The following is a 56,439-nucleotide window of genomic DNA, read 5'->3' as shown; positions in this document are numbered from 1 at the left end:
CCCGCAGCCGGCGCCGGAGCAGGAGCCGGCGGCGGAACCGGCGCGGCGGCCGTCGCATGGCTGTCGCTGGCCGGGCTGGCGCTGCCGTGAGCGCCGGCATCCGCCGCGCCGGCCAGCAGCACGCCGGCGCCCGCGATCATCCACGGCCACACGGCGGACTGGTTGCAATCCTCCTCCGTGCCGTCGCCGCGGATCTGTCGGCACGACTCCGCCTGGCGCGTCGCCGCGTCTGCGTCCGCATCCACATCGGCGCGGACGTCGGCACCGGCAACGCGGCCTGCTTCGCCCGCAGTCGGGGGAGGCGCATCACCACTCGGCTCAGGCGCATCGGTGGCGCCGCGCACCTCGCCTCCGCCGTCCGCCCTTTCCGTCGCCATCGCATCGTCGGGCTGGCGGTCCTGGGGGGCACGGGTAGTGCTGGGAGTCGGGGCTCCGGCGCGAGGGGACTTGGCGGGAACGGGTAACACCGCGGGCGCCGGCGGAATCGCGCTCGCGCTCGCGCTCGTCGTATCGGCTTTGGCTTGAACAGGGATCGGGGTCGTCATCGGCTTGCTGGGTAACGGAAATAGGGAGAAGGCCCCCAGTGTCTTGGGATCCACCCATCGAAGACGATGACCGGTTCTTGTGTGATTTCTCTTGAAACCAACCTACTTGAGTGGAACCTCGGGCCGACACATCAGACCGGGTCCTCCAGCGACGCGCCCCGCGCGCCATGTGCAGCCGCCCCAGCTCGTCATGCGAGAAATGAAAACGCCCCGCGAAGCGGGGCGTGCTGATCGACCGGCGCAAACCGGCACTCGGCGTGCCGGCGGCGTCAGATGCCGGCTGGCGGCGGGGTCCAGGTCTTGACTTGCGTGGACGCCGCCAGACCCTGGTTGCCCGCAGCGTCGATCTGATAGACCTCCAAGGTGTGATACCTCAAGGTATCGGGGGGATCCACGAACACATCGACCGACACGGCGGAACCGCTGCCCTGGACCCAATCGCCCTGCCGGTCCACCCGGTACCACCACGTCGAGCCGGATTCGAGCTGCGTCACGTCGACATGGTCCGCCAGACTGTCCAGCGTGCCGGGGAACACCTTCTTCAGGGTCGGGGCGACGGGCGCGATGGTGTCCAGCACTACCGCCGTCGTCCGCTCCGCGCCCGCATTGCCGGCGGCATCGATCTGCCGGACGTCCACGGCATTGGTCCCTTCCGCCAGCAAGGCAGTCGGCAACTGCGTGCCCGAGCCCGGGCGCCAATGGTCGTCGCCGTTGAGCTTGAACTCCCAGGTGGCATTCGCCTCCAGGTTGTCGAGCGACACCTGACCGCTGGCATTGATCAGGTTGCCTGCCGCCGCGGTGCCATCCTGCCTGTGGACGCTTGCCTGCAGGACGTCCGGTGCGACGGAGTCCAGGGTGACCGCGAGCGTGGCGACCTCGCTCACGTTGCCGGCCAGGTCGGTCTGGCGCACGTCGACGGTCTGGCTGCCTTCGTGCAACGCGTCTGTCGCCAGCGAGTCGCCCTTCCCTCCGACCCAGGCGCCGCCATCGATCCGGTACTCCCAGATCTTGGCGTCTTCCAGCCGATGGATGAGCAGACTGTCCTGCGCATTGATCAACGGCAGGCCGTTGCTCGTCTCCGGCAACGGTGCCTCCGGCGGTGCGAGGTCCAGTGTCACGGCCAGGCTGTTCGACGGCCCATGCTGGCCGTCGGCGCCGACCTGGTAGGCCTCGATCACGTTCTGGCCCGCGACCAGCGCGCTGCCCGGCACGAGGTCGCCCTGGCCCTGGGTCCAGCCGGCCGCGTCGTTCACCCGATAGAACCAGGTCGCGCCCGGCGCCAGGCCGGAGACGGCGACCGTCCCGTCGTTGGTCAAGCCGTCGTTCGTCAGCGCGCCGTTGTCGTGCGCCAGCGTCAGCGTCGGCGCGTGCACGTCGGGGTGCGCCGGGACGACGGGGACCACTGGCGTGGGGGGTGTCACCGGCACGGGAGGCGTCACCGGCGTGATGGGGACCACCGGTGTGATGGGGGCCACCGGTGTGAGGGGCGGCTGCACGCCAACGGGGGTGTGGTCCTCGCTGCCGTGACCGCCAGACCCGGCCAGCAGGACCGCTGCACCAGCGACCATCCACGGCCATACAAGACCCGGGCTGCAATCGCCCTCCGTGCCGTCGACATGGATCTGCCGGCACGCGGTGTCTTCGGCCTTGGCGTCCGCCGCCGCATCACTCGCGACGACATCCGAGGCCGACACCAGCGCGGGCGCGGGCGTGAGCGCGGGCGCGAGTGGCTCCTCGGTCGACGGCGGCTCCTGCGACGTCACGTCGCCAGGGCTGCCGTCCTCGGGCACTGCGGCGACGGTGTCATCCGCCTGAAGGATCGTTGCCGCGCGTCGGCCGGAAGGCGCCGGTGGCTGGAGGGAAGAGGCGGGCGCGGCGGGCGTCCGCGCCAGGAGGGGGGCTGGTGTCTGGGTGCTCATCGAAGTGTCCGTTGACGAGAGGGAAGGCGTGCTCGCAGTGTCCAGACATCCGCCCCTCGAACGCGATGACTCATCAAGGCCATCGAAGGCAACTCCACTGACTCATTTGAGCTTTGGAATCGCCTCATCCACAGTCCGGGATAATCCGCCGCATGGTCCTTGCCGAAATCACCGGCCTGTTCCTGTCCTGGCTGGCGCGCCTGATCACCGGCGCGCAGGGACACTGGAAAGGCTGTCCCCCGACGTCCGAACAACGCATCTACTTCGCCAACCATCAGAGCCACTTCGACTGGGTGCTGATCTGGGCCTCGCTGCCCGGCGAACTGCGCGCGCGGACCCGCCCGATCGCCGCGCGCGACTACTGGACCAGTTCCAGACTCAAGACCTGGCTCACGAGCGCCGTGTTCAACGCGGTCTACGTGAGCCGCACGCGCGCCACGCCCGACGAGGATCCGCTCGAGCCGCTGGTCGACACGCTGCAGGGCGGCGATTCGCTGGTCATCTTCCCGGAGGGCACGCGCTCCAACAAGGGCGCGCCGCAGGCCTTCAAGGCCGGCCTCTACCACCTGTCCGAACAGTTCCCCGACGTGCAGCTCATCCCCACCTGGATCGACAACGTCCAGCGCGTCATGCCCAAGGGCGAGATCGTGCCGGTGCCCATCCTGTGCACGGTCACCTTCGGCGCGCCGATCCGGATCGAGCCCGGCGAGGACAAGCGCGCCTTCCTGGAACGCGCCCGCGCCGCGGTGATGGCGCTGCGTCCCGGAGGGTGGAAGGAATGAGGTGGCTCAAATCCTTGAACAGCGGCGAGCAGGTGGCCTTCCTGTTCGTCGTGCTGTTCGGCGCGCTGCTGCTGGTGAGCATCGGCTCGGTGCTGTGGTCGCTGCGCGAGCGCCCCGACGATGAACAGGAAGCCTGGCAGGCGCGCTGGGCGCGCTTCCGCCACGAGCTCAACATGGTCTGGGTCGGCGCCTGCCTGTTCTGGGCCGCGTGGGTCTCCGGACCGGTCGGCGCGACGCTGCTGTTCGCGGTGTTCTCGTTCCTGGCCTTCCGCGAGTTCATCACGCTGCTGCACACCCGCCGCGCCGACCATCGCGGGCTGATCATGGCCTTCTTCGTGATCCTGCCGCTGCAGTACGTGCTGGTGGGGACGCGCCACTTCGACCTGTTCTCGGTGCTGATCCCGGTCTACGGGTTCCTCGCGATCCCGGTGGCCAGCGCGCTGGCGGACGATCCGCAACGTTTCCTCGAACGCAACTCGAAGATCCAGTGGGGCATCATGGTGTGCGTCTACGGCCTGTCGCACGCGCCGGCGCTGCTGCTGCTGGAGATCCCGAAGTACGAGGGCCGCGGCGCCTTCCTGCTGTTCTTCCTGGTGGCCGTGGTGGCCTGCGGCCAGATCGCGCAGGCGATGGCGACCAGCCGCTTCCGCGCCAAGCCGGTGGCGCGCCGGATCAGCCGCTCGTTCACGATGAAGGCGTGGTGGATAGGCGCGTTCGCGGCGGCGCTCGCGGGGGCGCTGCTGTACTGGATCACGCCGTTCAAGGCGGGCCAGGCGGCGATCGCCGCGTTCGTCGCGGCGGGCTGCGGCAGCTTCGGCGTGTTCGTGATGCAGGCGCTCAAGCGGGACGCGGGCATCAACGCCTGGGGCAACCGCAGCGCGATCACGGGCGCGGTCGGGCTGCTGGACCGCATCGCGGTGATGTGCTTCGCGGCGCCGGTGTTCTTCCATTCGGTGCGGTGGTATTTCCGCGCCGGCACCTGACCCTTGAAGGAGGCGACGGCATGCGCATCCTCGGCATCGACCCCGGCCTGCAGACGACCGGCTTCGGGGTCATCGACTCGGACGGGCCGCGGCTGGCGTATGTGGCCAGCGGCACGATCAAGACCAACGCGCTGCCCACCGGCGACCTGCCGGGGCGGCTGAAGATCCTCTACGACGGCATCCGCGAGGTGGTGTCGCGCTACCAGCCGACCTGCGCCGCGGTGGAGATCATCTTCGTCAACGTGAACCCGCAGTCCACGCTGCTGCTGGGGCAGGCGCGCGGCGCGGCGCTGACGGCGCTGGTGTCCTGCGACCTGCACGTGTCGGAGTACACCGCGGTGCAGATGAAGAAGGCCATCACCGGGCACGGCGGCGCGGCGAAGTCGCAGGTGCAGGCGATGGTGGCGCGGCTGCTGAGCCTGCCCGGCGAGCCGGGCAAGGACGCGGCCGACGCGCTGGGCATCGCGATCATGGACGCGCATGCGCGCGTGTCCTTCGAGGCGATGGGCAAGCAGACGACGCTGCAGCGGCGCCAGCACGCGCAGTTCAAGGGCTCGCGGACCTATTGAGCCGCATTGAGCCGGGCGGCCGGATTCAGGGCTCGTCCTGCCAGTAGTCGAGGTCGCCCTCGCCCACCTTGCGGATGGCCTCGAAGGGGCGATCCGCCTTGTCGGGACCATGCTCGGCCATGAACTTGTTGGAGTCCGGGTAGACGCAGATCTCCGGCTGTTCCATCGTGCTGATGGAGAGGTAGCGGATCGGCGCGTCCGAGGTGTTGATGATGTGATGCGGGTAGTCGGGCCCCGCGGGGATGAAGATCACGTCGCCGGCCTTGATCGGCAGGCGCTCGCCGGCGACGCGCAGCGTGCCGCTGCCCTCGAGGACGATGAACATCTCCTCCTGCGCGTAATGCAGGTGGTACGGGCAGGTGGTCTTGCCGGGCTCGACGATGTCGTAGGACGCGCCGAGCTTGCGCGCGGCGGTCCCGCGCGCCAGGCGCGCGAAGCGGGACTCATACAGCGGCTCCCGCTTGAACGAGGTCAGCTCGGCTTCATGGAAGTTGCGGATCAGCTGGGCGGCAAGCGCCTGGGCGCGATCGGTCATGCTGGGGTCTCCTTGCGCGACGAAGTCGGGGGCGAGATCACTTGAACTCGGGATCACAGGCTAGCTTGTCCCCCCCATCTTCGGCAAACCGAAGTCAATGACGCCGGCGACCGGCCCTCCTAGCATCTGTGACTTCGGCGTCCGCCCTCGTGCCGGAAACCCCCAAGAAACCACTGACCGCTGGAGTCAACGCATGCATTCGATCCAAATGATGGTGGCGTACGATCCGCGAATGAACCGCCCACTGCTCATCCAGGCTGAATGGGACCCCGAGGTATCGGTCTGGGTTGCCACGTCGGACGACGTGCCAGGTCTTGCCACTGAAGCGGACACGCTCGAGGCGCTCGAAGCGAAGCTGAAAGTCCTCGTGCCCGAATTGCTCGAGGCCAACGGCCGCCTTCCCGACGGCCCGGAACTGTCGATGGAACTGCTCGCGCGACGCGTGAGCGTGGCGCAAATTCACGCCCGCTGAATCACATGGTCGCCAGCTTCACTCCGGAGCTGGTCCGGATGCTGCGCGCTGCGGGATGCCAATTCGTGCGCCACGGAAAGGGAGACCATGACATCTGGTACTCCCCAACGAGTCTTCTTCGTTTTCCGGTGGATCACAAGATCAAGTCTCGTCACACCGCGAACGCGGTACTTCAGCAGGCCGGACTTGCCAAGCGCTTCTGATTTGCGACCAGTCCCATCTCTGGACCCGGCCGCGTACTGCCATCACACCGTCGTCGTCGCCGCGCCCGCGCCATACCGGTTGGGCTGGCTCGGCTGGACGAGCCAGTAGATCATCACGATCCAGCCGATCAGCGGGACGAAGCCGATGAGTTGCCACCAGCCGCTGCGGTCGATGTCGTGCAGCCGGCGCGCCGCCACGGCGAGGGACGGCAGCAGCGTCAGCAGCGAGAAGACCACGCTCAGCTTGTTCGAGATCACGCCCAGGATCGCCGACCCCAGCACCACGAAGAGCACGTACCACCAGTACTCGGACCGGCTCGCGGTCCCGCTGAAATCCGCGTACTTGCGCAGGCAGGTCTGGATCGAATCGCCGAAATTCATGGCACTCCCTCTCTCTCGTGTGAACATGGACGCCCCCGGATCGGGGACCACCGGATCCTAAGGGCCTGCCCCCGGCGTGGCGATCCCTCGGAGGGTGGACGAAAGTCAGTTGGAATAAGTGGGCCGCCCACCGTGTTCATGCAATACCCACCACCTGATCTCAACCCAGGAGACTCCGCATGAAGAAGACCTTGAAGCTCACCGCCGCCGCCATCCTGATGGCCGCCGCCGGCCTCGCCGCCGCGCAGTCCGCCCCCGCGACCGCCAAGGGCGACGCGCTGGTCGGCCCCAACGACATGACGCTCTACACCTTCGACAAGGACACCGCCGGCAGCGGCAAGAGCGTGTGCAACGGCGGCTGCGCCACCAACTGGCCGCCGCTGATGGCCCGCGCCGAGGACAAGGCCGCCGGCGACTGGTCCATCGTGACCCGCGACGACGGCTCCAAGCAATGGGCCTACAAGGGCAAGCCCCTGTACTTCTGGGCCAAGGACGCCAAGCCCGGCGAGCGCAGCGGCGACGGCGTCAACCAGGTCTGGCACACCGCGAAACCCTGAGCACCGCCCTGACCTGCAGATCGTCCCGCCCATGCCCCTGGTCCTCGACGAAGCGCTCCCGCTGCTTCCCCGCCTGCGCCGCCACGCGCGGCTGCTGTGCGGCGACCACGCCCGGGCGGACGACCTGCTGCAGGACACGCTGGAACGCGCCGCCCGCAAGGGCGCGCTGTTCCATGCCGAGCCCGGCCCCACGCGCCAGGACGCCCTGCGCAACTGGCTGCTGACCTTGATGCACCGCCTCTACCTGAACCAGCGGCGCGACGCGCGCGAGGCCTTGCACGATTCGCTGGACGAAGACGACGCCCCGCAACCGGCCATCGAAGAACCGCAGCAGCGTGTCGCGATGCGGCTCGATCTCGAACGGGCGCTGGCGGCCCTGCCGGCGACCGCGCGCGAGATCCTGCTGCTGGTCTGCGTCGAGGAACTCAGCTACCAAGACGCCGCCCGCGTGCTGGACGTGCCGATGGGCACGGTGATGTCGCGGCTGTCCCGCGCCCGCGAACGGCTGCGCCTGTCGATGGACGGCGCGGCACCGGGCCGCCCGCCACTGCGGGTGGTGAAATGAGCGCCGCACCATGACGCCCGACGACATCGACTTCGACGAATCCACTCTCCACGCGTATGTGGACGAACAACTGCCGCCCGAACGCGCCGCGCGGGTGGCGGACTGGCTGCTGCGCCACCCGCGCGCCGCACAGCAGGTGCTCGGCTGGCGCGAACAGCGCGAGTCGCTGAAGGCGCTGCACCGCGACTGGCTCGACGAGCCCGTGCCCCCCTCACTCACCTCCGCGCTGCGCCCGCAAGCGCCGACCGCCGCGAACGCGTCGCGCTGGCCGCGCGCCTGGGCGGCGGCACTGCTGCTGGCCGTCGGACTCGGCGCCGGTGTCGCCGGCGGCTGGGGCGGTCATGCCTGGTGGTACGGCAAGAAGGAGGCCGCGGCGATGGCCGCCGCCGACGCGGCCGCGCGCGCCGCCGGCCGCGATCCGTCGATTCCCGAATACGTCCGCGATGCCGCCATCGCGCACGCCGTCTACCAGCCCGAGAAACGCCACCCCGTCGAAGTCGGCGCGGACCAGGCCGACCACCTGATGCAGTGGCTGAGCAAGCGGCTCGGCCAGCCGCTGTATGCGCCGGTACTGCGCGACTACGGCTGGAAGCTGGTCGGGGGCCGCCTGCTGCCCGCCAGCGATGACGCCTCCCTCACCGCATCCGCCGGCGCATCCGCCGGCACATCCGCGTCGGCCGGTGCGGCGCTGGCCCGCGCGCAGTTCATGTACGAGAACGAGGCCGGCGAGCGCTTCACGCTCTACGTCAGCACCGGCGCGAGCTCGCCCGAGGCACCCGTGGCCTTCCGCCTGATGCGCCGCGTCGAGGCGGGCCAGACCACGCGCAGCCTCTACTGGATCGACGGCAAGCTCGCCTATGCGCTGAGCGGCAGCTTCGACGAGCGCAGATTGCGCGTGCTGGCCGATCTGGTCCACGCGCGCATCGGCATGATCGCGCGGGCGTCGTCATCGCCCTGAGCGCCTGAGGCTCGCTTGAGGCTCGCTTGAGGCTCGCTTGAGGCTCGCTTGAGGCTCGCTTGAGGCTCGCTTGAAACTCGCTTGCGGCTCGCCCGGGCCATGGCCCTGACCTTCCGGCGGTCAGGACCCGGCGGGTAGGATGCGCCGCCATGTCGTCGTCCCTCTCACGCCTGATCCTCGGCCACATCCGCGGCCACTGGCGGCCCTACGCGGCCAGCGCGCTGATGCTCAGCACCATCGCCGTCCTGACGGTCTGGATCCCGCGGCAGGTCGGCCATGTCGTCGACGCCCTGGTGTCGCACCGCATCGCTGGCTGGGACCTGGTCGGCCAGCTCGGCCTGCTCGTGCTCGCCGGTCTCGCGATCTACCTGCTGCGCGTCGGCTGGCGGCTGGCGTTGTTCCGCACCGCCTACGAACTCGGCCGCCAGTTGCGCATGCGGCTGTACGCCCAGCTGACGAATCAGGGCCCGGCGTTCTTCCACGCGCAGCGCACCGGCGACCTGATGGCGCTGGCGACCAACGACGTCGACGCGATCGAGATGGCTGCGGGCGAGGCGCTGCTCGCCGCCTTCGACGGCTCGCTGACGCTGATCCTGGTGCTCGGGATGATGGCGATCAGCGTCGACTGGCGGCTGGGACTGGCCGCGCTCGTGCCCTTCCCGCTGATGGCCTACGCGTTCTGGCGCATCTCGTCGCGGATCCATGTGGCCTCCGCCGACTCGCTGAAGCGCTTCTCGACGCTGAACCAGCAGGTGCAGGACAGCCTCGCCGGCGTGCGCACGGTGCGGGCGCTGGGCCTCGTGCGCCGCAGCCGCGAGCAGTTCGGCGAACTGGCCCGCGAGGCCGGCGACGCCGCCTTCCAGGCGCAGCGCTGGGAGGCGATGTTCGAACCCGCCGTCGGGCTGTCGCTCGGCGCGGCGACGGTGATCGCGCTCGGCGCCGGCGCATGGCTGGTCGGCACGGACGTCATCAGCATCGGCCAGTTGACCGCGTTCACCATGTACCTCGGCCAGTTGATCTGGCCGATGTTCGCGGCGGGCTGGGTGCTGTCGCTGCTGGAACGCGGACGCGCCGCCTGGTCGCGCCTGCAGCCGGTGCTGGACGCGCCGGTCGGTCTGGTGGATACCGGCACGGGCGATGTGCCCGCGCACGCCGGCATCACGTGGGACCACGTCTCCTTCCACTATCCGGGCATGACACGGGCGACGCTCGAGGACATCGTGCTGACTCTGCCGCCGGGCCGCACGCTGGGCATCGTCGGCGCGACGGGCTCGGGCAAGTCGACGCTGCTGCGGCTGCTGCTGCGGCAGTACGAACCCGACGCGGGCACCGTGCGCCTGGGCGGCATCCCCGCGCCGGAGATCCGTCTCGATGCGCTGCGGCGCACGCTCGCCTGGGTGCCGCAAGAGCCCTTCCTGTTCTCGGCCTCGGTCGCGGACAACATCGCCCTCGCCCGTCCGGACGCGACGCGCGAGCAGATCCTGGCCGTGGCCGAACTCGCCGCCGTGCACGACGACATCGCGCGCTTGCCGCAGGGCTATGAGACGCTGGTGGGCGAGCGCGGCGTCACGCTGTCCGGCGGCCAGCGCCAGCGCGTCGCGATCGCACGCGCGCTGCTGGCCGAGGCCCCGGTGCTGCTGCTGGACGATGCGCTGTCGGCCGTCGACAGCGGCACCGAGACGCAGATCCTCGACCACTGGCGCGAACTGCGCCAACGGCATCCCGAGCGCAGCCTCGCCGTCGTCAGCCATCGCCTGTCGGCGGTGATGGAGGCCGACGAGATCGTCGTGCTGAAGCAGGGGCGCATCGTCGAGCGCGGCCGTCATGACGAGCTGCTCGCGCTGGGCGGCTGGTATGCCGGCCAGTGGCGCTACCAACAACTGGAGGCCAGCCTTGACGCCGCCTGAGACCGCGTCCGGCAAGGACGGCAAGACCGCGCGCGAGGCGAAGAACGCGCAAGGCGTGCGGAGCGCCCCGAACGTTCAGGGCGCCGAGAGCGCCAGGAACGACCACTCGCCGCGCGAAGCGCTGGCGCTGCTCGCGCAGGCCGCCGCGCCGGAGCGCCGCGGGCTGGTGAAGGGACTGGGCTGGCTGGTCGTCGCGGCGGCGCTCGAAGCGATCGGGCCCATCCTCGGCAAGCATTTCATCGATGCGCATGTGCTGACGCGCAACTTCGACCTCGGCCCGATGGCGCTGCTGCTGGGCGCCATGCTGCTCGCGGGCTGGACCGCGAGCCTGCTGCGCTACGCGCAGCTGCGGCGCATGGCCTCGGTCGCGCGGCGCTCGGTGCTGCGCCTGCGCGAGCAGGTCTACGCGCACGTGCTGGCGCAGCCGATGGCCTTCTTCGACCGCAGCATCACCGGCCAGCTGCTGAGCCGCATCACCAACGACACCGACGCGGTCAACAACCTGTACCGCCAGGTCCTGTTCGTGATGCTGGACTCGACGATCGTCGTGGCCGGCGCGCTGGTGGCGATGGCGTGGCTGGACTGGCGGCTGATGCTGATCGTGCTGGCGCTGGTGCCGGCGAGTTCCGGGATCATCTGGCTCTACCAGCGCGCCAGCAGCGGCCCGGTGCAGCGGGCCCGCGCACTGCGCGCCGAGCTCAACGCGCAGATGGCCGAGAGCATGGCGGGCATGGCGATGCTGCAGTCGGCCGGCGCGGCGCAGCGCTTCGCGGCGCGCTACGAGACCGCGAACCGGGCGCAGCTGGAGGCGCGCGTGCAGGAGCTGCGCGCCAACGCCTGGCTGCTGCGGCCGGCGCTGGACCTGCTCAACGTGCTGCTGATCGTCACGGTGATCTACGGCTTCGGGCTGCGCGAGCTGTCGGGCCTGGAAGTCGGTCTGCTGTACGCGTTCCTCGCGTACATCGCGCGCGTCGTCGAGCCGCTGATCCAGATCACGATGCAGTTCAGCCAGCTGCAGCAGGCGCTGGTGGCCGCGTCGCGCGTGCGGGCGCTGCTGCGCGAGCCCTGTGAGCCGCGTTCCTACCGGCCCGATCTCGTCGTCGGCGCGGGTGCGATCCGCTTCGAGCACCTGCAGTTCGCCTACAAGCCGGAGCAGCCGGTGCTGCGGGACCTGGACCTCGACATTCCGGCCGGCAGTTTCGTCGGCATCGCGGGCCACACGGGTTCGGGCAAGTCGACGCTACTGGCGCTGCTGCTGCGTTTCTACCAGCCGCAGCAGGGGCGCATCCTGATCGACGGCCTGCCGCTCGACCAGTTGCCCGACGAGACCTTCCACGCCGCGCTCGGCCTGGTGCCGCAGGAGCCCTACCTGATCGCCGGCAGCGTGCGCGAGAACATCCGCATGGGGCGCGCGATCTCCGACGAGAAGATCGAGGCGGCGGCTCGCGCGTCGCGCGCGCATGAGTTCCTCAGCGCGCTGCCGCAGGGGTACGACAGCCGGCTGGGCGACGGCGGGCTGGCGGTGTCGACGGGGCAGAAGCAGCTGATCGCGCTGGCGCGGGCGCTGGCCGGCGATCCGCGCATCCTGCTGCTCGACGAGGCGACGGCCAACATCGACAGCGCCACGGAAGCGCAGGTCGGCGAGGCGCTGCGCGCCCTGCGGGGCCAGGTCACGGTGATCGCGATCGCGCACCGGCTGTCGACGATCCGCGAGGCCGACCAGATCGTGGTGCTGAACCACGGTCACCTCGACGAGCGCGGCACGCACGACGAGCTGATGGCGATCGATGGCGGGATCTACCAGCGGCTGGTGCAGTTGCAGGCGTTGGAGGAGTGAGCCGGGGAGGCGCAGATCGCACAGGCATGGACTGACCCTCCGCGAATGAGGGGTGCGAACCCGGCGTTCAGGTCGGGGCGAAAGGCGCCCGTTTCCCTAGAATCCGCGGCGCCCGAGGCGTCAGATCTCGCGGCGTTCAGGGAGCTCTCCTCATGCATCGATTCCTTCGCGGGGCGCGTCGCGCCCTGCTGGCTGCCGTCGTCCTGTCCGCGCTGAGCGCCTGTGGCGGCGGTGGCGGCGGCGCCGCGGAGACCGCCGCGCCGGTCGCGAACAACAAGCCGCCGCAGGCCAGCATCCTGGGCAGCGGCGACGTGCGCGCCGCGGCGGCCGGCGGCATCGGTCTCGGCGTGACCCTGGGCGGCATCGTCCGCCTGGACGCCAGCGCCAGCAGCGATCCCGACAGCGACGCCCTGAGCTTCGAATGGAGCCTGGTCGCCAAGCCCGAGGGCAGCGCCGTCACGCTGACCGACACGAAGGCCAAGACCCTGCAGTTCTCGCCCGATGCCATCGGGACCTACACCGTCGCGCTCAAGTTGAACGACGGCCGCGGCGGTCAGACGACGCAGCAGCTGTCCATCGCCGTCGACAACCGGCCGCCGACCGGCAACGTGGTGGTCGAACCCAGTTTCACAGCCACCCCCACCGAGCAGGCCGCGCAGAGCGTCAGCGTCGGCGGCACGGCCCTCTTCAACGCCGAGGGCAGCACGGACCCGGACGGGCATGCGGTGACGATCCGGTACGAGCTCGTCGCCCGACCGGCCGGCAGCTCGGCCGCCCTCGTGATCGACGGCAAGCGCGCGCGCCTGGACATCGACCTGCTGGGCAGCTACCGCGTCAAGGTCATCGGCAGCGACGGCCGCGCCAGCTTCGAGACCACCTATCCGTTGACAGCCGACAACCGCGCGCCGATGCCCAGCGCGACCGTGGTGCCCACCTTCACCGTGGTGCCGGCGCAGGCGGCGCCGTTGACCCTCACGGTCGGTGCGTCGGTGCTGGTGGACGCCACCGCCAGCACCGATCCGGACGGCGACACGGTGTCCGTCGGTTTCGCGTTCATGGACAAGCCCGCCGGCAGCACCGCATCGTTGGTCCTGGACGGCAGCAGGAAGGCGCGCTTCGTCGCCGACCTCGGCGGCACCTACCGCGTCAAGGTCACCGGCAGCGACGGCCGCGCCTCCTATGAATCCATCCATACCTTCACCGCCGACAACCGCGCGCCGGTGCCGGTGGTGGTGGAATCGGTGACGCCGGTGGTGGCGCAGGGCCAGGGCTACCAGATCTTCAACGCCACGGTGGGCTACATCTACCAGCTGGACAGCACCCCGTCCTCGGACCCCGACAACAACCTGTCCAGCCGCCGCTGGGACCTGCTGAGCACGCCTGCCGGCAGCGCCGCGACGCTGTCGTCGTCCACGGCCATCGCGGTCACTTTGTCGCCGGACCTGCTCGGCGACTATGTGCTGCAACTGACGGTCATCGACGCCCGGGGTGCCAGCACCACGTCCGCCATTCTGGTCCGCGTCAACAACCGCCGTCCCGTGGCCGCGATCTCGACCAACGCCACGCCGCAGGCCCTGCCCTCGGCGCCGAGCATCCGCGTGCCGCGCAACACGCAGCTCACGCTGCGCGGCGGCAACAGCCTCGATGCCGACGGCGATCCGCTGACCTTCCTGTGGACCCTCGACAGCGGACCGGCCGGCAGCGCCGCGGCGCTGTCGTCGTCCAGCGCCGCCAACCCGACCATCACCGTGGACGCGGATGGCGCCTTCGTGTTCCGCCTGCGGGTGACGGACCCGGCCGGTGCCTTCTCCGAACGCTCGATCACCGTCAACGTCGGGAATGACGCCCCGGTCGCGGTGATCGACCGATCGCGCCTCACGGTGCTGGCCGGCGACACCGCGCGCGCATCGGCGGCCCTCAGCTTCGACCGTGACGGGGATGCCCTGAGCTACAGCTGGACACTCGACGCGCGGCCGACCGGCAGCGCAGCGACGATCGCCAGCCCGAACCAGGCGGCGCTCGCTTTCGTGCCCGACATGGCCGGCACCTATGTCGCGACGGTCTCCGTGTCGGACGGCCGCCTCGTCCACAGCGCCGCGGTCGAAGTGCGGGTCCTGGCGGCACAGGCCAGCAGCGTGCCGCTCACCTTCACGCCGATCGACGCGCGGTATGACGCCGGGCTCGACAAGCTGGTGATCCTGAGCACCAACCCGAACAGCCTGCGCCTCGTCGACCCCTTCACCGGGACCGTCGAGTCGGTCGCCCTGCCGGCCGCGGCCAGCGCCCTGGCCGTCAGCGCGGACGGCAAGCTGGCCGCCGCGCTGCACAGCGGCGCCGTCAGCCTGATCGACCTGCAGACCGTCACCCTGATCCGCACCTCGTCGACCCTGGGCGTCTGGAACTCGGTGATGGTCGATGACGCCGGCTACGTCATGGCCTGCTGCAAGCGCGACTTCGCCTTCAACCAGCCGCTCAAGATGCTGAACGGCCGCACCGGCGACGTGGTTCCCGCCAACACCGACGCCGGCTACATGGCCGGCACCTCCACGAACGGCGTCTTCGTGAGCAAGTTGAACAAGGGGATCGTCGACGGCAACGACGGCACGCCGACGGACCTGCACTACTTCGTGTTCGACCCGGCCACGCACCGGATCACATCGATGAGCGACGGCCCGTACCACGGCGACTACGCGCTGGGGTCGCCACTCCATCTGACGCAGTCGGAGGACTACGTGTTCACCTGGTCCGGCAACTACTTCCGGACCAGCGATCTGCGCCACGCGGGTCGGGTGAGCGGCCTCACCACCGGTGTCGCCAGCCTGAGCAACTTCGCCGCGACGGAGGAGACGCTGATCGTCGATGGGAACACGTCGACCTACCCGTCGAGCTACAAGCGGTACACGAGCGGCCTGTTCCTGCCCGACACCGATCTGGCGCTGCCGCAGATCGGCGGACGGCAGAGCTACGCGATGCGGGTGTTCCACAGCGCGATGGGACGTCACGTGGTCCTGGTGCAGGTGGGCAGCGCCACGGCGGGCGACGCCGGCGTCACGTACTCGATCATCACGCGCTGAGCGGGCGCGGCGGCGGCTCATGCCGCCCATGAGGAAAGGGCCGCCGGATCACTCCGGCGGCCCTTTCTCATTGATGCGGCGCGGCGTTCGCCGCGGCGGTCACACCAGCAGCACCAGCCGCTCCAGGATCAGCACCGCGAAGAAACCGATGCCGGCGATCACGGTCCATTTGATCAGCAGGATGCCGCGCCGGCGCCAGATGGGCTGCTTCGTGCCGATGTAGATGGCGAAGCACAGCAGACCTGCCGCCAGCAGCAGCGCGAAGACGAGACGGAAGACGAGCACTGTCAGCGGTCCTTCGGGCTCACCACGCCGGCGCCAGCTCGGCGAACCCCGCCGGCGCCTCGCGCTCGTCCTCGAAGGTCACGATCTCGTACGCCTCGGCGTCCGACAGCAGCTCGCGCAGCAGCAGGTTGTTCAGCGCGTGCCCGCCCTTGAACGAGGTGTACGCCGCCAGCAATGGATGCCCCACGACCTGCATGTCGCCGATCGCATCCAGGATCTTGTGCTTCACGAACTCGTCGTCGTAGCGCAGGCCCTCGGCGTTCAGCACGCGGTAGTCGTCCACCACGATCGCGTTGTCCATGCTGCCGCCCAGCGTCAGCCCGCGCGAACGCATCAGCTCGATGTCCTTGGTCATGCCGAAGGTGCGCGCCCGCGCGATCTCGCGCTTGTACTGGCCGCTGCCCATGTCGAAGACGTACTGCTGGCCCGTCGCCGACACCGCCGGGTTGTCGAACTCGATCTGGAAGCTCAGCGTGTAGCCGTGGTGCGGCACCAGCTTGGCCCACATCAGGCTCTTGCCCTCGCCCTTGCGCACCTCCACCGGCTTCTTCACCCGCAGGAACTGCTTGGGCGCGTTCTGCAACTCGATGCCCGCGGACTGCAGCAGGAAGACGTAGCTCGCCGCCGAACCGTCCAGCACCGGGACCTCGTCCGCGTTGATGTCGATCAGCAGGTTGTCCAGCCCCAGGCCCGCGCAGGCCGAGAGCAGATGCTCGATCGTCTGCACCTTGGGCTGGCCCGGATCGCCCTGCGGGCTGATCGTCGTGGCCATGCGCGTGTCGCAGACGCTGTGCGTGTTCACCGGGATGTCGACCGGCTGCGCCAGGTCGACGCGCCGGAACACGATGCCGGTGCCGGGCGCGGCCGGACGCAGCGTGATCTCCACCTTCTGGCCGCTGTGGATGCCGACCCCGACCGCGCGGGTCAGCGATTTGATGGTGCGTTGCTTGATCATGCGTGCATTGTCCCAAATCGGGGTCAACCCTGCTGGACGCCGGCCTGGATGACGGCCTCGTGATCGGCCACCGCCACCGGCAGCCGCAAGGTCACCACCGTGCCGTGCCCGGGGCTGCTGTCCACCCGGAGCGAACCGCCCAACACCTTCGCTCGCCGCTGCAGCCCGCGCAGCCCGCGGCCCTGCGCGATCGAGGCGACGTCGAAGCCCTCGCCGTCGTCCTCGACACGGATCTCCACGCGCTTGCCGAGATCTCGTGTCACCACCCTCACCCGGGACGCTCTCGCGTGTTTCAGCGCATTCGTCAGCGCCTCCTGCATCAGCCGCAGCACGTGCAGCGCGTCGGGCGGCTCCAGCCACTCGAGCGTCGGCAGGTCGTGCACGTCCCACTCCAGCTTGAGCCCGCCCAGCTGCAGCCGCTTGCCCAGCCGGTAGCGCATCGTCGCCAGCAGCGACACGATGTCGTGGCCGACGGGTTCGAGCGAATCGATCACCAGCCGCAGGTCGTCCACGCATTCGCGCAGCACGGTCACGACCTGCTCCTGCGGCATCGTGCCCTGCTCCACCGCCACCATCGCCGACAGCAGCGACGAGCCCAGCCCGTCGTGCATGTCCTGCATGATCCGCTGCCGCTCCAGGAGCAGCGCCTGCTGGCGCTCGACCTCGCGCAGCTTGTCGTGCTGGGCGCTCAATTGCACGCTCTGCTCCTCCAGGCGCTGCCCGAGCTCCCCGTTGGCGCGCTCCACGCCCCGCAGTGCCTCGATGTAGCGGAACTGCACCGCGTACAGGAAGCTCGCCAGGATCACCAGCGTCGCGAAGGGCATCAGGTAGATGTGCTCCGGCCACCACCAGCCTGCGAGCAGCCCCAGGTCGTGCACGCCCAGCACGACGCCGATCACCAGCGCCGCGGCCATCACGCGCAGCTCGCGCGTGCCCTGGCGCCAGGCCACGCTGGCCACGAAGCCCGTGCCCGCCAGGCCCACGACCGCGTTGCAGATGTGCAGCAGCACCAGCGCGTCGAAGCCGTTGCCCCACAGTGGCATGGCCGCCAGGCTGGACACCAGCACGAAGAGCGCGATGCCGCGCTCGAAGCGGGAGAAGCGCTGCTGAGCGAAGCGCAGCGCGAAGAGGAAGGTGAGCAGCATCACCCACGACATCGACGCGTGCGTGACCCACCAGAACCATTCGAGCGCGTCGCGCGTGCGCGGCAGGTCCAGGTGGTAGTGCAGGTTGCGGACCAGCCAGGCGACGGTAGCCAGCGAGAACAGCAGGTAGGAGGAATCCTCGCGCCGCTTCACCCACAGCACGAGCGCGAAGAGCCCCAGCGTCACCAGCGTCAGCCCGGTGGCCTGCGGCACGCCGATCTGCAGCACCCAGCGGCGGTCGTGCCGCGGCTCGAGGTCCTCGCGCGCGCCCAGCCACACGCTGGACACCGAGTAGTAGCCGGCCTGCATCACCGGCACCGCGATGACGACCTCGATCTCGCGCGCCTGCTGGATCTCGGTCAGCGCCGCCGGCAGGACCACCCACAGCGGCCGCACCCACTGCTCGCGCGCGCCGGACTGGTTGTCGAAGACCGGCCGCCAGCCGTCGTCGGTCTTCACCAGCACCGCCGCCGCCAGCGCCACCAGCCGCGGCATGTAGAGCGCGACGCTGGTCGGCCAGCGGCCGTTCGGCGCGGCGTAGCGGACGCGGTACCAGCGCATCTGGAAGCGCGCGTCGCTCGTGTTCTGCGTGGCCTCGCGCTGCTGGACCTCGGGCAGCAGGACCGGTTGCCAGGACGCCGGATCCTCCGGCGGCAGCAGCCCCTGCGGCAGCGCCCCGTTCGCGCCGTCCATGACGCGCAGCGCGCGCCACCAGGCCTTGAGCTGATCCTGGGTCCAGTCGCTGGTGGCGACCTCCGCCTCGGTCGCACGCTGCGCGCGGGGAGGCGTCGCCGCCTCGGGCACCGGCCTCGCGGGTCCGAGCGGCGACGCGCGCGCGACCTGCGCTGGCGGTCCCGCGTGGGTCGCATGCGCGGCCTGACCGCCTTGCGCGCGTCCCACGTCGGGCATCAATGCGAACAGCGCGAGGACCAGACTGGCCAGCAACGCGATCAGCCACGGCGTGGACGGACGTCGCACCCACGCTCGCGCCCGAAGCGCGCGCGCGGTCGACGTCGTTTCCCCAACCTCACCGTGGACCATGCATCCGCTCTGTCTTGTGATCGCGCGCCAGTGTGCCGAAGTTCACCGAACGGCACGAGCGTTCATTTGCAACAAGAGCCTCCGGGCCCCTTGAATGCGGGCATCCGCCATCGCCACCCCGACGACCGCGAGACGAAAAAAGGCCGTACCCGATGCGGGTACGGCCTTGAAGCTGATGGCGTTCGAGAGCGGTCGGTCTCAGTCCGCCTGCTTGCGCAGGAAGGCCGGGATCTCGATCTCGTCCATGCCGTTGGACGACAGGGCCTCGACCTTGGCCGCGGCCGTGCGGCCGTGGCGCCAGACACTGGGCACGCTCATGCCGCCGAAGTCCGTCGAGGACATGGGCGCGGCGGCCGGCGTGCCTTGCGCGGCGGCCGAGCCCGGCATCACCACCGGCTGCGTCAGCACCGGCATGTTGTCGGTGCCGGTGCGCAGCTGCGGCTGCTGCACGACCAGCTGCGGCTGCTGGCGCGCCGCGGCGCGCTGGCTCAGGCCGGTCGCGATCACGGTGACGCGCAGCTGGTCGCCCAGCGATTCGTCGTAGGCGGTGCCGTAGATGATGTGCGCGTCTTCAGCGGCGTAGCGCTTGATCGCGGTCATCGCGTTGCGGCTCTCGGCCAGCTTGAAGTTGTTGCGGCTGGCCGCGATCAGCACCAGCACGCCGCGCGCGCCGGACAGATCGATGCCTTCCAGCAGCGGGCAGGCGACAGCGCCTTCCGCGGCCTTGGACGCGCGGTCCGGACCGGCCGCGACGGCCGTGCCCATCATCGCCTTGCCCGGCTCGCTCATCACGGTCTTCACGTCTTCGAAGTCGACGTTGACCAGGCCCGGCATGTGGATGATGTCGGAGATGCCGCCGACCGCGTTCTTCAGCACGTCGTTGGCGTGCGCGAAGGCCTGGTCCTGCGTGACGTCATCGCCCAGCACTTCCAGCAGCTTGTCGTTCAGCACGACGATCAGCGAGTCCACGTTGGCCTCGAGTTCCTGCAGGCCCAGGTCCGCGGCCTTGCCGCGGCGGTTGCCTTCGAACTCGAACGGCTTGGTGACCACGCCGACGGTCAGGATGCCCATTTCCTTGGCCACGCGGGCGATCACGGGCGCGGCACCGGTGCCGGTCCCGCCGCCCATGCCGGCGGTGATGAACAGCATGTGCGCGCCGGTGATGGATTCGCGGATGCGCGCCTCGGCTTCCTCGGCGGCGGTTTTGCCGACCTCGGGTTTCGCACCGGCGCCCAGGCCGGTATGGCCCAGTTGCAGGAGTTGATCGGCCTTGGAGCGATTCAGGGCTTGGGCATCCGTGTTGGCCACGATGAATTCCACGCCCTGGACACCTTGGCTGATCATGTGCTCGACCGCGTTGCCGCCGCCGCCGCCCACGCCGATCACCTTGATCTGGGTGCCTTGATCAAACTCTTCGATCATCTCGATCGCCATATCAAACCTCCTGTCCATATTGTGCAGCTGCCATCAGCAAAATAGAAGTGGGATCCACCCTTTTTTAGGGGGCAAAACCCTCAAACGTCGTAAAGAAAGCGTGAGCCGGTCAGTGCCAGCTTCTTAGAAATTCCCCAGGAACCAGTCCTTGGCGCGGCCGAACAAGGTCTTCACGGACCCCGCCTGCTGCGCCGCCTTGAATCCCCGCGTGCGCGACAGGCGCGCTTCCTCCAACAATCCCATCACGGTGGCCGAACGGGGATTGGCCACCATGTCGAACAACGCGCCGTTGTAGGTCGGATTTCCCCGGCGTACCGGTTTCAGGAAAATATCCTCGGCCAGTTCCACCATCCCCGGCATCACCGACGAACCGCCCGACAGGACGATTCCGGAGGACAGCAGTTCCTCATAGCCGGATTCCCGGATGACCTGGTGAACGAGGGAGAAGATTTCCTCGACCCGGGGTTCGATGACCCCGGCCAAAGCCTGTTTGGAGAGCATGCGGGGTGCCCGGTCGCCCAAACCCGGCACTTCGACCTGGTCCGCCGGATCGGCCAGCAATTGCTTGGCCACGCCGTGCTCGACCTTGATTTCCTCCGCATCCTTGGTCGGGGTGCGCAGCGCCATCGCGATATCGCTGGTAATCAGGTCGCCGGCGATCGGAATCACCGCGGTATGGCGGATCGAACCGCCGGTGAAAATCGCCACATCGGTCGTGCCGGCGCCGATGTCGACCAGCGCCACGCCCAGGTCGCGCTCGTCGGAAGTTAGTGCTGCCAAACTGGAAGCGCTAGGATTCAGAACGAGTTGCTCGACTTCCAGCCCACAGCGGCGGACGCACTTGACGATGTTTTCCGCCGCGCTCTGGGCGCCGGTCACGATGTGGACCTTGACCTCCAACCGGCCGCCGCTCATGCCGATCGGCTCTTTCACCTCGTGACCGTCGATGACGAATTCCTGGGGTTCGACCAGCAGCAGGCGCTGGTCGTTGGGGATATTGATGGCCTTGGCGGTTTCCACCACCCGGGCGACATCCACCGGCGTGACTTCCTTGTCCCGCACGATCACCATCCCGGTCGAGTTCTGGCCGCGGATATGGCTGCCGGTAATCCCGGTATAAACCCTCGAGATCCGGCAGTCGGCCATCATTTCGGCCTCTTTCAGGGCCTGCTGGATGGACTGGACGGTAGCGTCGATATTGACCACGACCCCGCGTTTCAGACCGTGGCTGGGCGCGACGCCCAGACCGGCGATCCGCAATTGGCCGTCCCCCATCACCTCGGCCACGACCGCCATGATCTTGGCGGTGCCGATGTCCAACCCGACGACCAAATCCTTGTATTCCTTGGCCATGCCTGTCCTCAATTCTTCTTGGCGCCCTTGGGCGCAGTGGTAACCGTCGTCACGCCCGCCAGCCGGACCGCATATCCGGATTCGTGGCGGAGGTCCGCCGATACCAGCGCGGTGCGGTAGCGGGCGGTGATCTGGGGAATGCTGGCGATGAACTGGCCATACCGGGCGACGACTTCCGCCTCGCTGCCCCGGCCGAGTTCGACGATCGCGCCCTTTTCCAGCGTCGCTTTCCAGGAACCCCGCCCGGACAAATCCAGCCGGGCGACACCTTCATCCAGTTTTCCGTGGGTCAGCGGATCGAGTTGCCGCCACATCGCCAGCATCGCGGCCGAGGATTTGGCCGGACCGGCCAACGTGGGCAGGTCCTCGTCCTCGACGTCGCCGAGATTCGCCTCGAAGACCTCGCCGAAACTGTTGACCAGCCGGGTATCGACGACCGCCTCGCTGTCGGCGTCGGCGTTGTCGGCCTTGGTTTCCCAATAGGCGGCGGGGCGGTGTTCCTCGAGCGCGACCACCAGGTGCAGCGGCCAGACGCGCCGCACCGTGGCGTGGCGCACCCAGGGCACCGCTTCGAAGGCGGCGCGCGCCTGCTGCAGGTTCATCGTCAGGAAGTTGCCGCTCAGCCGCGGCAGCGCGTTCGCGCGCAGCGACGCGCCGCTGTTGCGGCTCACGTCGCCTTCGACCGTGATCGATTTGATCGAGAACGCCGGCTGCCGCGCCAGCCAGTACACCCCCACCACGCCCGCGGCCAGCGCCACGACGGCCAGCAACAGACCCGCCACGCCGTTCATCACGCGGATGTCCGGCGGCAGCGGGCTGGCGGTGTGGGTGAAGGTGGCGCCCATGGCGGTGGCTCGGGTCTCGTGCGCTCGTGCGTCTGCGTGGTCGTTGAGGGCCGGCTCAGGCCTGGCTGTCCAGCCGCGATTGCGACAGGAGGTACAGGCACAGCTTCGGGTAGGAGATGCCGACGGCGGCGGCCGCCTTCGGCACCAGCGAGTGGGAGGTCATGCCCGGCGAGGTGTTGATCTCCAGCAGGAACAGCTGGCCGTCGGACTTGCGGCGCATCACGTCGACGCGCCCCCAGCCCCGCGCGCCCAGCGAGCGGTAGGCCGCCAGTACCAGGTCTTGCACGCGGTCCTGCTCGTCGGCGGGCAACTGGCCGACCAGGTATTGGGTCGTGTCGGTGAAGTACTTGTTCTGGTAGTCGTAGTTGCCGCCCTCGGCGCGGATCTCGATGACCGGCAGCGCGATCGCATCGGCGCCCTCGCCCAGCACCGGGCAGGTCAGCTCGGCACCGTCGACGAATTCCTCGCACAACACTTCGGCGTCGTACTTCGCGGCGAGTTCGACCGCCGCCTGCATGTCCGAATAGCCCATCACCTTGCTCGCGCCGATCGAGGATCCCTCGTGCGGCGGCTTGACGAAGATCGGCAGGCCGAGTTCATCGGGCACCGCGCGGACGCGCTCGCGCTGCAGCTCGCCGCGCTTGAGGCTGACCCAGCGCGGCGTCGACAGCTTGTCGGCCAGCCAGACCCGCTTGGTGGTGATCTTGTCCATCGCGATGGCCGAGGCCATCACGCCGGAGCCGGTGTACGGGATGCCCATCAATTCGAGCGCGCCCTGCACCGTGCCGTCTTCGCCGTGGCGACCGTGCAGCGCAATGAAGGCGCGTTGGAAACCTTCGGACTTGAGTTCGAGCAGGTTGCGCTGACCCGGGTCGAAGGCGTGCGCGTCGACGCCTTCCGACTGCAGCGCGGCCAGCACGCCACTGCCCGACATCAGCGAGACCTCGCGTTCGGCCGAGTCGCCGCCGAAGAGCACGGCGACCTTGCCGAGCGACTTCGCATCGATGCGGTCGATGGCGAGGTGTTGATACAGCGCGGAAGGCGCCGGGGACGCGGAAGCGTTGTCGAGGTCCGTGGTCATGCGCGGCCTCCCTTCGTCATGAGTTCAACGGTGCGCGCGGGAACGGCGGCGATCGAGCCGGCCCCCATCACGATCACCACATCGCCGGCGCGCGCCTGGTGGGCGATCGCCTGCGGCAGTCCCTGCCAGTCGCCGACGAAGCCGGCCGCGGTGCCGCGGTCGGTCACCGCGCGCGCCAGGCTTTCGCCGCTGATGCCGGGCAGCGGGGACTCGCTGGCGGCATAAATCTCGGTCAGCAGCACGCCGTCGGCCTGCGCGAGGACGTCGGCGAATTCCTCGAAGCAGTCGCGGGTGCGCGTGTAGCGGTGCGGCTGGAAGGCCAGCACCAGACGGCGGCCGGGATAGGCGCCGCGCGCGGCTTTGAGCACGGCCTGCATCTCGACCGGGTGGTGGCCGTAGTCGTCGATGAGCAGCGCGGTGCCTTCGGCCGTCGAGCCGTCGGCGCGTGCCACCGGCAACTCGCCATACGACTGGAAGCGCCGGCCCACGCCGCCGAAATTCGCGAGGCCCTGCAGCAGCGCGGCGTCGTCGACGCCCAGCTCCATCGCCATCGCGATCACCGACAGCGCGTTCAGCACGTTGTGCTGGCCGTTCAGGCGCAGCAGCACCTTCAACGGCGGCAGCTCGCGGCCCTGGCGATCGCGGCGCAGCGCGACGAAGCGCATGCCGCCGCCAGCCTCGGCCGCGACGTCGGTCGCGCGCACGGCATTGCCTGCGTCGAGTCCGTACAGGATCACGGGCCGCGACAGCATCGGCACGATGCTGCGCACGCCCTCATCGTCGCCGCACAGCACCGCCGCGCCCCAGAAGGGCATCCGGTGCAGGAAGTCGACGAAGGCCTGACGCAGACGGGCCATGTCGTGCCCGTAGGTGTCCATGTGGTCGGCGTCGATGTTGGTGACGATCGCCAGCTGCGGCAGCAGATGCAGGAAGGAAGCGTCGGATTCGTCCGCCTCGACGACCATGTGCAGCCCGCCGCCCAGCGCCGCGTTGGCGCCCGCGGCCAGCAGCTGTCCGCCGATCGCATAACTCGGATCGAGTCCGGCCTGCTGCATCACCGTCGTCAGCAGCGAGGTGGTCGTCGTCTTGCCGTGCGTGCCGGCGACCGCAATGCCCATGCGCGGGCGCATCAGCTCGGCCAGCATCTGCGCGCGCAGCAGCACGGGGATGCCATGCTGGTGGGCGGCCATCAGCTCGGGGTTGTCGGCCTTGATCGCGCTGGACTTGACCAGCACCTGCGCCGTGCCGACGTGCTCGGCGGCGTGGCCGATCTTCACATCGACGCCGAGCGAACGCAGGCGGCGCGTGGTGTCGCTCTCGCCCTGGTCGGAGCCGCTGACGCGATACCCCTGGGCCACCAGCAGTTCAGCGATGCCGCTCATGCCGGCGCCGCCGATGCCGGTGAAGTGGATGCGTTGGAGGGCGTGCTTCATGCGCGCGCTCCGTTGCCCGACTTGGCGTCGCGTTCGTTCACGAGCGCCTCGAGTTCATCGGCCACACGGCCCGCCGCGCGCGGACGCGCCAGCGAGCGCGCCTTGGACGCCATCGCCAGCCAGTGCTCGCGCGGCTGCTGCAGCAGGTCGAACAGCGCCTGCGCGCTGAGCTCGCCCTGCGGCAGGTGCGTGCCCGCCGCATGCTGCGCCATGTACTGCGCGTTGTCGCGCTGGTGCGAGGTCGTGCTCACGACCAACGGCACCAGGATGCTGGCGACGCCGGCGGCACACAGCTCGGACACCGTCACCGCGCCGGCGCGGCAGATCACCACGTCGGCCTCGGCCAGACGCTGCGCCATGTCGTTGATGAAAGGCACGACCTCGGCCTGCACGCCGACCTTCGCGTACGCGGCCTGCACGAGCGGGAAGTTGGCCTCGCCCGTCTGGTGCGTGACCATCGGGCGCTGATGCTCGTCCCACAGCGCGAGCGTCTGCGGCAGCACGTCGTTGATCGCGCGCGCGCCCAGCGAGCCGCCGACCACCAGCACCTTCAGCGGACCGTTGCGATCGGCGAAGCGCAGTTCGGGCGCGGGCAGGTCCTCGATCTCGACGCGGACCGGATTGCCGGTGACGACGCTCTTCTTCTGCTGCGCGGCGGCCAGGCCGTCGAAGCCGAAGGCGATCTTCTTCGCGACCGGCGCGAGCGCCTTGTTGGACAGCAGCAACGCCGCATCGGCGTTCACCAGCATCAGCGGACGGCGCATCACCCAGGCCATCAGGCCGCCGGGGAAGCAGACGTAGCCGCCCATGCCGAGTACCGCATCCGCCTTGCGCGCGCTGAAGACGTGCGCGCTCTGGCCGAGCGCCTTGAACAGGCGGACGACGCCGAGCAGCGAATGCTTCAGGCCCTTGCCGCGCAGGCCGGCGAAGGACAAGCGGTCCATCGGCAGACCCGACGGCGGCACGAGCTTGTTCTCCATGCCGGCTTCGGTGCCGAGCCAGGACACGGTCCAACCGCGGCGCTGCATCTCGGCGGCGACGGCAAGACCGGGAATCACGTGGCCGCCCGTACCGGCGGCCATCACGACGAGGTGGCGCGTGCTCATGCCCGCCCTCCCCGCATCAGTTGTCTGTTCTCGATGTCGATTCGCAAGCAGATCGCCAGTGCCACGCAGTTGAGGACGGTGGCCGAGCCGCCGTAGCTCATCAGCGGCAGCGTCAGGCCCTTGGTCGGCAGCGCGCCGAGGTTCACGCCCATGTTGATGAAGGCCTGGCCGCCCATCCAGATGCCGATGCCCTGCGCGTAGAGACCGGCGAAGACGCGGTCCAGCGCGACGGCCTGGCGGCCGATGTGGAAGAGCCGGCGCGACAGCCAGAAGAACGCGAAGATCACGATGGCCACGCCGATGAAGCCCAGTTCCTCGCCGATGACGGCGAGCAGGAAGTCGGTGTGGGCCTCGGGCAGGTAATGCAGCTTCTCGAGGCTGGAGCCCAGGCCCTGGCCGAAGAACTCGCCCCGTCCGAAGGCGATCAGCGAGTGCGTCAGCTGGTAGGCCTTGCCCTGCGCGTACTTCTCGTCCCACGGGTTCAGGTAGGCGAAGATCCGTTCGCGGCGGAAATCGCTGAAGGTGATCATCAGCACGAAGGCGCCGATCAGCACCGCCACGCTGAGGAAGAACATGCGGCCGTTGACGCCGCCCAGGAACAGGATGCCCATCGCGATGGCCGCGATGACCATGAAGGCGCCCATGTCCGGCTCGGCCAGCAGCAGCATGCCGGTGAAGGCCAGCGCGGCGGCCATTGGCCACACGGCGCGGACGAAGTTCTCCTTCACCTCCATCTTGCGGACCATGTAGTTGGCCGCGTACATCGCGATGGCCAGCTTGGCCAGCTCGGAGGGCTGGAAGTTCATGACGCCCAGCGGCAGCCAGCGGCGCGCGCCGTTCACGCCTTTGCCGACGTGCGGGATCAGCACGATCATCAGCAGCGCCAGCGCGACGACGAAGAGCTTGGGCGCATGACGCTCCCAGAAGCTCACCGGCACCATCACGGTGATCCAGCCGGACAGCAGGCCGATCGCGATGAACAGGCTCTGGCGCACGAAGAAGTGCATCGGCTGGTACTTGGCGAACTTGGGGTTGTCCGGCAACGCGATCGACGCCGAATAGACCATCAGCAGGCCCAGCGCGAGCAGCGACAGCACGACCCAGATCAGCGTCAGGTCGAAGCCGAGCAGGCGCGTCGGCTGGCCGGCGGACGTGGAGACCCAGTCGCGCACCGGCACGTCGACGCTGCCCGCGCCGCCAGCGCCCGCCGCTGTCGGACGACGGGAGGCCAGCGCGCGCACGCGCTCGCTCAGGGTTTCGAAGAAGGAGGCGCCGCTCATCCGATGAGGCCCTCGTCTTCGGCCAACTCGCGCACGGTGGCGATGAACACCTCGGCGCGATGGGCGTAGTTGCGGAACATGTCCAGGCTGGCGCAGGCCGGGCTCAGCAGCACGCTGTCGCCCGACTGCGCCTGCGCGAGCGACCAGTGCGTGGCGGCTTCGAGCGAGTCGTGGCGATGCATCACGACGCCGCAGTCCTGCAGCACGGCTTCGATCTGCGGCGCGTCGCGGCCGATCAGCGCCACCGCGCGCGCATGCAACGCGATCGGTGTGGCGAGCGGGGAGAAGTCCTGTCCCTTGCCGTCGCCGCCCAGGATCATCACGAGCTTGGCCGGCGCGCGGTCGGCGCCGAGGCCCATCACGGCGGCGACGGTCGCGCCGACGTTGGTGCCCTTGGAGTCGTCGTAGAAGTCGACACCCTTGATTGACGTGACGAACTCGACGCGGTGCGGCTCGCCACGGTATTCGCGCAGGCCGTGCAGCATCGGCGCCAGCGGGCAGTCGATGGACGTGGCGAGCGCCAGCGCCGCCAGCGCATTCGCGGCGTTGTGGCGGCCGCGCACGCGCAGCGCGTCAGCGGGCATCAGGCGCTGGATGATGAGGTCTTCCTCCTCGTCCTTGCGGCGCTTCAGGCCCTTCAGCTCTTCTTCCTGTTCACGGGCGCGGACCAGCCACGCCATGCCGTTCTCGACCAGCAGGCCGAAGTCGCCGGGACGGCGCGGCGCATCCAGGCCGAAGCGGACGACGTCGCGCTCGACGAGCTTCGCCGGCCGGCCGCGGCCTTGCTTGACGGTGATGGGCGCGGGCACGAGTGCCTCGACTTCGGGATCGTCGCGATTGATCACGAGCACGCCGTGCTCGCCGAAGATGCGGCCCTTGGCGCGCGCATAGGCCGGCATGTCACCGTGCCAGTCGAGGTGATCCTGCGTGATGTTGAGCACCGCGCCGGCGCTCGGCTCGAAGCCCTTCACGCCGTCGAGCTGGAAGCTCGACAGCTCCAGCACCCAGACCTGCGGCAGCACCTCAAACTCGGCGGGCTTGGGCGGCGGCGGCTTGATCGGCAGCGGCTGCTCGTCGAGCAGCTCGGCGACGGTTTCGAGCGCAGTGCGGTCGTCGGTCGATGCTGGCGCAGCAGCGGACTGCGCCACCGGCTCAACCGGCTCAACCGGCTGAGCGGACTCGATGGCATCGACCGGCGCTGTCGAATCGGCGGCGTCGCTCGACTCGATCTCGTTCGTGTCGAAGGACTCCAGCAGCACGTCGGCATTCGGCACTTCGGGCACGTCGCCGACGTCTTCGATCGCGACCGTCTCGCCGGGCTCCGTCGACACCACAGATTCCACGGCCAGGTCGACGACGGCTTCATCCGCAGCGTCGGCCGCATCGGCCTCGGCGGCGAGCTCGTCCTCCTTCGGCTGAGGCATCGGCTCCTTGTCGAGCGCATCGCTCAAGGTGCCGAGCAGCGTCGGGCCGATGTTGCCCGCCATCGCGACGCGGCGGCCGGCGCGCTCGACCAGCAGCGCGGTCATGCTGGTGGTCGTCGTCTTGCCGTTGGTGCCGGTGATCGCGAGCACGCCGGGTTCGTAGCGGTACAGCGTCTTGAGCTCCGCCAGCGCCTGCGCGAACAGTTCCAGCTCGCCGCGCACGCGCAGGCCGATCTCCTCGGCGCGCTCGAACAGCGGCTTCAGCCGTGCGTCCAGCGGCGACAGGCCGGGGCTCTTCAGCAGCACCCAGCTGTGGTCGATCGTCGCCAGCAGTGCCGGCGAGAACTCGCCATGCTCGAACGCGGCGTCCGGCAGGCGCTCGCGCAGCGCGGCCAGCTGCGGCGGCTGCTCGCGGCTGTCCCAGACGGTGACGCGCGCGCCCAGGCGCGCGGCCCAGGCCGCCATCGCGAGCCCGGAGTCGCCCAGGCCCAGCACGAACGCGTGCCGGTCCTGGAAGAGCGCCGGGAAGTGGAGGGAGGACATCGTCGTTCCGTTCCCGCTCAGCGCAGCTTCAGGCTGGCCAGGCCGACCAAGCACAGCAGCATCGTGATGATCCAGAACCGGATGACGACCTGCGTCTCCTTCCAGCCCGACTTCTCGAAGTGGTGGTGCAGCGGCGCCATCTTGAAGATGCGCCGGCCCTCGCCGTACTTCTTTTTCGTGTACTTGAACCAGGTCACCTGCAACATCACCGACAGCACCTCGGCGACGAACACGCCACCCATGATGCCGAGCACGATCTCCTGGCGCGTGATCACGGCCAGCGTGCCCAGGCCGCCGCCCAGCGCCAACGCGCCCACGTCGCCCATGAACACCTGCGCCGGATGCGCGTTGAACCACAGGAACGCGAGCCCCGCGCCCGCGAGCGCGGCGCAGAAGATCAGCAGCTCCCCCGCGCCCGGGATGTAGGGGAACAGCAGGTAGCGGCTGTACACCGACGAGCCCGTCACGTAGGCGAAGACGCCCAGCGCCGAACCCACCATCACCACAGGCATGATCGCCAGGCCGTCCAGGCCGTCGGTGAAGTTCACCGCGTTGCTGGTGCCGACGATGACGAGGTAGGAGAGGCCGATGAAGCCGAAGACGCCCAGCGGATAGCTGATCGACTTGAAGAACGGCAGCATCAGGTCGGCCTTGGGCGGCAGCTCGGTCGAGAAGCCGCTCGTGACCCAGCGGAAGAACAGCTGCACGACGCCGAGGAAGCTGGTCTCCGACACGCTGAAGGCGAGGTAGATCGCGGCGATCAAGCCGATGATCGACTGCCACATGAACTTCTCGCGGCTGCGCATGCCCTCCGGGTCCTTGTTGACGACCTTGCGGTAGTCGTCGACCCAGCCGACCAGGCCGAAGCCCATGGTCACCAGCATCACCACCCAGACGAAGCGGTTGGACCAGTCGAACCACAGCAGCGTCGAGATGCCGATGCCGATCAGCACCAGCACGCCGCCCATCGTCGGCGTGCCGCTCTTGGCCAGATGCTGCTGCACGCCGTACTCGCGGATCGGCTGGCCGATCTTGAGTTCGGTCAGACGGCGGATCACCCAGGGGCCGAAGGCCAGGCCGATCAGCAGCGCCGTCAGCGCCGCCATCACCGCGCGGAAGGTGATGTAGTTGAAGACGCGGAGGAACCCGAGTTCAGAGTAATTGGCCTGCAGCCATTGGGCCAGACTAAGCAGCATGGGGGTCTCCTGGGCCGCCGGACTGCAAGGCGGCCACGATCTGTTCCATCTTCATGAAGCGCGAACCCTTGACGAGGATGTTCTGCACTTGCGGCGCGTCCTTGAGCGCGGCGATCAATTCGGCGACGGTGTCGAACGCGCGGGCACCCGCGCCGTAGGCGGTCGCGGCGTCGCGCGCGGCGGCGCCGGCCGTCCACAGCGCGGCCAGGCCCTGGTCGGCGGCATGTGCGCCGACTTCCTGGTGGAAGGCCGGGCCCTGCTCGCCCACTTCGCCCATGTCGCCGAGGATCAGCCAGGACGCGCCCGGCAGTTCGGCCAGCACGTCGATGGCGGCGCGGACGCTGTCGGGGTTGGCGTTGTAGCTGTCGTCGATCAGCGTGATGCGGCGCCCTTGCCAGACGGCCGTCTGCAGCGCCGAGCGGCCCTTCACGGCCTTGAACGACTGCAGCCCGTCGCGGATCGCCGCGAGCGGAGCGCCCGCGGCCAGCGTGCAGGCCGCGGCGGCCAGCGCGTTGCGCACGTTGTGCTGGCCGGCCATCGCCAGGGCGACAGGGACGGACCCGGCGGGCGTGAGGATCTCGATCGCCCAATGCCCGGCGCTGCCGGCGGCCACGGTCGCGTCGGTCGGCGCGACCCACTGCGCGCGGCCCATCACATCGGCCTGGCCTTGGAGCGCGAAGGTCAGCGTCGCGCGGCCCACGGCCTGCGACTGCCACACCGGCGCGCACGGGTCCTCGGCGGGGAACACCGCGACGCCTGCCGTGCCGAGCGCGTCGATCACGGCACCGTTCTCACGCGCGACCGCCTCGACGGTGTGCATGAACTCCTGGTGCTCGCGCTGCGCGTTGTTGACCAGCGCCACCGTCGGCTGCGTCATCGCGGCCAGCGGGGCGATCTCGCCGGGGTGGTTCATGCCGAGCTCGACCACCGCCGCGCGATGCCAGACGGCCTCGTTCTGGCGCAGGCGCAGCAGCGTCAGCGGCACGCCGATCTCGTTGTTGAAGTTGCCTTCGGTCGCGAGCATCGCCGCGTCGCCCAGCCAGGCGCGCAGGATGGACGCGATCATCTGCGTGACCGTGGTCTTGCCGTTGCTGCCGGTGACGGCGATCACCGGCAGGTGATGCTGTTCGCGCCAGGCTTGCGAGAGCAGGCCCAGCGCGGCCTTCGCGTCAGGCACCAGCAGGCCCGGCAGGCCGGCGTCGGCCAGGCCGCGCTCGGCGATGGCCGCGGCGGCGCCGGAGTCCTTCGCCTGCGCGAGGAAATCGTTCGCGTCGAAACGATCGCCACGCAGCGCGACAAACAGGTCGCCCGTGCGCAGCGAGCGCGTGTCGGTGTGCACGCGCAGCAGCGGCGTGGACGGCTCGCCGACCAGCGTCGCCGCCGGCAACAGTGGCGCCAGCAGTTCGAATGCGCGGCCGAGCGTCATCATCGGCGCGCTCGATGCGCTCGATGCCGCAGAAGTGGCGGAGCCGGCGTTGATCGGGGTGGCGTCGCTCACAGCCCCGCCCTTTCGATCAGCGCGGCGCGCGCCGCCTGCACATCGGAGAACGCGCGGCGCTCGCCGTGGATCTCCTGGTAGTCCTCGTGGCCCTTGCCGGCGACCAGCACGACATCGCGTGCGCCCGCTTGATCGACAGCGCGAGAGATCGCCTCGGCGCGATCCGCGATGACCTCGCGCGCGACACCGGCCGGCAGGCCGGCCTCGATGTCGGCGAGGATCTTCAGCGGGTCCTCGGTGCGCGGGTTGTCGCTGGTCAGCACGACATGGGCCGCGAGCCGCGCCGCGATGGCGCCCATCAAGGGACGCTTGGTCGGGTCGCGATCGCCGCCGCAGCCGAACACGACGCGCAACTCGCCACCGCGCGCGGCGGCCAGCGGTTGCAGCGCGCTCAGCGCCTTGTCCAGTGCATCGGGCGTGTGGGCGTAGTCGACCACCAGCTGCGGCAACTCACGGCCGCTGCCGACGCGCTGCATGCGGCCGGGCACCGGCGTCACCAGCGCGGCGACGCGCGCGATGTCCTCGAGGCCGTGGCCCAGCGCCCGCAGCCCGGCGATCACGCCCAGCAGGTTGGACACGTTGTAGTCGCCGATCAGGCCGGTCTGCACCGGCACCGACGCGGCGCCCTCGCGCAGCGTGAACGCCAGGCCGCTCGCGTCATGGCGCAGGTCGACCGCGCTCAGGCGCGCATCGGCGCGGTTGAGGCCGTAGGTCCACACGTCGAGCTTGCCGGCGGCGCTCAGCTCGGCGGCGAGTTCGACACCCTTGGGGTCATCGAGGTTCAGCACCGCGGCCTTCAGGCCGTCCCAGTCGAACAGCTTGCGCTTGGCCACCCAGTAGGCGTCCATGCCGCCGTGATAGTCCAGGTGGTCCTGCGTGAAGTTGGTGAACAGCGCGACCTGGAGGGTCGTGCCGGCCAGCCGGTGTTCCTCGATGCCGATCGACGACGCCTCGATCGCGCACGCGCCGTAGCCCTCATCGGCCATGCGCTTGAAGGCTTCCTGCAGACGGACAGGATCGGGTGTCGTCAGGCCGGTGGCTTCGATCGTCGCGTTCGTCGTCGCACCGGGCACCGGCGGCTGGCCGACACCCAGCGTGCCGATCACGCCGCAGCGCGATCCCAGCAGCGTCAGCGCCTGCGCGATCCACCAGGCGCTGGAAGTCTTGCCGTTCGTGCCGGTGACGGCGAGCACGTTCAGACGCTTGCTCGGTTCGCCGTAGAACGCCGACGCGATGCGGCCGCAGTTGACCTTGAGGTCCGGCAGCGACGCGATGCGCGCGTCGGTGAAGCCGTACTCGGCCGCACCGGCATGCTCGACCAGCGCGGTCGCCGCGCCGGCCGCCAGCGCGCCCGCGACGAACTGCCGCGCGTCCTTGGCATAACCCGGCCACGCGATGAACGCGTCGCCGGCGCCCACGGCGCGGCTGTCCGTGCGCAGCTGGCCGCTCGGGGTCCATTCCTGCAGCCAGCGGGCGGCGGCTTCGGGGGATTTCAGATGCATCAACATGGTTAGCGCCCGCTCAGAAACTCTCGTCGACGGCTTGCAGCCGTTGCTGCGCCACGATCTGCGGCTTCACGTCGAGGTCCGGCGGCTCGCCCAGCAATCTGAGCGTCTGCGCCACGACCTGGCTGAACACCGGACCGGCAACGGCACCGCCGAAGTACTGGCCGTTCTTCGGCTCGTCGACCATCACCGCCACGATGATGCGCGGCTTGGAAATCGGTGCGATGCCCACGAACCACGAGCGGTATTTGTGGCTCGCGTAGCCCTTGCCTTCCTGCTTGTGCGCCGTGCCGGACTTGCCGCCGACGCTGTAGCCCGGAACCATCGCCTGCGGCGCCGTGCCGCCCGGGCCGGCCGCCATCTGCAGCATGCCGCGGACGTCCGCGGCGACCTTGGGGCTGAAGACCTTGATGCCGTTCACCGGCTGGTCGGCCGCGTGCTTGGTCATCGTGATCGGGATGATGTCGCCCTCGCGCGCGAAGACCGTGTAGGCGCGCGCCAGCTGCAGCAGCGACGCGGACAGGCCGTAGCCGTAGCTCATCGTCGCCTGCTCGATCGGACGCCAGCTCTTCCACGGACGCAGCTTGCCGGTCACCGCGCCGGGGAAGTCGATCTGCGGCCGCTGGCCCAGGCCGATCGCGGTGAACATCTCGTGCATCTCGCGCGGCTGCATCATCAGCGCCATGCGCGCGGCGCCGATGTTGCTGGACTTCTGGATCACCTGCGTCACGGTCAGGTCGCCGTGCGGGTGCGCATCGGTCGGCGACCAGCCGGAGATGACCACGCTGCGCGGACCGGTGCTCAGCAGCGTGTCGGGACGCACCCGGCCGGTCTCCAGCGCCAGCGCCGTCGTGAACGGCTTCATCGTCGAACCGGGTTCGAAGACGTCGGTCAGCGCGCGGTTGCGCAGCTGCTCGCCGGACAGGTTCTGCCGGTGGCCGGGGTCGTAGCTGGGGAAGTTCGCCAGCGCCAGGATCTCGCCGGTGCGCGCGTCCAGCACGACGACCGAACCCGCCTTGGCCTTGTTCTCCGCCACCGCGTCGCGCACGCGCTGGTAGGCGAAGAACTGCACCTTCGCGTCGATCGACAGCTCGATGTCCTTGCCGTTGGTCTCGGGCACGCGCTCGCCGATGTCCTCGACGACGCGGCCCAGCCGGTCACGCACGACCGAGCGCGACCCGTCGCGGCCCTGCAGGTCCTTCTGGAACGCGAGCTCGATGCCTTCCTGGCCCTGCTCCTCGATGTTGGTGAAGCCGACGATGTGCGCGGCGGCCTCGCCCTCGGGGTACTGACGCTTGTACTCGCGGTCCTGGAACACGCCCTTCAAGCCGAGTTCCTTGATCTTGCGGGCGGTCTCGTCGTCGGCCTGACGGCGCAGGAACACGAAGCGGTTGGCCGGATCGAGGCGCTTGTCGAGTTCCGCGCGCGACATGTCGAGCAGCTTCGCGAGCTGGCGGCGCTTGTCGGGGTCGGTGTCGACTTCCTTCGGGAAGGCCCAGATCGACGGCACCGCCACGCTGGCGGCCAGCACCTGGCCGCTGCGGTCGCTGATCTTGCCGCGGCTGGCGGGCAGCTCCATCTTGTGGGCGTAGCGGGCCTCGCCCTGGCGCTGGAAGAAGTCTTCGCCGATCAGCTGGATGTAGGCCGCGCGCGCCAGCAGGCCGGTGAAGGCGAGCCCCACCAGCGCGACCAGGAAACGCGAACGCCACGGCGGCGTCTTCGACGCCAGCAGCGGACTGCTCGAATAGCTGACGCCACGGGTGGAGCCGTTCCGCGCGGTGCTTCTGGACACGTTGCGCGAGGCGTTCCGGGCGCTGTTGCCCAGCTTCTTGCGGAGCTTGCCGATCATCGCGCCGCTCCTTGCGCCGGCGCCTGCCCAGTGGTCTGCCCATTGGCCGGCGCTCGGCCGCGCACGCCGCTGGCCTCGAGCGCGGGGGCCTCGGGATTGAAGGTGATGGCCGGCGTGATCGGACGCATCTTCAGCCGCTCGCGCGCGACCTGCTCGACGCGCAGGTTGGTCGCCTGCGCCTGACGGTCCGCCAGCAGCTTCTGGTAGTCGGCATCGAGCCGGCGGCCCTCGGTCTGCGCGCGGTCGAGTTCGGTGAACAGGCGGCGCGACTCATAGGCGCTGCGCACCATGTAGAAGCCGGACACCATCACGGCCACGATCAGCAGTAGGTTCAGGCGGCCGATCATCGACGGCCTCCCTTCTTGCGCTTGCCGGTGTCTTCGGCGACCGGTGGCGGGAGCGGCGCGTCGGTGCGTTCGGCCACGCGCAGAATCGACGAGCGCGCGCGCGGATTGGCCGCGACCTCGGCCTCGCTCGGCTTGATGCGCGCGATGGCGCGCAGCGGCTGCGGCTTGGGTTCGGCGAACGGGGCGCGGCGGTCGAACACTTCCTTGCTGTGCTCGGCGATGAAGGTCTTGACGATGCGGTCTTCCAGCGAATGGAAGCTGATCACCGCCAGCCGGCCGCCCGGCTTGAGCTTGGACAAGGCGGCGTTCAGCCCCTGCTGCAGCTCTTCAAGCTCGGCGTTGACGAATATCCGTAGAGCCTGAAATGTGCGCGTCGAAGGATCCTTGCCCGGCTCGCGGGTTTTGACTGCACCAGCCACGACCTGGGAAAGCTCGGCGGTTGTGCGGACAGGGCGCCCGCCTTCCCGGCGAGCCACAAGCGCCTTTGCAATCGGGAGAGCAAACCGTTCTTCGCCATAGTCGCGGATCACCTGTGCGAGTTGGTCCACGTCGGCGCGGGCGATGAAGTCCGCGGCGCTTTCGCCCCGCGTCGTGTCCATGCGCATGTCGAGGGGGCCGTCGAAGCGGAAGCTGAAACCCCGCTCCGGGTTGTCGATCTGCGGGCTGGAGACGCCCAGGTCCAGCAGGATGCCGTCGACCTGGTCGACGCCCAGCGCATCGAGCTGCGCGGCCATGTCGGCGAAAGCGCTGTGGCAGATGTGGAAACGCGGGTCGTCGACCCGCGTCTGTCCGGACGTCGCGGCCGCGACCGCCTCCGGGTCGCGGTCGATGGCAATCAACCGCCCCTTCTCCCCCAGCCGCGACAGCAGCAGGCGCGAGTGGCCGCCGCGCCCGAAGGTGCCGTCGACATAGATGCCGTCGGGGATCGTGAAGGCGCCGTCCACCGTCTCGTGCAGCAGCACGGTCGTGTGGCTGAAGGCGGGGGCGGCGGAGGACGGGGACTGCTCGCTCATGACGGTCAGAAGCTGAAGTCCTGGAGCACGGCCGGCATCTCGGACTGCATGACGGCGGCCTCGTGGGCGGCGTAGGCTTGGGCGTCCCAGAGTTCGAAGTGGCTGCCCATGCCGAGCAGCATCGTGTCCTTCTGCAGGCCGGCGGCGGTGCGCAGCTCGGGCGCGATCAGCACGCGGGCGGCGGAATCGATCTCGACGTCCTGGGCGTTGCCGAGGAACACGCGCTTCCATCCGGCGGCGGACATGGGCAGCGCGGCGACCTTGTCGCGGAACTGTTCCCAGGCGGGACGGGGGAAGACCATCAGGCAGCCTTCGGGGTGCTTGGTCAGCGTGAGCTGGCCACCGCACAGCGCCTGCAGGACATCGCGGTGCCGGGCAGGGACGGTCAAGCGCCCCTTGGCGTCCAACGCCAAGGCACTCGCCCCCTGAAACACGACATTCGCCACTTTGCCCCACCGAATTGCACTTTCTCCCACTTTAATGGCGGGTCGCGCCCCGGTCAAGGTAATTTGGCGTTTTTCCCAATCAAATCAATTACTTAGCTCCCATTTTCAAGCCAGTGCGTGAAATAAAAGTCGTTCAAAATGAAGGACTTAAGAACTGCTGTGCAAGTGATGGATCAACTCAAACCGGGTGTCGTACCCACCCGAAACCGGGACAGCGGCACCGGGAGGGACACACCGATGCGGGAGCCCGCCGCGCCGCCAACCCGCCTGGATGGGCGTGAAATCGTCCGAAAGTGGAGGAAAAGTGGGATCAATGCAAAAAGCCCGGCGAGGCCGGGCTTTTGAGGGAGGTTCGGGACGGTGAGGCGAAGCTCAGGGCGCTGCGGCGGAAGCCGACGCCGAGGCCGGTTGTCCAGGACTGGCGGAGACGGGTGACGCGGCGGCAGCCCCTTGCCACCACTGCGGCGTCGGCCCCGGCTGTTCGATCGCCAGCGGCGAACCGATCACCGGCGTCACCAGCTCCACGTTGCGCAGCCGCGCCAGCGCGCTGATGCGCTCGAACGGGTCCTGCCAACGGTGCATCGCCAGGTCGAAGGTACCGTTGTGAATGGGCAGCAGGCGCTTGCCCTTCAGGTCGACGTGCGCCTGCATGGTCTGCTCCGGCTGCATGTGGACGTAGGGCCAGCGCGGGTCGTAGGCGCCGGTCTCCATCAGGGTCAGGTCGAAGGGGCCGAAGCGTTCGCCGATCGTCTTGAAGCCGTCGAAGTAGCCGGTGTCGCCGCTGAAGAAGACGCGCAGGTCGTCGTCGATCAGCACCCACGAGGCCCACAGCGTCGAGTTGCGGTCGCTCAGGCTGCGGCCCGAGAAATGCTGCGCCGGCGTCGCGGTCAGTTGCACGCCTGCGATCGACGTGCCCTGCCACCAGTCGAACTGCTGCACCTTGGCCGCGGGGACACCCCAGTCGATGAGGCGCTGCCCCACGCCCAGCGGCGTCACGAAGTGGCGCACCTTGGGCGCCAGCGCCAGCACGGTGTCGTGGTCCAGGTGGTCGTAATGGTCGTGCGACAGGATCACCGCCTCGATCTCCGGCAACTCGTCGAGCGCGATCGGCGGCGCATGGAAACGCTTCGGGCCCATAAACGAGAACGGCGACGCGCGCTCCGAGAACACCGGATCCGTCAGCCAGAAGCGGCCGCGCAGCTTCAGCAGCACCGTCGAGTGGCCGAGGCGGAACAGCGTCCGGTCCGGCGCGGCCAGCAACTGGGCCTTGGTCAGCGCCTGCACCTCGATGGGCGCGTCCGGCGCCGTGCCGGCAGGCTTGTGGAACATGAAGTCCCACATGATGCCCATCGTCTTCCAGAAGCCCTGCTCGGGCTCCACGGCCGGATTGTGGAACTGGCCCTTCGCCCATTGAGGCGACTGCTCGATGGCGGGCTGGGTGCCCTCCGGCGCGGGGGCCGAGACCCCATTCGAGGGCACCACGGCGGGCGAGGACATCACGCGGGAAGCGGTCATGGCAAGGGCTCCAACAATCAGGACGGCGGCAAGGCTGCTCAGCACGGTGCGCGAGAGCGGCAGCCGCGCGGTGCGGACGACGGGGTGGCGGGAAGGCTGAGGGCGCATTTGAAAACTTGCACTACACAGTGTAGTTTTTCGGCAGTCTAGACGCTTGGATCTGAAAAGTAAACTCCCCGGTGTAAGATTGCCTCCATGACTTCCGACGCCGCCCGCACCCTGCCAGCGCCGCTCGCTCCCGAGGAACTCGCCGCACTCGGCGAAGCCGAGCGCGTACGCCTTACCGACCGCAAGCGCCAGGCGATCGTCGACGCCGCGATTGCGGAGTTCCGCGAGCATGGCTTCGAGGTCGCGAACATGGACCGCATCGCGGGCCGCGCGCAGGTCTCCAAGCGGACCGTCTACAACCACTTCAGCGGCAAGGACGCGCTGTTCGACGCAATCCTGGAGCGGCTGTGGGTCGCGACCGAGGCGAAGCTGAAGCTGACCTACCGCGCCGATCGCCCGTTGCGCGAGCAGCTGATGTCGCTGGTCGAGCAGAAGCTGGCGATGAGCGACGACCCGCAGTTCCTCGACCTGGCGCGGGTGCTGATCGCGGAGGCGATCCACGCGCCGCAGCGGGCGCGGGAGATGCTGTGCCGGCTCGGCGGCCGCGAAGAGGCGCTCACGGTGTGGATCCGCGCGGCGATGGCCGATGGGCGGCTCAAGGACGGTGATCCGGCGTTCGCGGCGGCTCAGCTGCAGGCGCTGGTGAAGGGCTTCGCCTTCTGGCCGCAGATCACGATGGGGCAGCCGCCGCTGGACAAGACGCAGCAGCGGCAGGTGGCCGACTCGGCGACCGACATGTTCCTGCGCTTCCACGCGGTCGATCCGGCGCGCTGAGCAGCGCGCCGGGCATCGCCGTCCTGCAAAGGCCGCTGGCCCTCACCCCTTCCCTCTCCCGCAAGCGGGAGAGGGGGTAAAAACGGTGGGGATCAGAACGTCGTCGAGGACGTCGATGCCGAGCCGCTCAAGCGGAAGGTACCGACCACGTCGGCCAGCTTCTGCGCCTGGTCCTTGAGGCTCTCCGCGGCGGCGGCCGATTCCTCGACCAGCGATGCGTTCTGCTGCGTCACCTGGTCCAGCTGCGCGACGGCCACGTTCACCTGGCCGATGCCGTGACTCTGCTCCTGCGCGGTGTGGCTGATCTCGCCGATCATCTGCGCCACACGCTGCACGCTGCCGACGACCTCGTTCATCGTCTCGCCGGCGGTCGACACCTGGCGCGCGCCGGTGTCCACGCGCTCGACGCTGGCCGTGATCAGCGACTTGATCTCCTTGGCCGCGCCGGCCGACCGCTGCGCCAGGGCCCGCACCTCGCTGGCGACGACCGCGAAGCCGCGGCCCTGCTCGCCCGCCCGCGCGGCTTCGACCGCCGCGTTCAAGGCCAGGATGTTGGTCTGGAACGCGATGCCGTCGATCGTGCCGATGATGTCGCCGATCTGGCGCGAGCTGGTGCTGATCTCCTGCATCGTCGCAACCACCTGCCCCATCGCCTCGCCGCCCTGGCGCGCAACGCGGCTGGCGGTGTCGGCCAGTTGCCGCGCCTGGTCGGCATTCGCGGCGCTGTTGGCCACGGTGCTGTTGAGCTCCTCCATCGAGCTCGCCGTCTCCTGCAGGTTGCTCGCCGTCTCTTCGGTGCGCTGGCTCAGGTCATGGTTGCCGGCGGCGATCTGGCGCGATGCGACCGCGATCGACTGGCTGGTCTCGCGCACCTGCAGCATCACCTGCTCGATCTTGTGGACGAACTGGTTGAAGCCGCGCGAGATGTCGGCGAGTTCGTCCTCGCCACGCACCTGCAGACGCTGGCTGAGGTCGCCCTCCCCCGCGCCGATGTCGTTCATCGCGCGCTTGATGCCGGCCAGGCCCTTCAGCAGCGCGCCCACGGCCGCCGCGGCGACCAGCGCCGCGACGATGGTCACGACCAGCATCGTCAGGCCCGCGTTGCGCAGCACGTCGGACAACGCGGCCAGGGCCTCGTTGCGCTCGGCGGCGGCGACCAGCACCCAGTCCGTGCCCGGCACGTCCACGGCCTTCAGGAAGAAGCGGCTGGCGCCGACCTCGGCCAGCGTCGGCTCGTCGCCGTGCGCGGTCGCCAGCAGCGCGCCGTCGATCGCGGCGGACAGGTCCTTCACCGGCTTCAGCGTCAGCGCCGCGTCCGGGTGGGCGATCACGGTGCCCTGCTTGTCCAGCAGCATCGCGAAACCGCTCGCGGTCGGCTTGATCGACTTCATCGTCGCGACGATGTCGTCCAGCGCCACGTCGGTGCCGACCACGGCCTTGAGCTCGCCGCCCGCGCGCACCGCGCTCGCGAAGGTCACGACCAGCTTCTTGCTCGAGGCCGCCACGTAGGGCGCGGTGATCACCGGCTGGTCCGTGCCGGACGCCAGCTTGTACCAGCCGCGGCCGGTCGGGTCGTACTCCGCCGGGCGCTGGCGGTCGGGGATGGAAATCATCCGCTTGTCCGCGCCGCCGACGTAGGCCAGATCCAGCCGGCCCGACTGCAGCGCCTGCGTCAGCACGGCGCGCGGGTCCTCGAGCTGCGCGGCCGGCGCCATCGCGGCGACCACGTCCTTCTGCGTCTTCACCCAGGTGGCGACCCCCGCGGCATTCGCCGTGGCCAGATCGGTCAGTTGGGCCTGCACCTGGCGGCGCGCGTGATCGCGCACGGCCCAGTAGCTGGCGAAGGTGGCGAGCGCGACGGCCGCCACCACGATCAGGATGCTGATGGCGATCAGGCGGGATTTGATGGTCTTCAACATGGTGGGAGTCCTGGGGGAGGAGGCCGGCATTGTGCGGGTGGCGCTACCGCAGACCAAGGGTTTACACCAAGAAGAAGGCCGAGGCGTGACGGTGGTCACGGCCTCGGCCCAAAGCGGAAACAGTGCTTTCCGCGGCTCAGAACTCGAAGGGACCGGCCCTTCTCCGATTCAGTTCGATTCCTTGATCAGGCGGCCCGACTGCGCCTGCAGCGGACGGGCGTTCATCGGGTACAGGTGCGAGAACACCGAGATCTGCTGCGACGAAACCTGCACCGGCTGGCGCAGCACCAGCCACAGCACGCCTTCGCTGCAGGGCGGCGTGGTCATCGAGCCCATGTACGAGAAGTAGGCCTGGTCCCGCGGCAGCAGCTGCGTGAGGTCGATGGGCACCGGCGCGGTGTAGGTGTCGCCGCGTTCGAGCGGCAGGTAGTTCCAGACCGTCTGGATCAGCGCCTGGTCCTGGCCGCGCTCCAGCAGCACGGCGACCGTGGCCTGGCGACCCTCCGCGTCCTTGTGCACCAGGTGGGCCACCATGTCGTACTGGCGGCCGTTGATGCGCTCTTCGCTCGGACGGTGGAAGTGGAACTGCTGCAGCTCGTACCGGCGGCCCATGATCGTCAGGGCATTGCCCGCCGCCACGTTCACCTGGATCGTGTGGCCGTTGTCGATCACCGAGAAGCTGCTGGGCTTGTAGTCGAACTGGATGCGCTCCTGGTCGACCTTGATCGTGTCGCGCAGGTCGATCGGGCTCTGGCGGGTGCCGATCGCGCACTGCCGGAACTCGGGCTGCAACTGGCCCCATTTGTCGGGGGCACCCTCGCCGGTGTAGGACCACGGGGTCGACGACTTCGCCGCGGAGGCCGCCGCGGCCGGCTTGGCGGCGCGGCGGGCGCGCAGGTCGACCGGGTTCGCGGTCTTCACGTCCGCCGGCGCGGCGGCCGGCTTGGTGCTCAGCTTGAGCGCGGCGGCGTCCTCCTTCAGACGGTCCGCCAAGCGGTCGCGCAACTGCTCGCCGGAAGCCTCGCCCTTTGGCGCGGGCGCAGGCTCGGCCGCGTGCAGCGTGGCCGGCAACAGCAGGAACAGGCAGAGGGCCGCCGGCAGCATGGCACCGGATCCGGGACGGTCAGACATGAAAGGGAGCTCCGGGAACGACAGAAGGATCGCTCTTCTATTTCGGAGCCTGGCCCGCCATCTTGAGGGCCGCCCGGTGTCCCGATGTCACGCGCCGGGAACCGGCGGCGCGGAGACCTCGCGCTTGACCCAGGTCCAGGCGACCAGGCCGATGCACATCATGGCCGCGGAGGTCACCGCCAGCGCCAGCATCGAATGCATCACCAGCGGCACCAGCACGCCCGCCACCAGGCCGTTGGCCGCGCTGCCGATGCAGGCCTGGAGCGAGGATGCCATGCCGCGGCGCTCGGGCGCCTGGTCCAGCACCAGCAGCGTCACCACCGGCACCATCAGCGCCCAGCCGAACGCGAAGCTGCTGATCAGCGGGAAGGCCCACAGCGGGCTGTGCGGCAGCGTCAGGTTGCAGACGATGTTGGCAACGGAGGTGAAACCCATGATCAGGAAACCGCGCCGGATCTGCTTGCGCGGCGCGATCTTGCCGGCGAGCCGGCCGCTCAGCCAGGCGCCGCCCATGATCCCGCCGATGCTGAACAGGAAGAAGATGAAGTACTGCGTCGGCGCCAGGCCCAGGTGCTCGCCCAGGAAGACCGGCGCGGCCAGCACGTACAGGAACATGCCGTTGAACGGGATGCCGCTGGCCAGCGCCAGCAGCAGGAAACGGCGGCTGCCGACGAGCGAGCGGTAGCCCCGCAGCAGCGAGCCGACATGGAAAGGCTGGCGATGGTCGCGATGCAGGGTCTCCGGCATCAGGCGCCAGGTGACCGCGAACAGCAGCGCGCCGACGAAGACCAGGAACCAGAAGATCGCGTGCCAGTCGGCATGCACGTAGAGGAAGCCGCCGATCATGGGCGCGATCGCCGGCGCGAGGCCGAAGAAGATCGTCACCTGCGACATCACCCGCTGCGCCTCGGACGGCGGGAACATGTCGCGGATGATGGCGCGCGAGACCACGACGCCCGCCCCCGCCGACAGCCCCTGCACCGTGCGCCAGAACACCAGCTGGCCGATGCTGCCGGCCAGCGCGCAGCCCATCGAGGACAGCGCGAACACGGCCATGCCCCACAGCACCACCGGCCGGCGGCCGAAGCTGTCAGACAGGGCGCCGTGGAACAGATTCATCACCGCGAAGCCGAGCAGGTAGCCCGACAGCGTCTGCTGCATCTCGATCGGCGTGGCGTCCAGCGCCTGGGCGATGCCGGCGAAGGCGGGGATGTAGGTGTCGATCGAGAACGGCCCCACCGTGGCCAGCGCGGCCAGCAGGATGGCGAGGGCCCAGCGCGGGGCGCGCCACAGTTGGCTGGCTTCGGGGTTCATGCGTGGGTGCGGTGCGAGCGTGCGGGGGAAGCTGCCGACGATAACGCCGGGCCATCCGCGGGACACCTGTCATGCCGACCGGGAACGCCGCTTGCGGGTGGAACGTGCGCGGGTCGCCCGGGCGGCCCGCGCGATGACCGGCAGTGTAGCGGGGCCCCTACACTGCGGGACTTTTGCGGAACTTCGGGCGGGGAACGTGGTGCCAGGCGTATTGAGCATTGGGGTGGTCGGACTGGGCGTGATGGGACAGCGCATGCTGGCCCGTCTGGCCGGTCACGCCCGGCTGCGGGTGACCCGTGTCTGGGATCAGAACCCCGAGGTCCTGGCGCAGGCGCTGGTCCACTATCCGCTGCTGCGCGCGGCCACGAGCGCCGAGGCGCTGATCCGCGAGCCCGGCCTGCACGGGCTCTACATCGCGACGCCGCCGGGGCCGCACATCGACCTGACGGAGCAGGCCTTCGACGCGGGCCTCGTGGTGCTGTGCGAGAAACCGCTGACCACCGACTTCGAGGCCGCGCGCACCTGCATCGAGCGCATCGAGCGCGAGCGGCAGCGGGCGGCGGTCAATTATTCGCTGGCGTCCTCGACCGGCCTGGCGCAGCTGCAGCTGGCGTTCGGCGCGGGATCGCGGCGTCCGATGGGCGCCCTCCACGGCGTGAGCATCGACTTGCGCTTCGCCGCCTGGCCGCGTCCCTGGCAGGCCGGTGCCGGCGCGTGGCTGTCGCAGCGTGCCGAGGGCGGGTTCTCGCGCGAGGTGCTGTCGCACTTCATCTTCGTGCTGCAACGCGTGCTGGGACCGGCCAAGGTCGTGCGCAGCCGGGTCGAGTATCCGGACGACGGTGTCGGATCGGAACTCGCGGTGGACGCGGAACTGGTCGCCGCCGGCGTGCCCGTGACGATCAGCGCGAGCCTGGGCGGCGAGCGTGCCGACGACAACCGCATGCTGTGGCGCGCCAGCGAAGGCGAGATCGAGCTGCGCGACTGGTTCGGCGTCACGCAGCAGCGCCAGGGCGAGCGCGTCCAGAGCATGGGCGACGCGGAGACGCTGCGCATGAACGGCATGACCGATCAGCTCAGCCACTGGTCGGCGATGCTCGACGGGCATTCGCACAGCCTGCCCGGCTTTGCCGAGGCGCTGGCGGTGCAGAAGACGATCGAGAGCCTGCTCGCCGGTCAGTCCTGATCACCGCTCGCTGAGCGGCCTCCTCTGAGCGGCCAGCACCGCAAGGTAAACTGCTGCCCGTGAAGCAAGCCAGACCGCCGCTGGTGCGATCGTGGAAACACGGCACTGGAGGAAGGTCCGGACTGCATAGAGCGGCGTAGCAGCTAACGGCTGCCCGGCGAAAGCCGAGGATCAGAGCAACAGAGACGAGTCGGTGCGGACGCAAGTCCGCATCGGGTGAAACGGGCAATCTCTACGCGCAGCAACACCAAGTAGGCCAGCGTCGATGCGGCTCGCAGAGCTGGCGGGTAGGTGGCACCGAGCCGGGCAGTGATGCCCGGCCCAGATGAATGGCGGTCACGCGGAAAATCGCAAGAGGATCCGCGCACAGAATCCGGCCTATCGGCTTGCTTCACGCTTATGACAAACCTGCAAGCGAACATTGGCTTGCAGATCTTTTCAGGGTCTTTCGCGGATCCGGCCCGGTTGGGCACATCGGTTGCTACCTTCGGGCCATGCAGATCGAACCTCTCGACCCCCACAGCCCCGCCGCGATGTCCCTGCTGGCGCAGTCGGACGCGTACATGGCGGCCCTCTACCCGAGCGAGAGCAACCACCTCGAAGACCCGCAGGCGCTGGCCCAGCCGCGCGTGCGCTTCATCGGCGTGTGGCTGGCGGAATGGCTGGCCGGCTGCGCGGCGGTGAAGGTCGTCGACGACGCCGAGGGGCCGTACGGCGAGATCAAGCGGGTGTTCGTCCAACCGCACTTCCGGGGACGCGGCATCTCCAAGGTGTTGATGGAAGAGCTCGAGTCCCACCTCAGGGCACAAGGCATCGGACTGGCGCGTCTGGAGACCGGCGTGCACCAGCCGGAGGCGCTCAAGCTGTACGAGACCCTGGGGTACGACCGTCGCGCACCGTTCGGCAGCTATGCCGAGGACCCGCTGTCCGTCTTCATGGAAAAGCGGCTGACGGCGAGTTGAACCGGTGGTGGCCTGACATTCCGGCCCCAGCCGCGCTCGCTGACTGCACTTCTGGGAAGACCGCTGCCCATCTGCGAGTCACCGCTGAGGACTGAGGATCACTCCTCGTTGTCGCCGCTGCCGCCGGCCTGCTCGTTGCGCTTCTCCGCCTGCTTCAGCAACGGGGCCTCGAGCTGGCCCATGCCGTCGATGAAGCTGTCCACCGGCTTCGGCGAGGCCAGACGCAGGGACGGCGGCGCCAGGGTCGCCATGTAGTTCGGGCCGAGCCAGTACTGCTGTTCGGTGCGCCGCCCCACGGTGAGCACCAGGCCGACGACACACATCGCGCCGATGCCGATCGCCACGCGCCGCGACGCGCGCGGCCACACCACGGTCGCATGCCACCACAACAGCAGCGCGGCGCCCACGGACATGAGCACCGGCTCCAGCGCCAGCAATCGCGGCGCGTTGACCATGTAGGCCACCAGCGGCAGCAGCAGGTCCAGCAGCTGCATCGCGACGGTCGCGACCAGCGCCCGCCACAGGTGCGCGCCAAAGGCGAACCAGTGCCGGAACAGCTGCGTCACGAGCGCCCAGAGCGCCGCCCAGATCAGCGCGACGCCGATCGGCGCGAGCAGCGCGCTCACGGTGTCGACCCAGCTCGCGGAACCGTCGTTGGCGGCCCAGTTGGCGCCCCACAGCATCAGCGCCCACAGCGCCAGCAGGACGGGCAGCGCCCAGCCGGGCCGCGCGTCGCGCTTGACGGGCTCGTCGGCGCGGTTCATCGGCTTCTCGGCCGGCAGCGGATCCAGCACGGTGCGCAGCCGCAGCCGCGTGGTGCCGATCTGCAGCAACGCCGACGACGGCCACGCCGCGCGGCTGCCCGCCACGAGGCGGCGTCCGTCGAGCCATCCGCCGTTCTGGCTGGGCAGCAGCTCCAGCACGGGGCCGCCCGCCACGGGCGCGGCCTGGTCGTCCAGGGTCTCGTCGCTGCGCTCGGCGGCGGGCTCGCCGCGGTCCCAGTGCAGCAGCGCATGCGCGCCGGCCAGGTGCGGGTCGGCGAGCACGAGGTCGCAATCGGGCGACCGGCCGATGCGCAGCGGCCACGCGCGCACCTTGTGGCTTTCCCGGCAATGACCGTCCCGGTCGACGATCTCGATTACCGCGGCGTGGTCCATGCGAATCCTTGGAGATAGTGACGCGTCAGCTGGGTGGCATTCGCGAAGCTGACGCCGCGGGCGTCGAAGCGGCCGAGGGCGCCTTCCGTCGAGGCGTCCACGTTGGTGACCAGCACGGTCAGGTCGAAGAGTCCCTCCAGCTTGCGGTACGCGCGCAGGCAGGCGACCGCGCGCAGCGGCGGACCGTCCTTCTGCTGGACGAAGTCCTCCTTGCAGTACGGCGCGGTGCGGTCACGATCCGGACCGCCCAGGCGCTCGTTGCGGAAGCTCGCCGAGTAGATCGCCGCGAAGCGGACCGCGCCGAGCTTGCTGCCGTCGTAGACCTCCTCGGTGACGCCGAAGTAGCCGGTCTGCAGCGATTCGCTGATGAACAGCGCATGCTCCATGCGGCATTGCGTGCGCTGCATCTGCAGGCCCTGCTCGTCGGCGGAAGAACCGCTGCCCCAGCAGCGCATGTATTCCTCCTGCGGGATCGGGAAGCGGTAGCGCGGATGCGTGAGCGTGCGCCAGGGTTGCGCGAGGAAGTTGCGCGAGAGCTCGTCCTGGTAGGCCATCAGCTGCTGGCGCAGCTTGGGCCAGGCGGCGCCCTTCAGCGGCGCGGCGTTGCGGCTGCGCGCGAGCAGCGCGGCCGCATGTTCCGCCGGCACGAGGAAGCTCATCTGCTGCGCGAAGATCATCGTCGAGACGTTGATGCCGACGATCTCGCCGTCCTCGTCGATCACCGGACCGCCGCTCATGCCGGGATTGATGGAGCCGGAGTAGTAGATCAGCGGATCGAAGCTGCGCTCGACCAGGCCGTTGTAGGTGCCCTCGACGACGGCGAACGCGACGTCGTGCGGGTTGCCCATCGAATAGATGCGCTCGCCCTTGGCCAGCGGCTGCTCGGCCTTGCGGAACACGAGCGGCGTGGCCGTCATGCGCGCGACGACCCCCTTGGGATCCGGATCGGCACCCTTGCGCACGATGCGCAGCAGCGCCAGGTCGCGGCGGGCGTCGAAGTCCAGCAGCTCGATGTCGCCGCCGTCGCCTTCCGGCGTCTGGTACTGGAGGCGATAGCGCTCCGGCTCCAGCGCGTGCTGGCTGACGACGTGGTAGTTGGTGATGACGTGGCCTTCGGCGCTGACGACAAAACCCGACCCCACCGAGGCCTGGCTGCCGTTGTACAGCGTGCGGACCTGCAGCAGTTGCGAGCGGCTGCGGTCATAGAGCCGGCGGGCGCTGGCCGAGACCGGCGCCGACGGGACCGCCTGGCTGGCGGCGATCGCGGGCGCGCTGGGCGGCATCGCGGGCACGACGGGCGAGGCCGGCGGCACCGGCGCGGGGCGCGTCTGCGCCACGACGGGCAGGCCCAGTGCCGCGATCAGCAGCAGGACCGCCCCGACGGCGGCACGCCCAGGGGTGAGAGGTTTTCGCGACAACGCAGGAGACTCCAGGAGAAGAGCGGCTGCGCGGGTGAGCGCAGGTGAGAGCGGACGCCGCATGCTAGCGGCTTTGCTGACGCCGCCAGCAATCGGGGTGCCGGACGGCCTTGCCAGCCGCCCTGGCGGCCCGCGCGCCAGGGGCCCGCCGCCACCCCGTCCCTCACTGCTGCGGACGCTCGCCGGCCGGCGGCTCCTCGGCCGCCGCCGGTTGCTTCTGCCGAGGCTCGCCGGGCCAGGGGCCGAACAGCGGCAGCGGCATGCGCACCGGCGTGACGTCCAGGTAGAGGTTGACCACGGTGTAGTCCTCGGGGCCGAGCTCGTCGGTGCTCCAGCCGATGCTGCCCGGCCCCTTGTAGAGCCGGAACAGGAAGCCCAGGTCGGCCAGCGTGTCGCCGGCCTTGGGCGCGGCCTCGAAGCTCAGGCCCCGGAACTCGGGCTGCACGCTGTCGATCAGGATGGACATCGCCGTGGAGATCGTCGAGTCGCCCAGCATGTCCGTGTAGAACTGCGGCAGCGTGTAGTAGGGCTTGTAGTCGGGCGCGCCGGGCTCGAGCTTCTGTCCGCGCAGCTTCACCGGCGAGGGCGTGACGCCGCGCGTGCGCAGGTTCATCCGGTCGCCATGGTCGAGGTAGGTCAGCCGGGCGTTCTTCAGGTTGAAAACGCCGAGCTTGCGGTCCGAGGACGCCTCGCTCAGATCGACCAGCAGCGCGCCCTTGTGGCCGATGATCTCGACCTCGTCGCCGCGGATCACGGCGGCGGAGTTCTCGTCCACGCCGAGACCGAGCTTGTAGTTCTTGGCCAGCATCAGCGGCACCATGCGGCCGAAGCGCCCGCGCTTGAGGAAGTGCTGGTCGACGAAGAGCTCCGGCCCAACGAAGCCCAGGCCGCGGTCGATCTGCTTGCCCTCCTCCCACTGGCCCTTGAGGATGCTGATGACGCTGGGCGCGTCGCGGAACATCACCGTGCTCATCACCGCCGCGCCGGCCGAGGTGCCGGCCACGACGCCGCCCTTGCGATAGACCTCCCAGATCGCGTCGAGCATCGGCGTCGAATGCCCGCCCGGGTAGAGCACGTCGACGATGCGCTCCTGCGAGCCGCCGGTGAAGAAGATGCCCTTGGCGTTGCGCACCTTGGCGATCAGGGCGGCGTCGCGCACGACCTTGCTCAGGTCGACCCACGAGAACTTCGGCGCGACGGGCAGCGCCTCGGCGAACGCGCCGCGGCGCTGCAGCTGCTCGACGACCTGCTTGGCGCTGGCCTCGGGATCTTCCGCCGCGGTGCCGAACACCACGAAGCGCGCGCCGCGTCCGCCGGCCAGCGCGATCAGGCGATTCCAGACTTCGTCGTTGTCGGCCTTCAGCGCACCGCCGATGGCCATGGCGTGGCCTTTAATGGGGACATCCGACAGGGGGGCAGGCGTTGCCTGGGCCGAGGACGCGGGAGGAGCCGCTGCGGCGGCGGCTGGTGCCGCAGGCTTCGCGGCAGCTACGGCCCGGGGCTGTGCGGAGGCGGCGGAGGGAGAGGCGGATGGAGAGGCGGGCGGCGCGGCCGACGCCGGCAGCACGGACCACGCCAACACAAGCGCACCGGTGGCGCGCCACAGCACACAGCGATCGAACATCGTCAGAGCCTCCCGCCGCGCGGGGGCGGCTTTGCGCATCACCATAGCCTCGCCCACCCGCCAACGGGTGACCATTGGTCACAGGTCAGTTGCTTCGTCGCGACTGTCGCGGGTCATCACCCTTGTCCGTGACGGTCCGCTCCCTAGACTGGTCCGACAGAGCCACCCCCATCGGCCCCAGGGAGCCCGCCATGACCCTCCGCACTTCGCGCGTCAGTCGCTTCAGCCGCGTCAGCCGCGTCTGGCCTCGACCGCCGTTCGCGCCTCGCGTCTGCGCGGCCGCGGCCCTGATCGCTCTGTGCGGTGCCGCACACGCGCAGGTCGCGCCGCCGGAGGCCGCTGCTTCTGCGCCGTCCTCGCCGCCAGCGGCGCAGAAGCTGCAGCGCGTGCAGATCACCGGCTCCGCGATCAGGCGCATCGCCGATGAAGGCGCGCTGCCCGTGCAGGTGATCAACCGCAGCGACATCGTCAAGGCCGGCGTCACCACGGCGGCCGAGATCATGGCCACCGTCTCCGCGATGAGCAACGCGTTGACCGACGGCGTCAGCATCGGCACCGGCGGCTTCCGCGATCAGATGGGCTTCAACTCGGCCAACCTGCGTGGGCTTGGCACGTCCTCGACGCTGGTGCTGCTGAACGGCCGTCGCATGGCCAACTTCGCCTCGCCCGGCGACGACAACGGCGTCGACCTGAACAACATCCCGGCCGCGGCGATCGAGCGCGTCGAGGTGCTGCTGGACGGCGCCTCCGCGATCTACGGCACCGATGCCATCGGGGGCGTCGTCAACTTCATCACCCGCAAGGACTACCAGGGCGTGCAGCTCGATGTCTACGGCGGCAAGACCGGCGAAGGCGGCGCCAGCAAGCGCACTGCGTCCATCGCCGCCGGCCACGGCGATCTGGCGCGCGACGGCTTCAACGTGATGGGCGTGCTGGACTTCCAGAAGACCGGCGCGCTGCGGACCTCGCAACGCGACTTCATCTCGGACCTGCGCATCCCGGAGCGGCTGCCGCACCTGCTGTCGTCTGCGGGGTTCCCGGGCAACATCCGGCTCAGCGGCGACCAGCGCGACTACCTCCAGTCGCAAGGCTTCACGATCAACGGCAAGCCGATCACGTCGAGCCAGATCAACCTCAGCGCGCCCAACTGCCAGCCGCCGCACACGCTCTACCTGCCGGACGGCATCGGCGGCGTCGACGGCTGCACCTACGACTACATGCGCGACCTCGAGCTCTATCCGAAGACGGACAAGGGCAGCTTCCTCGGTCGCGGCGTACTCAAGCTCGGCGACCGGCACGAGCTCTTCGTCGAGGCCGCGTACACGCGCAGCAAGAGCTGGTACGTCGGCACCAGCAACCGGATCGACGCCGACCTCGACGTGTCGATGATCCCGGCGCTGGCGGCGACAGGCCTCGGCGACGCGTTGCCGGACGACCGCCTCATCACCGTGCGCACCCGCATGCTGGAAGCCGGACCGCGCGCGAGCGAGCTCACCAGCACCGGCAGCCGCGTCGTCGTGGGCATGACCGGCACCGTGGGCGCGTGGGACTACGACTGGGGCTTCAACCACAGCGTCAACCGCGTGTCCGACCGCGACGTGCGCGGCTACCTGCCCTACGAGGAAACCTACCAGGCCTATGCCGACGGGCTGCTGAATCCGTTCGGCCCGTCGAGCGCCGCCGGCCTCGCCTTCCTGCGCGACAACAACATCGACCAGGAAGTGCGCCGTGCGCGAGGCACGATGGACAGCCTGGACGTGAAGGCGACGCGCAGCCTGATGCAGCTCGCAGGCGGCGATCTGGCGATCGCGCTGGGCGCGGAACTGCGCCGCGAGAAGTCGTCCTCGGCCGCCAGCGACCTGCTGATCTCGGACAACATCCTCGGCGACCCGACGCCGGGCGACGCGCAGTTCACCAGCAATTCACGCAAGGTCTGGGCGGCCTATGGCGAGTTGCTGGCGCCGATCACCAAGCAGATCGAGCTGCAGTTCGCGCTCCGGCACGACCACTACCAGAAGGTGGGCGCGACGACCAATCCGAAGATCGGCGTGCGCTACGCACCGATGAACAACCTGACCTTCCGCGCGTCGGCGGGGACCGGTTTCCGCGCGCCGTCGATGAACGACCTGTACCGCTCGGTGAAGACGGGCGAGACCGCGACGCTGCCGGATCCCGTCTGCATGCGCGAGAACGACAACGACCTCGGCTTCTGCGCCAACAACTTCGAGACGCGGACCTACTCGAACCCGAACCTGAAGCCGGAGAAGTCGCGGCAGTTCTCGATCGGCGTGCTGGCCGATCCGACGCCGGAACTCAGCGTCGGCGTCGACTACTGGCACATCGAGAAGCGCAACCTGATCAGCACCATCGGCGACGACGTGATCCTCGCCAACCTCGACAAGTACGAGCCGCTCGTGCACCGCTACAACGAGGATGAAGGCCTCCCGGGCTGCGACTACGACCCGACCGATTCCGACATCTGCTACATCGAGCTGCACAAGGAGAACCGCGGCAAGCAGAAGGCGTCCGGGCTGGACTTCACGCTGCAGTACCGCTCACCGGGGACGGACTGGGGACGCTTCGGCGTGAAGCTGGTGGGGACGCTGACGCTGAGCTCGAAGAAGCAGACGGGCAATGGCGATCCCTACCTGAGCGACCTCGGACGCTTCGTCACCGACGGGGTCGTGCAGCGCTGGCGGCATCGGTTGAACTTCGACTGGTCGCGTGGTCCCTGGAGCGTGAACCTCGCGAACACGTTCTACAGCGGCTACGACGATCAGAACTCGGCGATCGATACCAATACCGGGCTGATCGTGGGGAAGAACAAGGTCAAGGCGTATTCGCTGTGGGACCTGTCGGGCGGGTGGGATGCCACCTCCGCCCTCACCCTCCGGGCGGGGGTGAAGAACCTGTTCGACAAGGCGCCGCCGTTCTCGAACCAGGCCTACTTCTTCATCTCGGGGTATGACCCGAGCTACACCGATCCGCGCGGACGGTTCTTCTACCTGTCCGCGCAGTACCGGTTCTAGTCGGACTCAGTCGAGCTTCCAGCTCATGACTTCGCCGCCGCGCAGCGGCTTGAGCTGCGCAGCCTCGCCGAAGGGGACGGCATCGGGGAGCGTCCAGTCCGTCTTGCGCAGCGTGACCTGTGTGGTGTTGCGCGGCAGGCCGTAGAAGTCGGCGCCGTTGAAGCTGGCGAAGGCCTCGAGCTTGTCGAGCGCGCCCGCAGCCTCGAAGGCCTCGGCGTAGAGCTCGATCGCGGACAGTGCGGTGAAGCAGCCGGCACCGCACACCGAGTTCTCCTTCATCACCGAGGCGTGCGGGGCGCTGTCGGTGCCGAGGAAGAACTTGGCGCTGCCGGAAGTCGCTGCCTTGATCAGCGCGAGACGATGCTCCTCGCGCTTGAGCACCGGCAGGCAGTAGTAGTGCGGACGCAGTCCGCCCATGAAGATGGCGTTGCGGTTGTAGAGCAGATGCTGCGGCGTGACGGTCGCGCCGGTGAAGCGGTCGGCGCCGGTCACGTACTGCGCCGCTTCCTTCGTCGTGATGTGCTCGAAGACGACCTTCAGCTCGGGGAAGTCCTTGCGAAGCGGCTGCATCACGCGGTCGATGAAGAAGGCTTCGCGGTCGAAGACATCGACGTCGCCGTCGGTCACCTCGCCGTGCACCAGCAGCAGCAGGCCGGCCTTCTGCATGGCTTCGAGCGTCGCGTAGGTCTTGCGGATGTCGGTGACGCCGGCATCGCTGTTGGTCGTGGCGCCGGCCGGATAGAGCTTGAGCGCGACGACGCCTGCGGCCTTGGCGGCGGCGATGTCCTCGGGCGTGGTGCGGTCGGTCAGATAGAGCGTCATCAGCGGCTCGAAGTCCACGCCGGCGGGCACGGCGGCGAGGATGCGCTGGCGATACGCGAGGGCCTGCTCCGCCGTCGTGATCGGCGGTTTCAGGTTCGGCATCGCGATTGCGCGCGCGAATTGGCGCGCGGTATACGGGACGACGCTCTGCAAGGCGGCACCGTCGCGCAGGTGCACATGCCAGTCGTCGGGACGGGTCAGGACAAGGGTTTCGCTCATGGGGCAGGATTGTCTCACCGCCCTATTCCCTCACTCCGAGTCGCCGTCCTCCGTTGCGTCGACCATCGCCAACATGGGCTGCCTTGCGCTCCGCTCGCCGCCGTTCCGGACGAGGTTCCATCCACCGGCTGCGATTGCAGCAGCCATGAGGAGCATCACCAGTTTCGTGAGCAGTCCCACTGAACGACTAAGCCCGTCCATCTCGCCGGCCAGCTTGGCCACGACCTCACGGAGGCCGTTCATGCCTTCATTCACCCCCTTGAAGTCCGCCCTTACCTCCGTCCGGAGGTGATTGATCTCGCCCCTGACCTCGGTACGCAGTCCATCCATCTCTTGATGCAAACCGCGGAGGCCCGCGTGCATCTCTTGCTCAAGGCGGGCCAGGTCTTGCCGGCTCACCCGATCATGGTCGTTGGTCCACCTCGACCCCAAGTTCCTGCCTGATTGCTGAAGCAACTTCATTCGCACTCCATCCAGTTACTGGCGGAAAACCGCACTCCGCCGCCGTGCCCGATGCGACTCGCCACACACTTCGGTCGAATCGCGAAGACCTCGATTGTTGGGATCCGGCCCTCGGCCGTCACTGACCTCAACCAGGAGTCTTTCGCTCATCCATGCCGTGGACGAGTGACAACCTCGCCGGAAGCCGTTGCGACCCGGAAAGCAGAAGGCCCGCACCTTGCGGAGCGGGCCTTCGAATCGGTACGCGGGACGCCAGCGGCGTCCGGGATCAGTGCTGCAGGATCTTCGCCAGGAAGTCCTTGGCGCGCGGCGAACGCGCGTCCGGATCGCCGAAGAACTCGTCGCGGGTGCAGTCCTCGATGATCTTGCCGGCGTCCATGAAGATGACCCGGTGGCTGACCTTGCGCGCGAAGCCCATCTCGTGCGTCACGCACATCATCGTCATGCCTTCGTTGGCCAGTTGGACCATCACGTCCAGCACCTCGCCGACCATCTCGGGGTCCAGCGCCGAGGTCGGCTCGTCGAAGAGCATCACGATCGGATCCATCGACAGCGCCCGCGCGATCGCCACGCGCTGCTGCTGACCGCCCGAGAGCTGGCCCGGGAACTTGTCCTTGTGCGCCATCAGACCCACGCGCTCCAGCATCTTCAGGCCACGCGTCTTGGCGTCCGTCATGTTGCGGCCCAGCACCTTCACCTGCGCCAGCGTCAGGTTCTCCGTCACCGACAGGTGGGGGAACAGCTCGAAATGCTGGAACACCATGCCCACGCGCGAACGCAGCTTGGGCAGGTTGGTCTTGGGATTCGTGAGGCTGGTGCCGTCGACGACGATGTCGCCCGCCTGGATCGGCTCCAGCGCGTTAACGGTCTTGATCAGCGTGGACTTGCCCGACCCCGACGGGCCGCACACCACCACCACCTCGCCCTTCTGGATGTTGGTGGAGCAATCGGTCAGCACCTGGAACGGGCCGTACCACTTGGAGACGTTCTTGATTTCGATCATGGAGCGGACCTCAGCGGATGATGGCGATCTTCTTCTGCAGCCGGCGGACCAGCATGGACAGGCTGAAGCAGATCACGAAATAGACGACGGCGACGAAGAGGTAGGTCTCCATCGGCCGACCGAAGTTCTTGCCGGCGACCTCGAAGCCCTTCAGCAGGTCGTACGCGCCGATCGCATAGACCAGCGACGTGTCCTGGAACAGCACGATCGTCTGCGTCAGCAGCACCGGCAGCATGTTGCGGAAGGCCTGCGGCAGCACCACCAGGCTCATGGTCTGGCGGTAGGTCATGCCCATGGCGTACCCGGCGAAGACCTGGCCCTTGGACACCGACTGGATGCCCGCACGCATGATCTCGGAGTAGTAGGTCGCCTCGAACAGCGTGAAGGTGATCAGCGCCGTCTTCTCCGGCCCCAGCGGCCCCGCGATGTACGGGATCAGCAGGAAGAACCACAAGATGACCATCACCAGCGGGATCGAGCGCAGCGTGTCGACGTAGATCGCCGCCGGCCGCTCCAGCCACCACTTGCCCGACAGCCGCATCAGCGCCAGCACCGTGCCCAGCACGATGCCGCCGATCATGGCCGAGACCGTCAGCTGGATCGAGAACCACAGGCCCTTGGCCACGAAGGACGTCAGGACGTCCCAGGTCAGGAACGAGAAATCGAGTTGCGTCATGTCACTTCGCCCCCAGGATGCCGGGCACGCGGACGTACCACTCGATGACCTTGGCCA

General features: G+C 69.0%; 48 protein-coding genes, 1 other RNA gene and 1 pseudogene (1 of these 50 only partly in view). 16 read left to right on the top strand and 34 right to left on the bottom strand.

Annotated elements, in window-relative coordinates:
• Both AC07OZ_RS15480 and AC07OZ_RS15475 read right to left on the bottom strand, forming a co-directional pair.
• Window positions 1–245, bottom strand: a pseudogene (locus tag AC07OZ_RS15480) (hypothetical protein); the annotation flags it as partial.
• Between the two features lie 569 nt (window positions 246–814).
• Complete coding sequence (locus AC07OZ_RS15475; RefSeq protein ID WP_495467972.1) at window positions 815–2,464, bottom strand: hypothetical protein; 1,650 nt, start codon at window positions 2,462–2,464, stop codon at window positions 815–817.
• A gap of 152 nt (window positions 2,465–2,616) precedes the next feature.
• Between AC07OZ_RS15475 and AC07OZ_RS15470 the strand changes: the two genes are divergently transcribed.
• From AC07OZ_RS15470 to ruvC, 3 genes are read left to right on the top strand one after another with little or no spacing between them, the layout of a single operon-like run.
• Window positions 2,617–3,246: a lysophospholipid acyltransferase family protein gene (locus AC07OZ_RS15470; RefSeq protein ID WP_495467971.1), complete on the top strand. Its 630-nt coding sequence runs from the start codon at window positions 2,617–2,619 to the stop codon at window positions 3,244–3,246.
• Window positions 3,243–4,229, top strand: coding sequence for a phosphatidate cytidylyltransferase (locus AC07OZ_RS15465; protein ID WP_495467970.1), 987 nt, complete (start codon window positions 3,243–3,245; stop codon window positions 4,227–4,229). The genes AC07OZ_RS15470 and AC07OZ_RS15465 overlap by 4 nt, the downstream gene beginning before the upstream one ends.
• A 20-nt stretch (window positions 4,230–4,249) precedes the next feature.
• Window positions 4,250–4,798 carry a crossover junction endodeoxyribonuclease RuvC gene (gene ruvC, locus AC07OZ_RS15460; protein ID WP_495467969.1) on the top strand — a complete coding sequence of 183 codons (549 nt, stop codon included), beginning with the start codon at window positions 4,250–4,252 and terminating at the stop codon, window positions 4,796–4,798.
• Between the two features lie 25 nt (window positions 4,799–4,823).
• Here ruvC and AC07OZ_RS15455 read toward each other — a convergent pair whose 3' ends face one another.
• Complete coding sequence (locus AC07OZ_RS15455; protein ID WP_495467968.1) at window positions 4,824–5,333, bottom strand: cupin domain-containing protein; 510 nt, start codon at window positions 5,331–5,333, stop codon at window positions 4,824–4,826.
• 193 nt (window positions 5,334–5,526) lie between these two features.
• Here AC07OZ_RS15455 and AC07OZ_RS15450 point away from each other — a divergent pair, with 193 nt between their 5' ends.
• Together AC07OZ_RS15450 and AC07OZ_RS15445 are read left to right on the top strand one after the other, a co-directional pair.
• On the top strand, window positions 5,527–5,805 hold the full coding sequence (locus tag AC07OZ_RS15450; protein ID WP_495467967.1) for a DUF1902 domain-containing protein: 279 nt from the start codon (window positions 5,527–5,529) through the stop codon (window positions 5,803–5,805).
• A 5-nt stretch (window positions 5,806–5,810) separates the two neighbouring features.
• On the top strand, window positions 5,811–6,008 hold the full coding sequence (locus AC07OZ_RS15445) for a type II toxin-antitoxin system HicA family toxin (protein ID WP_495467966.1): 198 nt from the start codon (window positions 5,811–5,813) through the stop codon (window positions 6,006–6,008).
• 42 nt (window positions 6,009–6,050) lie between these two features.
• Here the strand turns inward: AC07OZ_RS15445 and AC07OZ_RS15440 are convergent, their stop codons facing one another.
• Window positions 6,051–6,389: a DUF805 domain-containing protein gene (locus tag AC07OZ_RS15440; protein ID WP_495467965.1), complete on the bottom strand. Its 339-nt coding sequence runs from the start codon at window positions 6,387–6,389 to the stop codon at window positions 6,051–6,053.
• Window positions 6,390–6,568: 179 nt separating this feature from the next.
• Between AC07OZ_RS15440 and AC07OZ_RS15435 the strand changes: the two genes are divergently transcribed.
• The 6 genes from AC07OZ_RS15435 to AC07OZ_RS15410 all read left to right on the top strand — a co-directional run bounded on the left by AC07OZ_RS15435 (window position 6,569) and on the right by AC07OZ_RS15410 (window position 15,287).
• Entirely contained in the window at window positions 6,569–6,946 is a 378-nt protein-coding gene (locus AC07OZ_RS15435) for a COG4315 family predicted lipoprotein (protein ID WP_495467964.1), read from the top strand.
• Window positions 6,947–6,977: 31 nt separating this feature from the next.
• Window positions 6,978–7,511: an RNA polymerase sigma factor gene (locus tag AC07OZ_RS15430; RefSeq protein ID WP_495467963.1), complete on the top strand. Its 534-nt coding sequence runs from the start codon at window positions 6,978–6,980 to the stop codon at window positions 7,509–7,511.
• 10 nt (window positions 7,512–7,521) lie between these two features.
• On the top strand, window positions 7,522–8,469 hold the full coding sequence (locus AC07OZ_RS15425) for an anti-sigma factor family protein (protein WP_495467962.1): 948 nt from the start codon (window positions 7,522–7,524) through the stop codon (window positions 8,467–8,469).
• A gap of 149 nt (window positions 8,470–8,618) precedes the next feature.
• On the top strand, window positions 8,619–10,376 hold the full coding sequence (locus tag AC07OZ_RS15420; RefSeq protein WP_495467961.1) for an ABC transporter ATP-binding protein: 1,758 nt from the start codon (window positions 8,619–8,621) through the stop codon (window positions 10,374–10,376).
• Window positions 10,363–12,213 (top strand): ABC transporter ATP-binding protein, encoded by a 1,851-nt coding sequence (locus AC07OZ_RS15415; RefSeq protein WP_495467960.1) that lies wholly within the window; start codon window positions 10,363–10,365, stop codon window positions 12,211–12,213. Before AC07OZ_RS15420 ends, AC07OZ_RS15415 begins: the two co-directional genes overlap by 14 nt.
• A 152-nt stretch (window positions 12,214–12,365) precedes the next feature.
• Window positions 12,366–15,287, top strand: coding sequence for a PKD domain-containing protein (locus AC07OZ_RS15410; protein ID WP_495467959.1), 2,922 nt, complete (start codon window positions 12,366–12,368; stop codon window positions 15,285–15,287).
• 99 nt (window positions 15,288–15,386) lie between these two features.
• On the opposite strand, the gene AC07OZ_RS15405 is transcribed toward AC07OZ_RS15410, so the two are convergent.
• From AC07OZ_RS15405 to AC07OZ_RS15315, 19 genes are all read right to left on the bottom strand, one after another.
• Entirely contained in the window at window positions 15,387–15,572 is a 186-nt protein-coding gene (locus AC07OZ_RS15405) for a hypothetical protein (protein WP_495467958.1), read from the bottom strand.
• 19 nt (window positions 15,573–15,591) lie between these two features.
• Entirely contained in the window at window positions 15,592–16,527 is a 936-nt protein-coding gene (gene lpxC / locus AC07OZ_RS15400; RefSeq protein WP_067276923.1) for a UDP-3-O-acyl-N-acetylglucosamine deacetylase, read from the bottom strand.
• Window positions 16,528–16,550: 23 nt separating this feature from the next.
• Window positions 16,551–18,650, bottom strand: a complete 2,100-nt coding sequence (locus tag AC07OZ_RS15395) for a sensor histidine kinase (protein WP_495467957.1) — start codon at window positions 18,648–18,650, stop codon at window positions 16,551–16,553.
• Between the two features lie 261 nt (window positions 18,651–18,911).
• Window positions 18,912–20,147 carry a cell division protein FtsZ gene (gene ftsZ, locus AC07OZ_RS15390; RefSeq protein WP_495467956.1) on the bottom strand — a complete coding sequence of 412 codons (1,236 nt, stop codon included), beginning with the start codon at window positions 20,145–20,147 and terminating at the stop codon, window positions 18,912–18,914.
• Window positions 20,148–20,270: 123 nt separating this feature from the next.
• The gene (ftsA, locus tag AC07OZ_RS15385; protein WP_067276931.1) at window positions 20,271–21,500 is read right to left on the bottom strand and encodes a cell division protein FtsA; all 1,230 of its coding nucleotides are present in this window, start codon (window positions 21,498–21,500) and stop codon (window positions 20,271–20,273) included.
• Between the two features lie 8 nt (window positions 21,501–21,508).
• Entirely contained in the window at window positions 21,509–22,345 is an 837-nt protein-coding gene (locus tag AC07OZ_RS15380) for a cell division protein FtsQ/DivIB (protein WP_495467955.1), read from the bottom strand.
• Between the two features lie 55 nt (window positions 22,346–22,400).
• On the bottom strand, window positions 22,401–23,426 hold the full coding sequence (locus AC07OZ_RS15375) for a D-alanine--D-alanine ligase (RefSeq protein WP_495467954.1): 1,026 nt from the start codon (window positions 23,424–23,426) through the stop codon (window positions 22,401–22,403).
• Window positions 23,423–24,859: a UDP-N-acetylmuramate--L-alanine ligase gene (gene murC, locus AC07OZ_RS15370; protein ID WP_495467953.1), complete on the bottom strand. Its 1,437-nt coding sequence runs from the start codon at window positions 24,857–24,859 to the stop codon at window positions 23,423–23,425. Before murC ends, AC07OZ_RS15375 begins: the two co-directional genes overlap by 4 nt.
• Complete coding sequence (murG, locus tag AC07OZ_RS15365; protein ID WP_495467952.1) at window positions 24,856–25,965, bottom strand: undecaprenyldiphospho-muramoylpentapeptide beta-N-acetylglucosaminyltransferase; 1,110 nt, start codon at window positions 25,963–25,965, stop codon at window positions 24,856–24,858. Before murG ends, murC begins: the two co-directional genes overlap by 4 nt.
• Window positions 25,962–27,245 carry a putative lipid II flippase FtsW gene (ftsW, locus tag AC07OZ_RS15360; RefSeq protein ID WP_495467951.1) on the bottom strand — a complete coding sequence of 428 codons (1,284 nt, stop codon included), beginning with the start codon at window positions 27,243–27,245 and terminating at the stop codon, window positions 25,962–25,964. The genes murG and ftsW overlap by 4 nt, the downstream gene beginning before the upstream one ends.
• On the bottom strand, window positions 27,242–29,212 hold the full coding sequence (murD, locus tag AC07OZ_RS15355; RefSeq protein WP_495467950.1) for a UDP-N-acetylmuramoyl-L-alanine--D-glutamate ligase: 1,971 nt from the start codon (window positions 29,210–29,212) through the stop codon (window positions 27,242–27,244). Before murD ends, ftsW begins: the two co-directional genes overlap by 4 nt.
• A gap of 17 nt (window positions 29,213–29,229) precedes the next feature.
• Window positions 29,230–30,408 (bottom strand): phospho-N-acetylmuramoyl-pentapeptide-transferase, encoded by a 1,179-nt coding sequence (gene mraY / locus AC07OZ_RS15350; protein WP_495467949.1) that lies wholly within the window; start codon window positions 30,406–30,408, stop codon window positions 29,230–29,232.
• Entirely contained in the window at window positions 30,398–31,834 is a 1,437-nt protein-coding gene (locus AC07OZ_RS15345) for a UDP-N-acetylmuramoyl-tripeptide--D-alanyl-D-alanine ligase (RefSeq protein WP_495467991.1), read from the bottom strand. Before AC07OZ_RS15345 ends, mraY begins: the two co-directional genes overlap by 11 nt.
• Before the next feature lie 68 nt (window positions 31,835–31,902).
• On the bottom strand, window positions 31,903–33,414 hold the full coding sequence (locus tag AC07OZ_RS15340) for a UDP-N-acetylmuramoyl-L-alanyl-D-glutamate--2,6-diaminopimelate ligase (RefSeq protein ID WP_495467948.1): 1,512 nt from the start codon (window positions 33,412–33,414) through the stop codon (window positions 31,903–31,905).
• 13 nt (window positions 33,415–33,427) lie between these two features.
• Window positions 33,428–35,260: a peptidoglycan D,D-transpeptidase FtsI family protein gene (locus AC07OZ_RS15335; protein ID WP_495467947.1), complete on the bottom strand. Its 1,833-nt coding sequence runs from the start codon at window positions 35,258–35,260 to the stop codon at window positions 33,428–33,430.
• Window positions 35,257–35,607, bottom strand: a complete 351-nt coding sequence (gene ftsL / locus AC07OZ_RS15330) for a cell division protein FtsL (RefSeq protein WP_495467946.1) — start codon at window positions 35,605–35,607, stop codon at window positions 35,257–35,259. Before ftsL ends, AC07OZ_RS15335 begins: the two co-directional genes overlap by 4 nt.
• Entirely contained in the window at window positions 35,604–36,620 is a 1,017-nt protein-coding gene (gene rsmH / locus AC07OZ_RS15325) for a 16S rRNA (cytosine(1402)-N(4))-methyltransferase RsmH (RefSeq protein ID WP_495467945.1), read from the bottom strand. Before rsmH ends, ftsL begins: the two co-directional genes overlap by 4 nt.
• A 5-nt stretch (window positions 36,621–36,625) precedes the next feature.
• Window positions 36,626–37,054: a division/cell wall cluster transcriptional repressor MraZ gene (mraZ, locus tag AC07OZ_RS15320; RefSeq protein ID WP_495467944.1), complete on the bottom strand. Its 429-nt coding sequence runs from the start codon at window positions 37,052–37,054 to the stop codon at window positions 36,626–36,628.
• Window positions 37,055–37,438: 384 nt separating this feature from the next.
• Window positions 37,439–38,563: an MBL fold metallo-hydrolase gene (locus AC07OZ_RS15315; protein ID WP_495467990.1), complete on the bottom strand. Its 1,125-nt coding sequence runs from the start codon at window positions 38,561–38,563 to the stop codon at window positions 37,439–37,441.
• Window positions 38,564–38,776: 213 nt separating this feature from the next.
• Between AC07OZ_RS15315 and AC07OZ_RS15310 the strand changes: the two genes are divergently transcribed.
• On the top strand, window positions 38,777–39,463 hold the full coding sequence (locus AC07OZ_RS15310) for a TetR/AcrR family transcriptional regulator (protein ID WP_495467943.1): 687 nt from the start codon (window positions 38,777–38,779) through the stop codon (window positions 39,461–39,463).
• 92 nt (window positions 39,464–39,555) lie between these two features.
• On the opposite strand, the gene AC07OZ_RS15305 is transcribed toward AC07OZ_RS15310, so the two are convergent.
• From AC07OZ_RS15305 to AC07OZ_RS15295, 3 genes are all read right to left on the bottom strand, one after another.
• On the bottom strand, window positions 39,556–41,382 hold the full coding sequence (locus AC07OZ_RS15305; protein WP_495467942.1) for a methyl-accepting chemotaxis protein: 1,827 nt from the start codon (window positions 41,380–41,382) through the stop codon (window positions 39,556–39,558).
• 168 nt (window positions 41,383–41,550) lie between these two features.
• A complete protein-coding gene (locus tag AC07OZ_RS15300; RefSeq protein ID WP_495467941.1) occupies window positions 41,551–42,513 on the bottom strand; it encodes a carbonic anhydrase in 963 nt (320 codons plus the stop codon).
• 87 nt (window positions 42,514–42,600) lie between these two features.
• Window positions 42,601–43,827 carry a multidrug effflux MFS transporter gene (locus AC07OZ_RS15295; protein ID WP_495467940.1) on the bottom strand — a complete coding sequence of 409 codons (1,227 nt, stop codon included), beginning with the start codon at window positions 43,825–43,827 and terminating at the stop codon, window positions 42,601–42,603.
• On the opposite strand from AC07OZ_RS15295, the gene AC07OZ_RS15290 reads away from it, so the two are divergent.
• The 3 genes from AC07OZ_RS15290 (at window position 43,775) to AC07OZ_RS15280 (ending at window position 45,972) form a co-directional block, all read left to right on the top strand.
• Window positions 43,775–45,010 carry a Gfo/Idh/MocA family protein gene (locus AC07OZ_RS15290; protein ID WP_495467939.1) on the top strand — a complete coding sequence of 412 codons (1,236 nt, stop codon included), beginning with the start codon at window positions 43,775–43,777 and terminating at the stop codon, window positions 45,008–45,010. The two genes, AC07OZ_RS15295 and AC07OZ_RS15290, sit on opposite strands and share 53 nt — an antisense overlap.
• A 61-nt stretch (window positions 45,011–45,071) precedes the next feature.
• Window positions 45,072–45,407: RNase P RNA component class A (rnpB, locus tag AC07OZ_RS15285), an RNA gene on the top strand.
• Between the two features lie 97 nt (window positions 45,408–45,504).
• A complete protein-coding gene (locus AC07OZ_RS15280; RefSeq protein ID WP_431258940.1) occupies window positions 45,505–45,972 on the top strand; it encodes a GNAT family N-acetyltransferase in 468 nt (155 codons plus the stop codon).
• A 98-nt stretch (window positions 45,973–46,070) separates the two neighbouring features.
• On the opposite strand, the gene AC07OZ_RS15275 is transcribed toward AC07OZ_RS15280, so the two are convergent.
• The 3 genes from AC07OZ_RS15275 to AC07OZ_RS15265 form a co-directional block, all read right to left on the bottom strand.
• Window positions 46,071–47,129 (bottom strand): FHA domain-containing protein, encoded by a 1,059-nt coding sequence (locus AC07OZ_RS15275; protein ID WP_495467938.1) that lies wholly within the window; start codon window positions 47,127–47,129, stop codon window positions 46,071–46,073.
• Window positions 47,111–48,547 (bottom strand): S1 family peptidase, encoded by a 1,437-nt coding sequence (locus tag AC07OZ_RS15270; protein ID WP_495467937.1) that lies wholly within the window; start codon window positions 48,545–48,547, stop codon window positions 47,111–47,113. Before AC07OZ_RS15270 ends, AC07OZ_RS15275 begins: the two co-directional genes overlap by 19 nt.
• A gap of 163 nt (window positions 48,548–48,710) precedes the next feature.
• The gene (locus AC07OZ_RS15265) at window positions 48,711–49,928 is read right to left on the bottom strand and encodes a cyanophycinase (protein ID WP_495467936.1); all 1,218 of its coding nucleotides are present in this window, start codon (window positions 49,926–49,928) and stop codon (window positions 48,711–48,713) included.
• Between the two features lie 434 nt (window positions 49,929–50,362).
• On the opposite strand from AC07OZ_RS15265, the gene AC07OZ_RS15260 reads away from it, so the two are divergent.
• A complete protein-coding gene (locus AC07OZ_RS15260) occupies window positions 50,363–53,200 on the top strand; it encodes a TonB-dependent receptor (protein WP_495467935.1) in 2,838 nt (945 codons plus the stop codon).
• 6 nt (window positions 53,201–53,206) lie between these two features.
• On the opposite strand, the gene pyrC is transcribed toward AC07OZ_RS15260, so the two are convergent.
• From pyrC to AC07OZ_RS15235, 5 genes are all read right to left on the bottom strand, one after another.
• Window positions 53,207–54,241 (bottom strand): dihydroorotase, encoded by a 1,035-nt coding sequence (gene pyrC, locus AC07OZ_RS15255; protein WP_431048414.1) that lies wholly within the window; start codon window positions 54,239–54,241, stop codon window positions 53,207–53,209.
• 30 nt (window positions 54,242–54,271) lie between these two features.
• Window positions 54,272–54,703, bottom strand: coding sequence for a hypothetical protein (locus AC07OZ_RS15250; RefSeq protein WP_495467934.1), 432 nt, complete (start codon window positions 54,701–54,703; stop codon window positions 54,272–54,274).
• Between the two features lie 268 nt (window positions 54,704–54,971).
• Window positions 54,972–55,706: an amino acid ABC transporter ATP-binding protein gene (locus tag AC07OZ_RS15245; protein WP_067277009.1), complete on the bottom strand. Its 735-nt coding sequence runs from the start codon at window positions 55,704–55,706 to the stop codon at window positions 54,972–54,974.
• A 10-nt stretch (window positions 55,707–55,716) separates the two neighbouring features.
• Window positions 55,717–56,382 (bottom strand): amino acid ABC transporter permease, encoded by a 666-nt coding sequence (locus tag AC07OZ_RS15240; RefSeq protein ID WP_495467933.1) that lies wholly within the window; start codon window positions 56,380–56,382, stop codon window positions 55,717–55,719.
• A gap of 1 nt (window position 56,383) precedes the next feature.
• A protein-coding gene (locus tag AC07OZ_RS15235) for an amino acid ABC transporter permease (protein WP_495467932.1) crosses the window boundary here: on the bottom strand, window positions 56,384–56,439 show its 3' end. The gene runs 679 nt beyond the window's last position; 56 of the gene's 735 nt are visible here — the last part of the coding sequence; its start codon lies off the right edge, out of view; the stop codon is at window positions 56,384–56,386.

Source organism: Roseateles sp. GW821-FHT09G03 (assembly GCF_059416045.1).
This window is presented reverse-complemented; position numbering and strand designations above follow the sequence as displayed.

Excerpts from the sequence above, each read along its gene's own strand:
- AC07OZ_RS15475 (WP_495467972.1), bottom strand. The coding sequence starts at position 2,464 with ATGAGCACCCAGACACCAGCCCCCCTCCTGGCGCGGACGCCCGCCGCG.
- AC07OZ_RS15470 (WP_495467971.1), top strand. The coding sequence starts at position 2,617 with ATGGTCCTTGCCGAAATCACCGGCCTGTTCCTGTCCTGGCTGGCGCGC.
- AC07OZ_RS15465 (WP_495467970.1), top strand. The coding sequence starts at position 3,243 with ATGAGGTGGCTCAAATCCTTGAACAGCGGCGAGCAGGTGGCCTTCCTG.
- ruvC (WP_495467969.1), top strand. The coding sequence starts at position 4,250 with ATGCGCATCCTCGGCATCGACCCCGGCCTGCAGACGACCGGCTTCGGG.
- AC07OZ_RS15455 (WP_495467968.1), bottom strand. The coding sequence starts at position 5,333 with ATGACCGATCGCGCCCAGGCGCTTGCCGCCCAGCTGATCCGCAACTTC.
- AC07OZ_RS15450 (WP_495467967.1), top strand. The coding sequence starts at position 5,527 with ATGCATTCGATCCAAATGATGGTGGCGTACGATCCGCGAATGAACCGC.
- AC07OZ_RS15445 (WP_495467966.1), top strand. The coding sequence starts at position 5,811 with ATGGTCGCCAGCTTCACTCCGGAGCTGGTCCGGATGCTGCGCGCTGCG.
- AC07OZ_RS15440 (WP_495467965.1), bottom strand. The coding sequence starts at position 6,389 with ATGAATTTCGGCGATTCGATCCAGACCTGCCTGCGCAAGTACGCGGAT.
- AC07OZ_RS15435 (WP_495467964.1), top strand. The coding sequence starts at position 6,569 with ATGAAGAAGACCTTGAAGCTCACCGCCGCCGCCATCCTGATGGCCGCC.
- AC07OZ_RS15430 (WP_495467963.1), top strand. The coding sequence starts at position 6,978 with ATGCCCCTGGTCCTCGACGAAGCGCTCCCGCTGCTTCCCCGCCTGCGC.
- AC07OZ_RS15425 (WP_495467962.1), top strand. The coding sequence starts at position 7,522 with ATGACGCCCGACGACATCGACTTCGACGAATCCACTCTCCACGCGTAT.
- AC07OZ_RS15420 (WP_495467961.1), top strand. The coding sequence starts at position 8,619 with ATGTCGTCGTCCCTCTCACGCCTGATCCTCGGCCACATCCGCGGCCAC.
- AC07OZ_RS15410 (WP_495467959.1), top strand. The coding sequence starts at position 12,366 with ATGCATCGATTCCTTCGCGGGGCGCGTCGCGCCCTGCTGGCTGCCGTC.
- lpxC (WP_067276923.1), bottom strand. The coding sequence starts at position 16,527 with ATGATCAAGCAACGCACCATCAAATCGCTGACCCGCGCGGTCGGGGTC.
- ftsZ (WP_495467956.1), bottom strand. The coding sequence starts at position 20,147 with ATGGCGATCGAGATGATCGAAGAGTTTGATCAAGGCACCCAGATCAAG.
- ftsA (WP_067276931.1), bottom strand. The coding sequence starts at position 21,500 with ATGGCCAAGGAATACAAGGATTTGGTCGTCGGGTTGGACATCGGCACC.
- AC07OZ_RS15380 (WP_495467955.1), bottom strand. The coding sequence starts at position 22,345 with ATGGGCGCCACCTTCACCCACACCGCCAGCCCGCTGCCGCCGGACATC.
- AC07OZ_RS15375 (WP_495467954.1), bottom strand. The coding sequence starts at position 23,426 with ATGACCACGGACCTCGACAACGCTTCCGCGTCCCCGGCGCCTTCCGCG.
- murC (WP_495467953.1), bottom strand. The coding sequence starts at position 24,859 with ATGAAGCACGCCCTCCAACGCATCCACTTCACCGGCATCGGCGGCGCC.
- murG (WP_495467952.1), bottom strand. The coding sequence starts at position 25,965 with ATGAGCACGCGCCACCTCGTCGTGATGGCCGCCGGTACGGGCGGCCAC.
- ftsW (WP_495467951.1), bottom strand. The coding sequence starts at position 27,245 with ATGAGCGGCGCCTCCTTCTTCGAAACCCTGAGCGAGCGCGTGCGCGCG.
- murD (WP_495467950.1), bottom strand. The coding sequence starts at position 29,212 with ATGTCCTCCCTCCACTTCCCGGCGCTCTTCCAGGACCGGCACGCGTTC.
- mraY (WP_495467949.1), bottom strand. The coding sequence starts at position 30,408 with ATGCTGCTTAGTCTGGCCCAATGGCTGCAGGCCAATTACTCTGAACTC.
- AC07OZ_RS15345 (WP_495467991.1), bottom strand. The coding sequence starts at position 31,834 with ATGACGCTCGGCCGCGCATTCGAACTGCTGGCGCCACTGTTGCCGGCG.
- AC07OZ_RS15340 (WP_495467948.1), bottom strand. The coding sequence starts at position 33,414 with ATGTTGATGCATCTGAAATCCCCCGAAGCCGCCGCCCGCTGGCTGCAG.
- AC07OZ_RS15335 (WP_495467947.1), bottom strand. The coding sequence starts at position 35,260 with ATGATCGGCAAGCTCCGCAAGAAGCTGGGCAACAGCGCCCGGAACGCC.
- ftsL (WP_495467946.1), bottom strand. The coding sequence starts at position 35,607 with ATGATCGGCCGCCTGAACCTACTGCTGATCGTGGCCGTGATGGTGTCC.
- rsmH (WP_495467945.1), bottom strand. The coding sequence starts at position 36,620 with ATGAGCGAGCAGTCCCCGTCCTCCGCCGCCCCCGCCTTCAGCCACACG.
- AC07OZ_RS15315 (WP_495467990.1), bottom strand. The coding sequence starts at position 38,563 with ATGTCCTCGCCCGCCGTGGTGCCCTCGAATGGGGTCTCGGCCCCCGCG.
- AC07OZ_RS15310 (WP_495467943.1), top strand. The coding sequence starts at position 38,777 with ATGACTTCCGACGCCGCCCGCACCCTGCCAGCGCCGCTCGCTCCCGAG.
- AC07OZ_RS15305 (WP_495467942.1), bottom strand. The coding sequence starts at position 41,382 with ATGTTGAAGACCATCAAATCCCGCCTGATCGCCATCAGCATCCTGATC.
- AC07OZ_RS15300 (WP_495467941.1), bottom strand. The coding sequence starts at position 42,513 with ATGTCTGACCGTCCCGGATCCGGTGCCATGCTGCCGGCGGCCCTCTGC.
- AC07OZ_RS15290 (WP_495467939.1), top strand. The coding sequence starts at position 43,775 with ATGGCGAGGGCCCAGCGCGGGGCGCGCCACAGTTGGCTGGCTTCGGGG.
- AC07OZ_RS15295 (WP_495467940.1), bottom strand. The coding sequence starts at position 43,827 with ATGAACCCCGAAGCCAGCCAACTGTGGCGCGCCCCGCGCTGGGCCCTC.
- AC07OZ_RS15280 (WP_431258940.1), top strand. The coding sequence starts at position 45,505 with ATGCAGATCGAACCTCTCGACCCCCACAGCCCCGCCGCGATGTCCCTG.
- AC07OZ_RS15275 (WP_495467938.1), bottom strand. The coding sequence starts at position 47,129 with ATGGACCACGCCGCGGTAATCGAGATCGTCGACCGGGACGGTCATTGC.
- AC07OZ_RS15265 (WP_495467936.1), bottom strand. The coding sequence starts at position 49,928 with ATGGCCATCGGCGGTGCGCTGAAGGCCGACAACGACGAAGTCTGGAAT.
- AC07OZ_RS15260 (WP_495467935.1), top strand. The coding sequence starts at position 50,363 with ATGACCCTCCGCACTTCGCGCGTCAGTCGCTTCAGCCGCGTCAGCCGC.
- pyrC (WP_431048414.1), bottom strand. The coding sequence starts at position 54,241 with ATGAGCGAAACCCTTGTCCTGACCCGTCCCGACGACTGGCATGTGCAC.
- AC07OZ_RS15250 (WP_495467934.1), bottom strand. The coding sequence starts at position 54,703 with ATGAAGTTGCTTCAGCAATCAGGCAGGAACTTGGGGTCGAGGTGGACC.
- AC07OZ_RS15245 (WP_067277009.1), bottom strand. The coding sequence starts at position 55,706 with ATGATCGAAATCAAGAACGTCTCCAAGTGGTACGGCCCGTTCCAGGTG.
- AC07OZ_RS15240 (WP_495467933.1), bottom strand. The coding sequence starts at position 56,382 with ATGACGCAACTCGATTTCTCGTTCCTGACCTGGGACGTCCTGACGTCC.